This is a genomic window from Helicobacter pylori, assembly GCF_014497725.1.
GTDB classification, from domain to species: domain Bacteria; phylum Campylobacterota; class Campylobacteria; order Campylobacterales; family Helicobacteraceae; genus Helicobacter; species Helicobacter pylori_DE.
In genome coordinates, this window is sequence record NZ_JACTGF010000011.1 from 1 (window position 1) to 47,598 (window position 47,598).

The window sequence follows — 47,598 nt, forward strand, 5'->3', positions numbered from 1 at the left end:
GTCGGTGCAGGGATAGGGAAATGTTTTTTCAATCTTGCTTTTTATCTGATTTCATTATTGATTGCTTGTTTTTGTTTGTTTTAGGGGTTTATTCTTTTATTCTTTATTCTTTATTCTTTTATTCTTTTATTCTTTTATTCCGCCGGTGTTACTTTTTTATTTCTTTTGTTTTTAACTTTTTTGGGTTGGGTTGATTTGGGGGGTTTTATGGTTTTTGTGTTTTAGATTTTTAGAACCGATCTAAAAGAAAACTTTTTTCATCAAGTTTCTTTTTTAAAAAAACCTAAAAATTTCTTAAACATTTCTTTAGGATCGAACGTGTCGCACATTTTACACCCATACATGCCAATTAAAATCACAAGCCAGCTCACATACACCCAACTCATCAAAAACCACAAAATAGAAACGCTCCCATACAGCTCATGGTAGGTGCGGTTGTATAACACATAATAGGTGAAGGCCCATTTCAGCACATGCCAAGAAACGCTCGTAAAAAACACCCATAAAAACACCCAAAAATAATGTTTAAACACCTTATTCGTAGGAATGGTAAAAAGGATCAAAAAAAACGCGTAAGTGCCTATCCATCTTAAAATATGCAACAAACTTGAATCTTTATCTTCAAAAAACACTTGGATCTTAATGTCAAAAAACACCACCAAGGGCAAAGCGAATAAAAACACTAAAGTCGTGCCAAACCCCCAAAATAAAAAGATTTCTTTACCCTTAAAATGTGCATAATCTCTGGGCTTTGCGTCAAAAATTTTTGACGCGATGGAGCGGTAATTTTCACAAAAAAGCACCAACGCCACCACAATAGACACCTCTTCAAGCGTGCCTAAGGTCATGTCTGTTTTTTTAAAATTTTCTAAAAAATCCTTAATCGCGCCAATGAGTTTAGGAGCGTTAGGGAAAATCAAGGCTTCCATTTCACCGCTGTGCGCTTGCAAGTAATGAGACACAAAAAGACTGAACACAAACAACAAAATAGGCGATAAAGACAAAATCGTATAAAAACTCAAGCTGGAAGCGTAGTAAAACAACTCGCTCAACTCTAAAAAGGCGTTTTGAAAGCGCTCGGGGAAAATCATTCTAAGAAGGTTCAAAAACCCTCTAACGCTTTTAAAAAATTCCCTCATCAATGACAACTTGTCGCCATTGTCAAGCCGTAAGAGAGCAGTTTTTCTATATCTTTTTTAGGGGCTTTGCCTTTGGTGGTTAAATAGTCCCCTAACACCACCGCATTGATGCCGTATTCAAAAAGCTTGGCTTCCTGTTTATCGTTATCCTTAAACACCACTTCACGCCCCCCAGCCACCATAAGCCTAGCGTTAGGCAAAAACTCTTTAGCCAAAAGCACGCATTCTAGGGCTTCATCCGCGCTTAAAGTCTCCGCCTCAATGGGCAATACCGGGTTTTTAATGAAAAAATTAATCGGCGTGGTGTGCGGGGAGAGCGAAGCTAACGCCCTAAGCATTTCAATCCGATCTTCCCAGCTCTCATTAAGCCCAAAAATCCCCCCACTGCACAAGCCCAACCCCGCCCTTAAAGCGTTTTCGCATGTGATAAACCTTTCTTCCCATGTGTGCGTGGTGCAAATTTTAGGGAAAAAATTTTGCGAAGTCTCTAAATTGTGGTTATAGCTGTGGATGCCCGCATCTCTTAAAAACTCTAGCTGATTCAAATCCGCGCGCCCGCAGCATGCGATTAGATGCAAGCCTAATTCTTCTTTGTTGATGGCTTTTGCTAATTTGGCGATGTATTCGCATTTTTCATCGTCTAATTCGCGCCCTGAAGTAACCAGACAAAACCCTAAAGCCCCTAATTCCCTTAACGCTCTAGCCTCTTGTAAAACCACTTTTTCATCTTTAAATTTATAGCGCTTGATCGCTCCTTGGTGGTGCGAGCTTTGCGTGCAATAAGCGCAATCTTCCTTACAATCCCCACTGCGCACATTGGAAATGGAACATAAAAAAATCTCTTGCATGATCATTCCTTTGTTTTAAAAAAGTTGGTTTTTTTAGATTGATTATAGCAAAGAAAAAGAAGCGCTTTTGATTTTAAAGGCTTTATTCCATTAAATATTAAAACTAAAACTTTATCTGATTTTCATTCAATTGTTCGCTTACACCCTTAAAATTAATCTCAAAACTTTACGCTATAATTCCCTTAACTTTTCACTTAAGGGATTTCATGCAAGATTCATTCGCACCTGTTACCCCCCCCCCCCCAATCAGCGATAAAAGATCGCACGCCAAATAACGCGCCCAATAATAAAGAAATAGAGCTACCCACCCACATCACCAGTAATTTAAAAAAAGAGCTTAGAGGTTACCAAAAGCAAGCAATATATAGTTATTTGGAAAAACGCCAATTTAACCCCACTCAAAAGCATTTCATGTTTGAAATGGCGACCGGTAGCGGTAAAACCTTAGTGATGGCGGGTTTGATTTTAGAATGCTACAAGCAAGGCTATCAAAACTTCATCTTTTTTGTGAATAGCGCTAGCATTTTAGAAAAAACGAAATTGAATTTTACAGACAGCGCTTCGTCAAAATACCTTTTTAGCGAGAATATCAATATCAATGATGAAAATATAGAAATTAAAAGCATCAATAATTTAAACGAGAGCCACAGCAACGCTATCAATATTTATTTTAGCACCATTCAAGGCTTGTTTTCATTATTCACTAGAGCTAAAGAAAACGCTATCACCCTAGAGGATTTAAAAGATCAAAAATTAGTTTTTTTAGCGGATGAAGCGCACCACTTAAACACAGAGACTAAAAAGAAATTAAATGATAGTGAAGCTAGTGAAAAACGCAACTGGGAAAGCGTGGTGAAATTAGCCCTAGAACAAAATAAAGACAATTTATTGCTGGAATTTAGTGCCACTATCCCTAATGAAAAAAGCGTTAAAGACAAATATGAAAATTTAAAGGCGATCACCTACACCTTAAAAGAATTTAGCGAGGATAAATTTTGCAAAAACATCTACTCCCTTTCCTATGAAAATAAAGAATTAGAAACGCGCTTTTTAGGGGCATGCGTTTCCAGTTTGTATAAAGAATTATTAGCCCAACACCATAATATTGAAAACTTTAAACCATGCATTTTGTTTAAAAGCGAGAGGATTGAAGACAGCAAAGAAAATCAAGAGCGCTTCAACGCCTTTTTAGAAAATTTAAGCCCTTTAGATTTAGAAAATTTTTTCAATCACAGCCGCAACGCTTTTTTTAAAGCCGCTAAAAGCTTTTTTGATGAGCAAAAATACACCCCTAACCTTGTCGCGCTTCTACAAAATAAATTCAAAGAAAGCGTTCAAATCAACACCAATAATGAAAAAGAATTAGAAAAGAGCATGCTTTTATTAAACTCCCTAGAAGACAGAGACAACCCTAAAAGAGTGATTTTTAGCGTGGATAAGCTCAATGAAGGCTGGGATGTGTTAAATTTGTTTGACATTGTCAGGCTTAAAAACAAAGCGAGTCAAAAAGACACCATTAAAGACGCCCAGCTCATAGGGCGAGGGGCGAGATACTACCCCTTTAGCTATAACGATTTCAAGCCAGGCCGCATAGAGTTTTACCAACGCAAGTTTGATCTTTTTAATCCCTTAAGCGCGCTAGAGAGGTTAGACTACCATGCCGTTTATGACAGCGAGATTATCGCTAAATTAAACAACGAGTTACAAGATTTAGGATTAGGATTTGTAAATGAAAAACAGACTATCCCTTTAACGCCCACCAAGCGTTTCAAATGCTACTATGCGAGCAACACAAAAGACAAAAAGAAAAACTTATTTAGTATGGATTATTCAGGCCCTGTTGAAGCCACACTCCAAAGTTTGCATGTCCCCTTATTTGGCTTTATTGTGCGTGAAAAGAAAGTGGATTTTAAAGAAGAAAATAAAGGCGATAGAACTTATTATATACCCCACACCTTAGATAAAATCCCCATAAATTATTTTTTAAAAGCCCTTAATTTAAAAAACCTGGATTTCAAAACGCTTAAAAAAGCCTTTAAAAAACATGCCTTTAACAATAAAGTGGGATTTATAGAGCAATATATTTCGCCATTGAAAACAAACTTCCATAAAAGCCAAAAGTTTGACGACAACAAAATCCTTTTAAAACTCGCTGTTTATATCATTGAAAACTTAAAAGACACGCTTTTAAAAGAGCAAGATAAATACGAGGTGAGCGCGTTAGAACTAAAAGAATTTGAAACGCATAATAAAAGCCTTAGCGCTAGTGAATGGGAAAAAAACATTCCCCCCTATGAATGGCTGCTTTTTAAGGACATGCGAAAACTAGACAGCGATTTAGAAAGGGAGTTTTTAGGTTTTATCAACGACCATAAAGAGATTTTAGACAAGAAATTCAAAGAATGGTGCGTTTTAAGGAACGATCATTTCACTGAATTAAAAGTTTTTTGCAACATAGAAGACAGCCCCTTTTACGCGCAAGGTTTTGAGCCGGATTTTATCCTTTTTGCTCAAACGCATGAAGATGAATTTTTAGGCTTCACTTGTTATATGGAAGCTAAAGGCGAACATTTAGAGCCTTCTAACGCTTGGAAAAAAGAATTTTTAGAAATGCTAGAGAACGCCACGCTTAAAAGCCATGACAAAAAACTCCATTTAAAAGGCTTGCCGTTTTTCACGCTCCATAATAGCGTAGTGAATGGCGATTTTAAAACCGCTTTTAATCAAACTTTTAAGGACAAAGAATGTTAAAAACCCCACTCAAAACCCTACTAGATGCTTTAATCAATCATTTCACTAAAGAACGCTTAGTTACTTTAATCTTACAACATGATGAAAAGCTTTTAACCTTCATGCTTGAGCATGAAAACGCTAACGACTATAAAAAACACTTTTTTAAAATGATCGCTAATTCGCTCGTATTCAATGAAAAGGCGTTATTGGAATGTTTAGAAACAAAAGAATTAGACCGCTCTTTCACGCGATTTAAAAATAAAATAGGCTTATTTTTAAAATCTAGCGGATCCGTCGTTTTGCATTTCCCTTTTAAAGACAATGTTTTTCGGTAACGCTAAAGATAACAGCACCAAATCTGACGAGCTTTTTTACCATGAAATATTGCATAAAAACGAAATTGACACGCTTTTAAGCCCGAAAGCGTTGTGCCGTTTTGAAATGCATGGACAAGGCGATCTAAAAAATGCTTTAAAAGATGAAAACACGAACTACCTTATCAAAGGGAATAACTTGATCGCTCTTTATTCTTTAAAAAAGAAATTCGCTAAAAAAGTGAAATGCATCTACATTGACCCCCCTTATAATACGGGTAATGACAGCTTTAATTACAACGATAATTTTAACCACAGCTCATGGCTAGTGTTTATGAAAAACAGGCTTGAAGCAGCTAGGGAATTTTTAAGCGATGATGGCGTGATTTTTGTGCAATGCGACGACAACGAACAGGCTTATTTAAAAGTTTTAATGGATGAGATTTTTCTTAGAGAGAATTTTGTGGCGAGCATTATTTGGGCTAACAAGGAGGGGGGTGGAAAAAGCGATAGCAAGCATTTTAGACAAAAACACGAATATATCCATTGTTTCGCTAAAAATAAAGAGCAAACTATTATTTACGGACAAGCCGTTGAAGATATTGATCGTTATAAATGTAGCGATAAACATGAAAATACAAGAGGAAAATATCAGTTAATCAAACTAGACTCCGGAAGTTTAGGGTGGATTAAATCACTAGATTATCCCATAGAATTAGAGGGAAAAACATTTTATGCGGGCGGAGATTATGATCAATGGTTAGATAGACAGAATGGCAAGGCAAGGATTAAGGATTGGGGATGGAGATGGAGATGGAGTAAGGAAAAATTAGAGTGGGGTTTAAAAAATGATTTTATAGAAATAAAAGAAAACTCTAATGGCGAATGGAATATTTATACTAAGCAATATTTGAATTGTGATAGCGACGGAAATATTAAACCACGCACTTTACAACCTATGGCACTTATTGAAAAACACTCAAATACGCAATCCAACAGACATATAAAAGAAATGCAATTAAATTTTACTTATTCAAAACCTGAAGCGTTGATTATGGACATTTTAAATTTTTCCACCCAAGAAAACGATCTCGTGTTGGATTTTTTTGCTGGGAGCGGGACGACTTGCGCGGTGGCGCACAAGATGAAACGCCGCTACATAGGCATCGAACAAATGGACTATATAGAAACTATCACTAAAGAAAGGTTAAAAAAAGTCATAGAGGGCGAGCAAGGGGGCATTTCTAAAAAATGCGATTTTAAAGGGGGTGGGAGTTTTGTTTATGCTGAATTGAAAGAAGTGAATTTAGGAATTAAAAAACAAATCCTTAACGCTAAAAGCGTCGATGAATGCCTAAAAATCTTTAACGCGCTAAATGCGTGCGTTTTAAAACGCACTGATAATAAGATGGGTGAAATCCATAGCGAAGAGTTCCACAATTTAGATTTAAACGAGCAAAAAAGAAAATGTTGCGCTTCTTTAGACTCTAATGAAGACTATTTAAACTTGGGCGATATTGACGAAGACGCATGGGAGATAGATGAGATCACCAAAAAATACAATGAAATTTTTTATTCTTAAGTTTAATCATTCAACGCACGATTTAACGCATCAAAACGCTACGTGCTAGGCTATTTAGCGGGTAAAAATAAACTATTAAAAATATTGTTGTAGTATTCAAGCCAATCAAAAAGGGAGTGAAACATGAAAATTTTTAAAAACTGGCTCTGTTTCAGTTTGATCGCTATGAGTTGGCTCCAAGCGGACATGTTGGATAATTTCACTAAGGCTATTAACAGCTACACCGCTAAAAAGCTTAATGAAATCAAAGATCAAGTCAATAGCGCTAATCCTACTAAAAACCACAATCCCACTCATAACGCTAATGGCATGCTCACTAACATTGATTGCAAGGTCTTAAAAAATAACTTCTATTCGGTGTGTTATTCTAGCGAATTAAAAAACCCTATTTATGGCGTGAGCGTGTTGTTTGGGGATTTAGTGGATAAAAACAATATTGAAAAACGCTATGAGTTTAAGCCGGACACACGATTAGCCGAATACCAACAAGCCGTTACACAAGATTACACAAGAAGCGGTTTTGATAGGGGGCATTTTGTGGCGAATGACGCTTCTTTTGATTTTGCCTCTAATCCTTTAAGAGAGACTTACAGAATGACTAATATCACCCCTGAAGCCAAAAACACCAACAGGCATTCTGTTTTATTGGTGGAAAAAGAGGGCCGTAATTTAGCTAAAAAATACCATCAAGTTTTAGTAGAAGAACTCACCATCATCAAACAAGGTTATAGGACTTTTAGCTCTAAGAATATCGCTATCCCTAGCGGATTTTGGTATCATTATGATATAAGCCTAACGGATAGCTATGAAAACGCTAAAAGCGAATGCTTTTATATCCCTAATGACAACCAAAAATACCCCTTACAAGAAATGAGAAGAGATTGTAAAGAATATGAACGAGTTGAAAAGCAAGTGGTTTTTAAGAACAATAAAAACGCTGAGTTGAATGAATTGCCCAAATACATGAATAATTCTAAGAAATATTAAAAACTGCTCTTAAAATACCACTATAAAATACCCGTAAAAACACCGGTATTTTGGATAAAAAGGTTTAAGGAATCAAATCCCTAAACGGCTTAAAACTGGTTTTTTATTGGAAGCGATAAGGGTTTTATAGGCGTTGGAGGAATGAGATGAAATTATTATTACAATTATGGCAAACACAACAATGAATCCGGGTTTAAGATAACCTCTTATAGTGCTGATTTGTTAATCCACGCTATCCATATGAAACAGCCTATAATCCATAAAAACAATCCAAATACCCCATTTCGCTTCTCGCACCCCTAAAAACAACAATATGCAAATTTTAATTTTTTACATGAACTCCTGGAGTTTGTTCGCTTGCGCCATCCATTCTGCAAGGCTTTCATAATCGTTATTTTCTATCCAAGCCTTAGCTTGCACGATTTCTTTTTCGCATTTTTCAATCGCTTCTAAGACATTGTCTCGGTTCTGTTTGAAAATATCCTTCCACATTAAAGGCGAGCTTTTAGACAAACGGCTCATGTCCCTAAACCCCCCACCCGCTAAGGATAAAATCATCTCTGGGTCGTTTTGCTTTAAAACGCTATTAGCTAGAGCGTAGCTCAAAACATGGGGTAAATGGCTGATATAAGCCACATGGGTGTCATGCTCGTTGGATTTCATTTTAATCAAGCGCGCTTTAATGCCTAAAAAGATTTCTTTAGCGATCTCTACTTGTTCAGTCCCTGAATCTTCTAAATCGCACAATATCACCAAAGCGTTTTCATACAGCCCCTTAACGCTCGCTTTAGGGCCATAAAACTCTGTCCCACACATGGGGTGCGCGGCGATGAAATTTTGACGGATGCTTTTAGGGACATTGTGAAGGATTTGCGCTTTTGCCCCCCCTAAATCAATAATCGTCGCGCTTTTTTTGATAGAGGTCATTTTTTTCAAACATCCAATGATGCCCTCAACCGGAATGGCTAAAAAAATCACATCGCATTCTAAAATCTTTTCAAATCCCACGCATTCATCTACAAGCCCCAAAGTCAAAGCCAATTTGGCATGCAAAGCGTTATGATCATAGCCTATAACGCTTTTAAAACGCCCCCATTCTTGTAAGGCTAGCCCTAAACTGCCCCCCATAAGCCCTAAACCAATAATGCCTGCTTTCATGCCAACTTCTAAAGTAAGGTTCTTTCTAACACTTCAGCGATATTTTTCACCGCAACGATGTTTAAATTCTCTCGCACTTCAGCAGGGATCTCGTCTAAATCCCTTTCGTAATTTTTAACAGGAATGAGAGCGGTTTTAATGCCGGCTTTAAAAGCGGCGATCAACTTTTCTTTCAACCCTCCTATGGGTAAAACTTCCCCGCTCAAAGTCAATTCGCCCGTCATTGCCACTTCGCTTCTTGTAGCTCGGTCGCACAAAATGCTCGCCATCACGCTCGCCATAGCGATCCCAGCGCTCGGGCCGTCTTTGGGCGTAGCCCCCTCAGGGACATGCAAATGCAAATCATAAGCGTTATAAACTTTCAGCGCTTTTTTCTTTTTCTTACCCTCTGCATCGGTTTCGTTAGAGATTTTAGGCGCTTTTAAGGTTTCGTTATCCAATAAGGCTTTGACAACAGAAAAGGCAATAATGGCGGATTCTTTCATCACATCGCCTAAGCTCCCGGTGAGTTTCAATTCTCCCTTACCCCTGATCTTAACCGCTTCAATTTTAAGCACATCACCGCCCACTGGAGTCCATGCCAAACCATTGACGATACCGATTTTATTTTCTCCATCTATGGGGTCAATTTCAAACACCATGCGTTCTAAATACTCTTTAAGGTTATCAGGCGTGATAGAGACGCAGAAATCTTTGTTCTCGCCTCTTTTTTCGTTTTCTTTGTTTTTGCTTTTTTGATCCTCGCCTTTTTTGGCTCGCCCTTTTTTGTATGGGTTATCTTCTAGGTATTTTAAAGCCGCTTTACGCATAATCGTTGCGATTTGTCTTCGTAAATCCCTAACGCCCGCTTCTCTGGTGTATTTTTCAATAATGAGTTTCAAACACTCATGGCTAATATCCACTTCGCTAGGTTTTAGGGCGTGCTTTTCTAATTCTTGGGGGATGAGGTAGTTTTTAGCGATCTCTTCTTTTTCGCTAGGCGTGTAGCTGGACACGCTAATAAATTCCATTCTGTCTCTTAAAGGGGCCGGGATTCTGTCAATATTATTAGCGGTAGCGATAAAAATCACTTGCGACAAGTCAATGCTGAAATTCGCATAATGATCCCTAAAGGCAATATTTTGCTCAGGGTCTAAAATCTCTAATAAAGCGCTCGCTGGATCGCCCCTAACGCTCCTATCCACCTTATCAATTTCATCTAAAACCATGACCGGATTCATCTTTTTGGCTTCAATAAGCCCTTGGACAATGCGCCCGGGCATGGAGCCTATATAAGTGCGTCTGTGCCCTCTTAATTCATTCACGTCTTCTAATCCCCCTAAAGCGATCCGAACTAAAGGGCGCTCTATCGCTTTAGCGATGGAATTAGCCAAACTCGTTTTACCCACGCCAGGAGGCCCATAAAAGCATAAAATCGTGCCTTTTGTTTTGTCTTTTTTTTCTTGCTTTTTCTTGTGGCGCATTTCTAAAAGCTGCATGGTGGCAAAGTATTCTACAATACGCTCTTTAGGCCTTTTTAAGGAATAATGATCCTTGTCTAGTTGTTCTCTCACATGCTTAATGTCAAGCGCTTTTTTCCCGTATTGCCCAAAAGGCACATCTAACATGGTTTCAATATAATTTTGTAAAGTCGCGCTATCAGAGCTGTCTGCATGGGTTCGGCTCAGCCGGTCAATTTGCTTTTTGATTTCCTTAAACGCTTCTTCTTTCAAAAAAGGCTTGATGCTTTCTAGTTTTTGGCAGTATTGGTTTAAATCTTCATCTCGCTGTTTGTCTGTGCCAAGCTCTTTTTGGATTTGTTTGAGCTGCTCTTTTAAGAAATATTCCTTATTGGTTTGCTCCATTTTTTGATGGACTTTGGACTTGATTTCTTTTTGGAGCTTTTGGGTTTTAGTTTCTTCTATCACAATATCAATCAAATCCAACAAGCGCTGTTCGGTGTTGTTGTTGGCAAAAAGAGAATACGCTTGATCTTTTTTTAAATGCAAGGCCGCTGCGATTAAATCAGCGATGCGGTTAGGATCGTCATTGTCTTCTAAAGCCTTGATCAAATCCGGGGGGAAGAGCGAGCTGACATTGGCTAGAGTGATCACCTTTTCTTTTAACACTTCCACGATCGCTTGAATGTTTTCTTTATCGTATTCTAAATATTCAATAGGGCTTATTTGAGCTTCTAAAAAGCCTTGCTCGTTTTCTTTAGCAGGCTCTAAAATACGCCCCTTAGCGATGCCATTAAAGAGCAATTTCACGCGCCCATTAGGCATGTTGGCTTCACGCATGACAGAGCCTATCACCCCCACGTCATAATAAGGGGCTTCATTGTCATTCAATTTGTCTTTTTGGCATGCAATAAAGACTAATGATTTATTGTTTTTAGCGTAAGCCACCGCCTTAATGCTCGCGTTATTTTGCAAAAAAATAGGGGCTATCATAAAGGGGTATAAAAAAGTGTCTTCTTCTACCAATAAAGGCAGAATTTTAGGAAAATCTTCAGTCATTTTTCATCTCTCTGTTATAAATTTGTATGGTTTTGAAATATCCTACCAATCAAAAATTAACACATACCAAGGCATGTGCGATGGTTTGGGTTTAGTCTCTTTTTCTAAAGTCTCATCTATCCTTTCTAAATAGCGTTTCACGCCCTCAGGCTTGTGGCGTTTTTTATAGACATTCGCGATCGCACGATTGAGCTCATTTTGCCCTAAAATGAATTTGATTTGCATGTATTCTACATAGGGGCGGTAACGGCTGTTAGGGTATTTTTCTATAAATTCGCCTAAACTCACAATAGAATTAGAGATAAATTCCTGGTCTTTAGAATGGTTTTTGAAAGCGTAATAATGCGATTGCAACTTTAAAAAAGTCAAATAATCCACATTGTCCTTAGTCCCAAAGCGCTTGATGTATTCATCAAAGTAAAAAGACGCTAAAACATACTCTTTCTTTTTCATGTGTGCCTGCCCTAAAGCTAGCATGGCTTCTGGGACAAGGGGGGAATTGATGTGTTCGCTTTGTAAGGAAGAATAGTAATTGTCCGCTGTTTCTAAATTAGCAAAAAGGATTTCTCTTAAAATCCCTTGATACCAAAAGATCGCCGGTTTGTTGTATTCATCTTTTTTTTTCTTTTTGTTCGCGCAACCAGTACCTATCACAATCACCGCCATTGCGACAAAAAGGAATGTCTTAAAATGTTTTAAACGCATGCCACCTGTCTTATAAAAATTAAATTTTTGAACCACTCATGGTTATTTTTTCTTATTCTTAGCCCCACCCAATAGCGTAAGCGCCATTTCTCCAATCATGCACACCGCGCCAAAAAGGTGCCACCCATCGCTATAATGAGATTTACTAGGATTGTTTTTCTTGATTTGTGGTTTTATTTTGATCATTTCTTACTCCTTATTATATTTTATAATGATTCAGTTAAACTTCCATCATGTTTAAGTTATTGGGATTATACCCAAAACTAGTAAAAATTGATTTTACCAAAATTGTTTGATATAATACAGATTTTTAGTTTAGAAATCATTGAGCGCTGGTTTTAAGGCGGTCTTTTATTCTTTAAGGAGAAGATTTTGTGCTTTTTTAAAGGGAATGCAATCGCCTATGATTTTTGATGTAAAAGCGCCTATATTGGGGTTTGAAACCATTCATAAAATGCGTTTGCAAAAGATTGATGAAATCTTTTTGCGTTTGAATAGCGCAGAAGAGAATTCCGTGGTGTCTTTCACGCTGGTTAATCCCTTTGCTTTAAGAAAATACGAATTTGAAGTGCCTACCCCCTTAAAAATCCTTTTAGAATTAGAGGGAGCCAAGAGCGTTCTAGTCGCTAATATCATGGTGGTTCAAACCCCCATTGAGCTTTCCACCGTGAATTATTTAGCCCCTTTAATTTTCAATTTGGACAAGCAGCTCATGGGGCAAGTGGTTTTGGATTCTAACAAATACCCACACTATCATTTAAGAGAGAATATTCTAAGCCACACGCATGAATGATATATGAATAATGCATGAGCGGTGTTTGAATAAAGCGTTTCTTTAAACTTATGGCGCAATGCATCGGTGTTTTTGCAAATACAAGCGAGCGGTTTTCTTATGGTATAATAGCGGTTATTTTTTAGAATAACCAACGCTAAAAATAGCGCTTTAGTTGAACCAAAACAAGGAGTTTATTTTATGGAACAAAGCCATCAAAACTTACAATCTCAATTTTTTATAGAGCATATCTTACAGATTTTACCTCACCGCTATCCCATGCTCTTAGTGGATAGAATTACAGAGTTACAAGCCAATCAAAAAATTGTCGCTTATAAGAATATCACTTTTAATGAAGATGTGTTTAACGGGCATTTTCCCAATAAACCCATTTTCCCGGGCGTTTTAATCGTAGAGGGCATGGCGCAAAGCGGAGGGTTTTTAGCCTTCACTAGCTTGTGGGGGTTTGACCCTGAAATAGCCAAAACAAAAATCGTGTATTTCATGACGATTGATAAGGTTAAATTCCGCATTCCTGTAACCCCAGGCGACAGATTAGAATACCATTTAGAAGTCTTAAAGCATAAGGGCATGATTTGGCAAGTGGGCGGCACGGCTCAAGTGGATGGCAAAGTGGTCGCTGAAGCCGAATTAAAAGCCATGATCGCAGAGAGAGAATAAAAATGAGTAAGATTGCAAAAACAGCCATCATCTCTCCTAAAGCTGAGATAGGCAAGGGCGTAGAGATTGGGGAATTTTGCGTTATTGGGGATCATATTAAGCTCAATGATGGCGTGAAACTCCATAACAATGTAACCTTACAAGGGCATACTTTCATTGGGAAAAACACCGAAATTTTCCCTTTTGCCGTGTTAGGCACACAGCCTCAAGATTTAAAATACAAGGGCGAATACAGCGAACTGATTGTTGGAGAAGACAACCTTATTCGTGAATTTTGCATGATAAATCCCGGCACTGAAGGGGGGATTAAAAAAACCCTTATTGGGGATAAAAACCTGCTCATGGCTTATGTGCATGTCGCTCATGATTGCGTGATTGGCAGCCATTGCATTTTGGCTAATGGCGTAACTTTAGCAGGGCATATTGAAATAGGCGATTATGTCAATATTGGCGGTCTTACTGCAATCCATCAGTTTGTGCGTATCGCTAAAGGGTGCATGATAGCCGGTAAGAGCGCTTTAGGCAAAGATGTGCCTCCTTATTGCACCGTAGAGGGCAATCGCGCTTTTATTAGGGGGTTAAACCGCCACAGGATGCGCCAATTACTAGAGAGTAAGGATATTGATTTTATTTATGCGCTTTATAAAAGGTTGTTCCGCCCTATCCCCTCTTTAAGAGAGAGCGCTAAATTAGAGTTAGAAGAGCATGCCAATAACCCTTTTGTAAAAGAGATTTGCTCTTTTATTTTAGAGAGTTCTAGGGGCGTGGCGTATAAGTCAAGCGAATATTCTAGCGAAGAAAAACAAGAGGAATAACATGAACGAAACGCTTTATTGCAGTTTTTGCAAAAAACCAGAATCCAGAGATCCCAAAAAACGCCGCATTATTTTTGCGAGCAATCTCAATAAAGATGTGTGCGTGTGCGAATATTGTATAGATGTGATGCATGGGGAATTGCACAAATACGACAGAATGGATTCTTTATTAACGCTCAAAAGAGACCGATTGAGGAGAATGGAATCCAGCGCTTATGAAGAAGAGTTTTTGCTCTCTCGCATTCCAGCCCCTAAAGAGCTTAAGGCGGTTTTAGACAATTATGTGATAGGGCAAGAGCAGGCCAAAAAGGTTTTTTCCGTAGCCGTGTATAACCATTACAAACGCTTATCTTTTAAAGAAAAACTCAAAAAACAAGACAACCAAGACAGCAATGTGGAGTTGGAACATTTAGAAGAAGTGGAGTTGAGCAAGTCTAATATTTTACTGATCGGCCCTACAGGATCAGGCAAAACTTTAATGGCACAAACTCTCGCCAAGCATTTGGATATCCCTATCGCCATTAGCGATGCGACCAGCCTAACTGAAGCGGGTTATGTGGGCGAAGATGTGGAAAATATCCTTACAAGATTGTTGCAAGCGAGCGATTGGAATGTTCAAAAAGCCCAAAAAGGCATTGTGTTTATTGATGAAATTGATAAAATCAGCCGTCTGTCAGAAAACCGCTCCATCACTAGAGACGTTTCTGGCGAGGGCGTTCAGCAAGCGTTGTTGAAAATCGTTGAAGGCTCTTTGGTGAATATCCCCCCCAAAGGCGGCAGAAAGCACCCTGAGGGCAATTTCATTCAAATTGACACGAGCGATATTTTATTCATTTGTGCCGGAGCGTTTGACGGGTTGGCTGAAATCATTAAAAAACGCACCACGCAAAATGTGTTGGGTTTCACTCAAGAAAAGATGAGCAAAAAAGAGCAAGAAGCGATCTTGCATTTAGTCCAAACCCACGACTTAGTAACTTATGGGCTTATCCCTGAGCTTATTGGCCGCTTGCCGGTTTTAAGCACGCTAGATAGCATCAGTTTAGAAGCGATGGTGGATATTTTACAAAAACCTAAAAACGCCCTAATCAAGCAATACCAGCAGCTTTTCAAAATGGATGAAGTGGATTTGATCTTTGAAGAAGAAGCGATTAAAGAAATCGCTAAACTCGCATTAGAAAGAAAAACCGGGGCTAGGGGCTTAAGGGCGATCATTGAAGATTTTTGTTTGGATATTATGTTTGATTTACCCAAGCTTAAGGGATCGGAAGTGCGTATCACCAAAGATTGTGTTTTGAAACAGGCTGAACCTTTGATCATTGCTAAAACGCATTCTAAAATTCTTCCTTAAGGAATACGCTTATAAATTTAACGATAAAGGATTAGAAAGGGCATGATTTTTAGCAAATTGATCGGTTTGTTTTCGCATGATATTGCCATAGATTTAGGTACGGCTAACACGATCGTGTTGGTCAAAGGGCAGGGCATTATTATCAATGAGCCTTCTATTGTGGCGGTGCGCATGGGATTGTTTGATTCTAAAGCTTATGATATTTTGGCAGTGGGGAGCGAGGCTAAGGAAATGCTAGGCAAAACCCCTAACAGCATCAGAGCGATTCGCCCCATGAAAGATGGCGTGATTGCCGATTATGACATTACCGCTAAAATGATCCGCTACTTTATTGAAAAAGCGCACAAACGAAAGACATGGATTCGACCGCGCATCATGGTGTGCGTGCCTTATGGATTGACAAGCGTGGAAAGGAATGCGGTTAAAGAGAGCGCTTTAAGCGCTGGGGCTAGAGAAGTTTTTTTGATTGAAGAGCCTATGGCAGCCGCGATCGGGGCAGGCTTGCCCGTCAAAGAACCGCAAGGGAGTTTGATCGTGGATATTGGCGGCGGCACGACTGAAATTGGTGTGATCAGTCTTGGGGGGCTAGTCATTTCTAAAAGCATTAGAGTGGCTGGGGATAAATTGGATCAAAGCATCGTGGAATACATCCGCAAGAAATTCAATTTATTGATAGGGGAGCGCACCGGCGAAGAGATTAAGATTGAAATCGGTTGCGCGATCAAATTAGATCCGCCACTCACGATGGAAGTGTCAGGGAGGGATCAAGTGAGCGGGTTGTTGCACACGATTGAATTGAGCTCTGATGATGTGTTTGAAGCTATTAAAGATCAGGTGAGGGAGATCTCTAGCGCTTTAAGGAGCGTGCTTGAAGAGGTGAAGCCGGATTTGGCTAAAGACATTGTGCAAAATGGCGTGGTGCTTACCGGCGGTGGGGCTTTGATTAAGGGCTTAGACAAGTATTTAAGCGATATGGTAAAACTCCCTGTGTATGTGGGCGATGAGCCTTTATTGGCGGTAGCCAAAGGCACAGGGGAAGCCATACAAGATCTGGATTTACTCAGCCGTGTGGGTTTTAGTGAATAATGCATGCGTTTTTATTTTAAATTCCTTTGGCTTTTAGGGATTTTTCTTATTTTTTATTTTTTAGACATTAAAGGCAGTTCTTCTTATATCAGCGACCGGATTAAAAACGCCTTGATGAGCGCTAAAAACAGCTTATTAGACAACATTCAAGCGTATTTTTTTCAAGCCCAAAACATTAAGGAATTTCAAAAAGAACGCTTGATTTTAGAAGCTTTAAAACTAGAAAACGCCGATTTGAAAGAGCGTTTGAATAGTATTTATCCTTTAGAAAATCCAAAAATGACTTATACCCCTACTTTTATGACTTCATTCATCAGTTTAGAAGACACGCACAGCGTTTCTCTCCACCCTATTGTAAATTTAGAAGAAAATAAGATTTATGGTCTTGTCTCTCACAATCAAGCCATAGGCATTGCGGTGTTAGAAAAAGGGCGCTTGAATGGGTTTTTGAACGCCCACAAGCGGTGCGCTTATAGCGTGATGGTAGGCCAAAATCAAGTGCTAGGCTTCATAGGATCTAATTTTAGGCAAGAATTAGTCGTGGATTTCATTGTCCCAAGCGCTGAAATCAACATAGGCGATCAAGTGCTAACGAGCGGGCTAGATGGGATTTTTGGAGCGGGGGTGTTTGTGGGCGAAGTTTCAAGCATTGAAGATCATTACACTTATAAAAGCGCGGTATTAAAAAACGCTTTTTTAAGCGAAGCCAAACTTTTAAGGCATGTGTTTTTAAGCGGTGTGAAAAACTAGCGCTCTATTCAAGGTTATTCAAACGCGTTTTTAGCCCCTTTCAATGAAATTAGGCTAATTGTTTTAGAAAAAAATCTTTTAATTCCCCTTCTTTAATCCAATAATGCCTATAATCATCCGGCACTCTATCCTTATTTCCATAAAATTTTAAAACCACTTTGATTTTGAAATGGGGATTGTCTTTTGGAGTGAAAACCTTATCTTTAAAAAGTTTATATAAATCTGCCTTGCGTAGGCTACTAGTGTGTTCGGTCCCTTTAGGATCAATGAAACAAATGATTTGCGTGCCGCCCTTTTGCAGCCAAAAGATAAAATCAGGGAAAAATTTCCTTTCTGCAGCGTTGTCTATATAAGGGATAAACAAATTGTCTAAATGCTCATCAATCTTGCTGAACGCCCAAAAATCATAGTTTTCTTGCAGCGTTTCGGTAATCTTTAACAACTCTTCTAAAAAATCGCTCTCGCTCTTTACCTTAACCACATGCTTAAGCCAATCGCAGTTTTTGGCTTTAATGAGTGGGGTGTAGTAATGCTCCTTGAGTTTTAACAGCTCGGCACCACCAACTTCAAAGGTTCTGCCTTGTTTGTGCTTTTCTGTATCATAAGGATCGATCTCGCCTTGCGCGATTTTTTTTATTAGGGTTTCTTTATCCAAAGGCACATACTCTTCCACTTCTTGGATGGTTTGAATCAATTTTTCTTTTTTATCCGCCCTAACTTTAACCCTTTTAAAATGCACGATTTTCTCACTATCTAGGGCGTTAAACTCGTCTTTAGGCACTTTTTGATTGGGGTATAGCTTGCCTTTAATTTCAGAAATCATGTAATCTAAATCTTTATAATGCCAAGTTGATACCTTTTTAAAATGCGCTGTTTGTATCATTTCTTTTAACAGCGTGTAATCTTTAGGGTCATAAATTTCATGCTTTAAAATAAAATGCTTTTCACTCATTAAATGAAAATACTCTTTTAAATCCTTAAAATTTTTTTCGCTCATTTTAAACGAAGCGCTTGGAGAAATTTTAAGAGCGTTGGTTTGTTCTTTTCGGTAGCAAGGCACAAACAAGGCATGCTCTATGGGCGTTTTTTCTAATTTGATTTCACGCCAAGAACCTCTATTCTCACCCCTATTTTCGCTCTCTTTTTGGAACTTTAAAATCGCTTCAAGGCTTGCATGGTTAGTGGGTATCACAAAAAGCGTTTCCAGCATTGCAGCGTTTGGTTTCAATTTTTCTTTAATAGCTTCATCTATGTCTAAATACGCCAACCTTTGGCGTTGGTTTTTGACGCTTTCAATCCTTACGCCCCTGCCAAAAGATTGTTTCACCAACTTTTTAGCGTCATCATCAAGCCCTATATTTAAAAATAAAATCACACTAGGCCTTGTGCTATCCCACCCAGTGTCAAAAGCGCGAGACCCCACTAAGATATTGATACTGCTCTTATCAATCTGGCTGAAATAGCTCTCTTCTTTAAAGCTCAAATTCTTACTCACCACTTTCACGCTCTTTAATTTTTCACAAATCCATTCTGTAATATCGCCTATTCTAATCAGGCAAAAGACTTTATCGCTTGTGTTGAGCTTGAAAGCGATTTCTTGGTTGTTTTTAGGGTTAATGATGACTTCAATATGCCCGCTACTAGCATAAAAAACTGCTTCTTTTAAGCCTTTAAAATCCATGCTCTTTAAGCCCTCTTTAAAAACATTAACCTTATAGTCTTTATCTTTATCATCGCTAAAAAGAAATTCCGGATTCTTTAATTCCTCCAATAAATCGTCTTTAGCTTTTAAAAAATCGCTTCCATCGTCATTTTCAATCACGCGCGCTAAAGTTTTAAAAAAGATTTCCGCATCGCTGTTTTTAACATTCACAGAATGCGTGAAAACGAGCATTAAAGGGTCGTAAAAATAGCCTTCTGTTTGATAGCGTTTTTGCATGCCTAAAAGCAATAACGCCTTTAAAAGCGCGATTTCTTTTTCCCTATCGTTTAAATCTTTCAATTCCTTAAAAGCGCTTAAATTGTTTTTCTTCAATAAGACAGATTCTTTGCCATAGCCAAGCTTCACCCACTCGCCCACGCTCAAATTATACACCGCAGTGATAAGATCGCTTTCTTCGGTGAAAGTGGCGCTGAAATTGAATAAAAACCCTTTTTGAGATAACAGACTAAAAATAGCCTGTCTTTTGCTTTCAGTCTTGTTCCCCTTATGCGCTTCATCTAAAATCACATAGTTTTCCCCATTATCCCAATAATCCTTATAGTTTAAAAGGTTTTCCTTGCTTTCTTCATCATTCATTAAATCCGCGCGGTAATAAAAAAGAGAGATTTTTTCTATGAAAGAACCTTTTGGAGCGTGATGAAAATCTTTATTGGTAACGCTTTTAAGGCTTTTGAAATCAATTTGTTTGGAAAAGTCCTTACCTCGGTTGTATTTTTCAATTTCTTTTTCAAATTGCTTGATCAAATGCTCGTTCGCGCTAAAAAACATGATATTTTTCTTAGGGATTAAACCCATTCTTATAGCCACGCTTAAAAGCTCTACCAGTTTGATAATGACAATCGTTTTACCGCTCCCTGTGGCCATGTAAAAGGCTAAGCGGTTGATAAAATTTTCAAAACTCACGCAATGATTTTCCACCTTAAAATGGCTCTTTAACAAAGGATTGAGTTTCTTTTTAGCGAAATCGCAATTGGCGAATGAATAATGTTTTTGATAAAAAGCGTAAAATTCTTTTTTATTTTCTTTGAAATCTCTAAAATAAGCAACAAGCATTCTAAAAGCGTTAATCAAAGCTTGCTGTTGGTAATCTAAAAGCTCCTTATTACTATCAAAGCTTTTAAAGTCCAGCATTTCTAATGGCTCATTAATCTCGTTAGCGTTCAATTCCTCTTCAGCGAGTTTTTGAGCGACAAAAATTTCGTTATCGGTGGTTAAATCTTTTTTCTTTGCCATGATTTTTCCTTACCAAATGAGCGCTTCTTTTAAGGCTTTTAAAATGCCCACTTCTTTATCATTCCCTTTAAATTTCACCACCTTTTCATTAAAAAACTCCACTCCAACGCCGTGTAAATTTTCTAAAGTCTCTTTAATATCCACGCCCATTTTTTCTAGCGCTTCTATATTGAGCGTGTAAGATTCGTTTTTGCATCCCACTAAATCGCTGTATTGTTCATCATACGCTAGGGGTTTGTCGTTGTCTTCATACTTGATTTTTCTTAAAATCTCTTCATAGCTTTCTAATGCATAAACTTTGATGACTCCACCCCCATTAAATTCTTTAGCCGCACCGCTTTTAAAACCGCCTATAACCTTTTTAAGGCGAGGCAAAATCACGCTCTCAAAATGCTCCCCCATTTCAACACCGATATACTTCCTTTTCAACTTGTGCGCCACCGCGCAAGTCGTCCCGCTCCCAGCGAAAAAATCGCACACGAGATCGTTTTCTTGGGTAGAAATTTCTAAAATGCGTTGGAGTAGGGCTTCGGGTTTGGGGGTGTCAAAAAGTTTAGTTCCATTAAAAAGGGCTAAAATTTCTTTAGTTGCTTCTGTTGTAGTGCCATACTCTGTAAAAATTGTGCGCGTTTTAATGACTTTTTTCGCATTTTTGATTTCATCATAATAAATTACTTCATAAGGGATTAAACGCCCTTTAGAATTTTCTTGCCAAAAAATATGTTCGCTATCCAAATTTTCAGGTTTTTTCCGCCAACGCCCCTCTTCACCATTAGGGGCTATCGGATAAAAATCATTACCGCTTGGATCTTTAATGGAATAATACAGGCTAGGGGCATCAGATCTTAAGGCTCCAGCTCCCCATTTTTCAAGTTTTAGAATTTTAGCTTGTTTGCCATTGATAGTTTTATTGAAGTCTTGTATATCATGGTCTATCTCTGTATCAATGATAGTGAATTTTTCTTTTTGATAGCACAATATATACTCATGCTCTTTTGCAAAATTTTCACTATCTTGACTACCGCCTTTTTTCTTTTGCCATATCAAGTTGGCTACAAAGTTATCACCCCCCCCCCATTAAACACTTCGTCCATGAGCGTTTTTAAATACGCCTGTTCGTTGTCATCAATGCTCACAAACATCGCGCCTTTATCACTCAATAGAGCGTGTGCAAGCTCCAAGCGGTTTTCCATCATAGCGAGCCAACTGGAGCGCTTGAAATTATCCGCATAAACAAATTCATTGTTTTGCGTGTTGTAAGGCGGATCAATGTAAATGCAATCAATGGCTTCTTTATAGCGGTTTTTGAGAGAGTTTAGGGCTTGGTAGTTTTCGCTTTTAATGAGCGTGCCGTTGATTTCATCTTCATTGAATAAGTTTTTAATCTCTTCTTCTAAATCTTTAAAATAGAGGGTGTCTAGGGGCAAAAACTCATTTTCTAAAAGGTTGTCTGTGGTTTTTAAATTCAAGTCTTGCCATTCTTGGACTTGTTTGGGGTAGTTTTTGTGGTTTGTAATTTTATTTAGATCGTAGTTTTTAGCTTTGAGTTTGTCTAGGCTCACAATGAAATGCGAGTTTAACACAAAGCGAGGTTTGTTCCAAATCTTACAAAGTTCGTTTTCAAATTCGCTCACTAATGAAATTACTTCTAAAGCCACTTCTTTAATAATGTTGATCTCATTCAGGCGTTTAGCATCAAATGCAGTCATTTCTTTAAAAAGGTATTCAAACAGATACAAATCCAACTGCTCTTCTAAAAACACTAGCGCGTTTTTATGGATAAAATAATCCATGCTGCCTTGCTTTTTGAATTTCACAAACGCTTTTTTTAACACTTCTTCATCAAGTTTGATGCCTTGATTGGAGCATTCTTTGAGGATTTCATTCGTTTTTGTTTGAGTCCCCTTGCTACTGAGCGTAACGCTAAAATTTAAGGTGTTAGTTTTTGGGTCTATATCTTTTAAATCAAAGATTAAATCCACTTTTTCATTATACTTTTTGCTCTCTAGTAAAGAAGTGTCAAAATTAAAAAGAATGTTTTCTAATTCAAAGCAAAAATCCTTATAGTTCGTTTCGCTTTTCACATAGTAAAGATCTTTAGTTTTATAAAATAAAGCGGTGTCTTTTTTAAGGGAGCATTTTTCGTAATCGCTTTTAGTATAAAGGCTGTCATAAAGGGGCGTGTCGTTGAAATAAATCCCTCCATTAGCGCTGAAATAACGCTTGAAAAAGCTATAGAGTTTGTCAAACAATTCTTCTTTGAGATCGTTGTTGTCTTGGCATTTACAATCAATGAGTTTTTTTAATTCTTGTTTTTTTCTTTGATAATACTGGCTTTTAGCCTTTAATAGATTGACCATGCCACTTTTTAGCGCTTTAGGGGTAGGATCTAAAAGGCTTTCTTGTTGGTCTTCAATCTTAACGCCTATGAAAAGGTTTTCTAAAACTTCATAAAATTGCACCTCGTTCGTTTTCATTATCACGCTCCTTAAAAAACATGGAAAGTATTATAACAAAGCCCACCCATTAAGCGCTACAATACCCCCATGCAAAAAAAGATTTTTTTACTAGAAGACGATTACCTTTTAAGCGAGAGTATCAAGGAGTTTTTGGAGCATTTGGGCTATGAAGTGTTTTGTGCTTTTAATGGGAAAGAAGCTTATGAAAGGCTCTCGGTTGAGCGCTTCAACCTCTTGCTTTTGGATGTGCAAGTGCCTGAAATGAATAGCTTGGAATTGTTTAAGCGCATCAAAAACGATTTTTTGATCTCTACGCCTGTGATTTTTATCACCGCCTTACAGGATAACGCTACTTTAAAAAACGCTTTTAATTTAGGAGCGAGCGATTATTTGAAAAAGCCTTTTGATTTGGACGAATTGGAAGCGCGCATTAAAAGGTTTTTCAATGACGATCCGATAGAAATCATGCCTAACATTTTTTATCACCAAAATTGCTTGAGTGTCAGGGGCAAAAAAGAGATCTTACCGCCCAAAACCGCCCAACTTTTAGAATACTTTTTAGAGCATAAAGGGCAAATCATCAGCTCTCAAGCGTTAGAAAACAACTTATGGGAACAAGCGATTGATGATTCCACCTTACGCACTTACATTAAAGTGTTGCGCAAGCTTTTAGGTAAAAATTGCATAGAAACGCATAAGGGGGTGGGCTATCGCTTTAACCCACTATGAAAAAAAATCCCTCAAACTCTTTTTAGGGACTTATTTGGGCTCTTCGTTTGTGTTAATGCTAGTGATTAGCGTTTTAGCGTTTAACTATGAAAAAAACGAAAAAATCAAAATGATACGCATGGACATGGACAAAATGGCTTCTAAGATCGCTAGTGAAGTAATTGCCTTGCACATGCAAACGCATGGGGATTACCACAACGCTTTAAACGCTCTCATTTCACGCTATAAAGACGCTTCCATAGCCCTTTTTGATAGTAAAAGGCGTGTTTTATATTCCAATATCCCTGAAAGTGCGGATTTGATTAAAAACCATAAAGAAGCGGGCTTTTTTAGTTTTAGGGGAGAGTATTACCTGTTTAGCGATGAAACTTTCGCTCACTTAGGCGTGGCTAAAATGCTTTTTAAAAATTCTAAACCCCTGCATTTTTCTTCTTTGTATCGTAACATTGTTTTAGTGTTTGTCATAGCGTTTTTATGCGTGATAGGGGTTTCTGTGTTTTTAGGGCGTTTGTTTTTAAAGCCCATTAGGAATGAAATCACCCGTATTGATCATTTTTTAAAAAACACCACGCATGAATTAAACACCCCCATGAGCGCTTTAGTCTTGTCTTTAAAAACCTTAGAAGACAACCAACAACACCGCCGCATTAAAATCGCTATCCAGCGCATGAGTTTTTTATACCGCTCGCTCTCGTATTTAGTGATGCAAGATATTGAGCGCGAATCGCTTATGCTTTTAGATTTAAAAGCCCTGATTATTAAAGAAAACACGCTTTTTAGCGAGATGATAGACTACCACAAGCTGGAATTTAAAAGCGATTTAGTGGGAGTGGAATTTAAGGCTAAAGAGCAGGATTTCCTTTCGCTTTATAGCAATTTGCTCATGAACGCGATCAAATACAGCGTCATGCATGGGTATATCCACATAGAGCTAACGCCTGAATTTTTGAAAGTGAAAAATTTAGGGTATGAAATCCCTAAAGACAAGATCACAGAATTAAGCGTTCGTTATGCGCGTTTCAATTCTAGCGTGTTGGGTTATGGTATAGGGTTAGATTTAGTGAAAAAAGTGTGCGAAAAGTATAAAATGCGTTTAGAAATTCATAGCGAACCCTCTTTAAAAGGATCGTTTTACGAAAATTCGTTCTGTATTCAATTTCAAGGATAGAGATGCTTTCAGTGTATGAAAAAGTGAACGCTCTAGACAAAAGGGCGATTGAAGAATTGTTTTTAAGCGAAGACATTTTAATGGAAAACGCCGCTATGGCTTTAGAAAGGGCGGTTTTGCAAAACGCTTCTTTAGGCGCTAAAGTCATTATCCTTTGTGGGAGCGGGGATAATGGGGGCGATGGCTATGCTCTAGCTAGGCGTTTAATAGGGCGTTTTAAAACGCTAGTTTTTGAAATGAAACGAGCCAAAAGCCCCATGTGCCAATTGCAAAAAGAAAGGGCTAAAAAAGCAGGGGTAGTCATCAAAACATACGAAGAAAACGCCCTTAATCAAAATTTAGAATGCGATGTGTTAATAGATTGCGTGGTAGGGAGCGCTTTTAAGGGCGGATTAGAGCCGTTTTTAAACTTTGAAAGCCTTTCTCAAAAAGCGCGCTTTAAAATCGCTTGCGATATTCCTAGCGGGATCGATTCTAAAGGCAGGGTGGATAAGAGGGCGTTTAAAGCGGATTTGACTATCAGCATGGGCGCTATCAAATCATGCTTATTGAGCGATAAGGCTAAAGACTATGTGGGGGAATTGGAAGTGGGGCATTTGGGGGTTTTTAATCCAATTTATGAGATCCCAACGGACACTTTTTTACTAGAAAAAAGCGATTTGAAACTGCCCTTAAGGGATAGAAAAAACGCTCATAAAGGCGATTACGGGCATGTGCATGTTCTTTTAGGCAAGCATAGTGGGGCGGGGTTATTGAGTGCAATAAGTGCGTTAAGTTTTGGATCTGGGGTGGTGAGTATTCAAGCGTTAGAATGCGAGATAACTTCTAATAACAAGCCTTTAGAATTGGTTTTTTGTGAAAATTTCCCTAACTTCTTGAGCGCGTTCGCTCTTGGCATGGGTTTAGAGAATATTCCAAAGGATTTTAAGAAGTGGCTTGAATTGGCCCCATGCGTTTTAGATGCGGGCGTTTTTTATCATAAAGAAGTGTTACAAGCCTTAGAAAAAGAAGTGATCTTAACCCCTCACCCTAAAGAGTTTTTATCGTTATTGAAATCAGTGGGGATCAATATAAGCATGCTAGAATTATTAGACAATAAACTAGAAATCGCAAGGGATTTTTCTCAAAAATACCCCAAGGTGGTTTTGCTTTTAAAAGGGGCTAATACCCTAATCGCTCATCAAGGGCGAACTTTTATCAACAATTTAGGGAGCGTGGCTTTAGCCAAAGCAGGCAGTGGCGATGTGTTAGCGGGGCTTATTTTAAGCTTGCTTTCTCAAAATTATACGCCTTTAGACGCCGCCATTAACGCAAGTTTAGCGCACGCCCTAGCGGGTTTAGAATTTAAGAATAATTACGCTTTAACGCCCCTAGATTTGATAGAAAAGATCAAACGATTATAAAAGGATAAAAATGGATCATTTAAAGCATTTGCAGCAATTGCAAAACATTGAAAGGATCGTGCTTTCAGGAATTGTGTTGGCCAATCATAAGATTGAAGAGGTCCATAGCGTTTTAGAGCCTAGCGATTTTTACTACCCGCCTAACGGCTTGTTTTTTGAAATCGCTTTAAAACTGCATGAAGAAGATTGCCCCATTGATGAGAACTTTATCCGCCAAAAAATGCCTAAAGACAAGCAAATCAAAGAAGAAGATCTGGTCGCTATTTTTGCGGCAAGCCCTATAGACAATATTGAAGCCTATGTGGAAGAGATTAAAAACGCTTCCATTAAACGAAAACTTTTTGGCTTGGCTAACACCATTAGAGAGCAAGCCCTAGAAAGCGCGCAAAAATCCAGCGATATTTTAGGCGCTGTGGAGCGAGAAGTCTATGCGTTATTGAATGGCAGCACGATAGAAGGCTTTAGGAGCATTAAAGAAGTGCTTGAAAGCGCAATGAATCTCATTACAGAAAACCAAAGAAAGGGGAGTTTGGAAGTTACTGGCATACCGACTGGCTTTGTCCAGTTGGATAATTATACGAGCGGTTTTAATAAGGGGAGTTTAGTCATTATAGGGGCAAGGCCGTCTATGGGTAAAACCAGTTTGATGATGAACATGGTCTTAGCTGCGCTCAATGACGATAGGGGGGTAGCGGTTTTTAGTTTGGAAATGTCCGCAGAGCAACTCGCTTTAAGGGCGTTATCGGATCTCACTTCTATTAACATGCATGATTTAGAAAGCGGGAGGCTTGATGATGATCAATGGGAAAATTTAGCCAAATGCTACGATCACCTTTCGCAAAAAAAACTCTTTTTTTATGATAAAAGTTACGTGAGAATGGATCAAATCCGCTTGCAACTACGAAAGCTTAAATCCCAACACAAGGAATTGGGTATCGCTTTTATTGACTATTTGCAACTCATGTCAGGGAGCAAAGCCACTAAAGAACGCCATGAGCAGATCGCTGAAATTTCAAGGGAGCTTAAAACTTTAGCCAGAGAGTTAGAAATCCCTATCATAGCGTTAGTGCAACTCAATCGCAGCTTAGAAAATCGAGACGATAAACGGCCCATTCTTTCGGATATTAAAGACAGCGGAGGGATTGAACAGGACGCTGATATTGTTTTATTTTTATATAGAGGCTATATCTATCAAATGAGGGCTGAAGACAACAAAATAGACAAACTCAAAAAAGAAGGCAAAATTGAAGAGGCGCAAGAGTTGCACCTAAAAGTTAATGAAGAAAGGCGTATCCACAAGCAAAATGGCAGCATTGAAGAGGCTGAAATCATTGTGGCTAAAAACAGGAATGGGGCTACAGGAACGGTTTATACGCGTTTTAACGCTCCTTTCACGCGCTATGAAGACATGCCCATAGATTCCCATTTAGAAGAGGGGCAAGAAACTAAAGTGGATTATGATATAGTTACAACTTGAAAGACAAAACTTTTCAGGGGGCGTTTGAACTTCTTTCAACCCCCAAAGAATACTTATGGTGTGGGGTGTTTTTAAGCCTTTTGTTGGCAATCAATCTCTATTTAGAATACTTGAATTACCAAAAGCTTGATTTTTCAAAACCTACAAGCCTGAACGCTCAAATCTTGTTGCAATACCCCAAAACTAAAGATCAAAAAACCTATTTTGTTTTAAAGCTCCAATCAAAGGGCATGATCTTTTACACCACCATTAAAGAGCCTTTAAAAAACCTCCAATACCGCCATGCGCAATTTTTTGGTAAGATTAAGCCTTGCTCGTTCTTAGAGTCTCTAAAATCATGCTTTTTTCAAACCTATTCTTTTTCTTTAACGCGAAAACAGGATTTTAAATCGCGTTTGCGCCATTCCATTGACAGCGCCCATTCCAACGCTTTGGTGGGTAATTTGTATCGAGCGTTATTTATAGGGGATAGCTTGAATAAAGACTTAAGAGATAGGGCTAACGCGCTAGGGATCAACCACTTACTAGCCATTAGCGGGTTTCATTTAGGGATTTTAAGCGCGAGCGTGTATTTCCTTTTCTCTCTTTTTTATACCCCCTTACAAAAACGCTATTTCCCTTACAGGAACGCTTTTTATGATATAGGGGTTTTGGTGTGGGTTTTTTTGCTGGGGTATTTATTGCTATTAGATTTTTTACCCTCTTTTTTCAGGGCGTTTTTAATGGGCTTATTAGGGTTTTTGGCATGCTTTTTTGGGGTAAGGATCCTAAGTTTTAAACTTTTGATTTTAGCGTGCTGTATCGCCATAGCGTTACTCCCTAAATTGCTTTTTAGCGTGGGGTTTTTGCTTTCTGTTTGTGGGGTGTGGTATATCTTTTTATTTTTAAAACACACTCAAATTTTTTTTAAAGATTCTTCTTTTTTCAAGCGATCGTTTCAAGCGATTGCTTTAAGCGTGTTAGTGTTTTTGAACATGCTCATTATTGCACATGCCTTTTTCCCTATGTTTTCGCCCTACCAGCTTTTTAGCATTCCTTTAGGCTTGATTTTTATCGTGTTTTTCCCTTTGAGTTTGTTCTTGCATGCGGTGGGTTTAGGGTCTTTGTTGGATCATTTTTTAAGCATGCCTTTAACAATCCCCACGATTTCGGTTTCTTCACCCTTATGGCTTTTAGGGGCGCATTTATTTTTAACGATTCTAAGCACTCGTTTTTTTAAAGTTTATTTAAGCATGAATGTTTTGAGCATGGGCTTTTTCTTGTATTGTTGCTATCAATATATTATAATGCCTAGTTCAATTGTGGGTTAGAAAAGTCATTTTATTAGGGATCAAATAATTGCTTAAAAAAATCACGCACCAAATCAAAGCTTTAAGCGAATTGGTCGCATTAGAGCATACGATATTTTCTAGCATGTTTTTACTCATGGCTATGGTCATAAGCTCCTATCAAAAAAATCAAACGCTCTTTTTTGGGTTAGAAACCTTAATCCTTTGTTTTTTAGCCTTATTAGGGGCGAGAAACTTCGCTATGGGGTTTAACCGCTTGGTGGATAGAGATATTGATAAGGATAACCCAAGGACGAAAAACCGCCCGAGCGTGGATGGCAGGATCAGCGTTAAAGGCATGGTGGTTTTTAGTGCTTTAAACGCTCTTTTATTCGTGGGGGTGAGTTATTTCATTAACCCTTTAGCTTTCAAGCTTTCGTTACCTTTTTTAATCATTTTAGGGGGGTATTCGTATTTCAAGCGCTTTTCTTCTTTGGCGCATTTCATCGTGGGTTTGGCTTTGGGTTTGGCCCCCATTGCGGGAAGCGTGGCGGTTTTAGGGGATATTCCTTTATGGAATGTCTTTTTGGCTTTAGGGGTGATGCTGTGGGTGGCTGGGTTTGATTTGCTCTATTCTTTACAGGATATGGAGTTTGATAAAGAGAGAGGCTTGTTTTCCATTCCTAGTAAATTAGGGGAAAAATGGTGCTTGAACCTTTCAAGGCTCTCACACTTTGTGGCGCTAATGTGTTGGCTTTGTTTTGTGAGGTGCTATCATGGGGGGCTTTTTGCGTATTTGGGATTAGGGGTTTCAGCCTTGATTTTACTCTATGAGCAGATCTTAGTGGCCAGAGATTATAAAAACATTCCTAAAGCTTTTTTTGTGAGCAATGGCTATTTGGGGGTGGTGTTTTTTATTTTTATCGTCCTTGATGTGGGGTTTAAGCATGCATGAGTTGGTTTTAAGATCCCAAGCTTTAGGGTTTGAAACGCGCTTAGTCCAGTGCGATTTATCGTTCTCTTATGAAAGGTTTATCTCTAAAAGTAAACGCTCTTTAGCGGTATTAGAAGAATTTGATTGGTTAAATTCTGGCTTTGATTTTTCACGCTTGAATGTTGAAAATGACACTCTGGAATTGCTCAAAGCGCTGTATTTTAAATTAGAAAAATTAGAGAGCCTGCTTTTAAAAGAAAACCTGCTTGAATTGGAGCAAAATAACCGCATCATCGCTTTAGGGCATGGGCTAGTTTGCCTAAAAAAACAAAGCCTGATAGCGCCTCAAACTTATTATGGGCGTTGCGTGTTAGAAGGGAAAATCCTAGCTTTTTTTGGCGTGGCAAGGGATAAAGATTTTTTAGAAATCACTCGCATGCACGCCTTAGACATCAAGCGTTATGATTCTTTCATTGTTAATAGCGAAAGAAAAGGCTTGAAATTATGAATGGGAGCAATCATGTTATCTTCTAATGATTTGTTTATGGTCGTTTTAGGGGCGATTTTATTGGTGTTGGTGTGCTTGGTGGGGTATTTATATCTTAAAGAAAAAGAGTTTTACCATAAAATGAGGCGTTTAGAAAAAACCTTAGACGAATCCTATCAAGAAAATTATATCTATTCTAAGCGTTTGAAAGAATTAGAGGGGCGTTTGGAAGGCCTTTCTTTAGAAAAGAGCGCTAAAGAGGACAGCTCATTAAAAACGACTCTTTCGCACCTTTATAGCCAGTTGCAAGAAATCCAAAAATCCATGGACAAAGAGCGCGATTATTTAGAAGAAAAAATCATTACTTTAGAAAACAAATTCAAAGACATGGGGCATTATGCTGCTAGCGATGAGATCAATGAAAAACAGGTTTTGAAAATGTATCAAGAGGGTTATAGCGTGGATTCTATTTCTAAAGAATTTAAAGTGAGTAAGGGCGAGGTGGAATTTATATTGAACATGGCAGGGTTAAAATGGTAGCTTTAAGCAACGCTCTTTCAAGGGTTTTTGGCTCTGTGGCTGGCTATAAATTCCCTTCTTTTATCCAAAAAAGCATCAACGCTCTTTATGTTAAGATCTTTAAAATCGATTTGAGCGAGTTTGAGCCTTTAGAAAATTATAGGAGTTTGAACGCCCTTTTCACGCGCTCTTTAAAAAAAGAACGGCCCTTTGACAAAGCCCCTAATATTTGCATTGCACCTTGCGACGCTTTAATCACCGAATGCGCTTGTTTAGACAATGATACCGCTTTACAAATTAAAGGCATGCCCTATAAAGCGCATGAATTAGTGGGCGAAATCAACCCCTTAAGCCCTTCTTTTTTCTATGCGAATTTTTACCTTTCGCCCAAAGATTACCACCACTACCACGCCCCTTGCGATTTAGAAATTTTAGAAGCTCGTTATTTTGCGGGGAAATTACTGCCGGTCAATAAGCCCTCACTTTACAAAAACAACAATCTGTTTGTGGGCAATGAACGGGTCGCGCTTGTTGCAAAAGACATTCAAGGTAATAGGTTATATTTTGTAGCGGTGGGAGCGCTAAATGTGGGTAAAATGCGTTTTAATTTTGATAAGAATATCCAAACTAACGCTAAAGCCCGTTTCACGCAAACCTATTCTTACAACCCGCCGATTAAGGTTAAAAAGGGGGATAATTTAGGGAATTTTGAAATGGGCTCTACTATCGTTTTATTCATTCAAAACACCGCTTTTAAGGATTTGAAAGAAAAAAGCGTGAAGTTTGGGGAAAGTATAGGGGAATTTCATGCCAACTGATAACGATTTAAAAACTTCTATTGTGGAATTATTGCGCGATTTAGACGCGCTTTTAGTGGCTCATTTTTATCAAAAAGATGAGATTGTAGAGTTGGCTCATCATACAGGCGATAGTTTGGAATTAGCTAAAATCGCAAGCCAAAGCGATAAAAACCTCATCGTGTTTTGCGGGGTGCATTTCATGGGCGAAAGCGTGAAAGCCCTAGCCTTTGACAAACAAGTGATCATGCCCAAACTCTCATGCTGTTCTATGGCGAGGATGATTGATAGCCATTACTACGATAGAAGCGTCCATTTATTGAAAGAATACGGCGTTAAAGAATTTTACCCTATCACTTATATCAATTCTAACGCTGAAGTGAAAGCCAAAGTCGCTAAAGATAACGGCGTGGTCTGCACGAGCCGCAACGCTTCTAAGATCTTTAATCATGCCTTAAAACAAAATAAAAAAATCTTTTTTTTACCGGATAAATGCTTGGGGGAAAATCTAGCCCTAGAAAATGGCTTAAAAAGCGCGATTTTAGGCGTAAATAGCCAAGAAGAAATTAAAAACGCTGATGTGGTTTGTTATAACGGCTTTTGTTCGGTGCATCAGCTTTTCAAGTTAGAAGACATTGAATTTTACCGCCAAAAATACCCCGATATTTTAATCGCTGTCCATCCAGAGTGCGAGCCTAGTGTGGTTTCTAACGCTGATTTTAGCGGATCAACGAGTCAAATCATAGAATTTGTAGAAAAGCTAAGCCCCGATCAAAAAGTCGCCATAGGCACTGAAAGCCATTTAGTCAACCGCTTGAAAGCCAAGCGCAACCATCAAAACACTTTCATTCTTTCTAGCACGCTCGCCTTTTGCCCCACCATGAATGAAACGACTTTAAAAGATTTGTTTGAAGTCTTAAAAGCCTATAAAAACCACAGGGCTTATAATACGATTGAATTAAAAGATGAGGTGGCGCGTTTGGCCAAACTCGCTTTAACTAAAATGATGGAGTTGTCCTAATGGAGATTAGAACCTTTTTAGAACGCGCTTTAAAAGAAGATTTAGGGCATGGGGATTTGTTTGAAAGGGTGTTGGAAAAGGATTTTAAAGCCACGGCTTTTGTTAGGGCTAAACAAGAGGGCGTGTTTTCAGGCGAAAAATACGCTTTAGAGTTGCTTCAAATGACCGACATTGAATGCGTTCAAAATATTAAAGATAAAGAACGCTTCAAACCTAAAGACACCTTAATGGAAATTAGGGGGGATTTTAGCATGCTTTTGAAGATTGAGCGCACCCTTTTAAACCTTTTGCAACACAGCAGCGGGATCGCCACTTTAACGAGCCGTTTTGTAGAAGCTTTAAATTCTCATAAAGTGCGCTTGTTGGACACACGAAAAACGAGACCCCTTTTAAGGATCTTTGAAAAATATTCCGTGCTTAATGGGGGAGCGAGCAACCACCGATTAGGGCTAGATGACGCTTTAATGCTTAAAGACACGCATTTAAAGCATGTGAAAGATTTAAAAAGCTTTTTAACGCATGCCAGAAAAAACTTGCCTTTCACGGCTAAAATTGAAATTGAATGCGAGAGCTTTGAAGAGGCCAAAAACGCCATGAATGCGGGAGCGGATATTGTGATGTGCGATAACATGAGCGTTGGAGAAACGAAAGAAATTGCCGCTTACAGAGAGGCACATTACCCCTTTGTCTTATTGGAAGCGAGCGGGAACATCTCGCTAGAGACCATCAACGCTTACGCCAAAAGCGGCGTGGATGCCATTAGCGTAGGGGCTTTAATCCATCAAGCCACTTTTATTGACATGCACATGAAAATGGCTTAAAAACTTTAAAAAGGGGTTATTAGCATGCTAAAAGAATATTTAGAAGGCATTAAAAACATCACGCCTAAAGAGAACGAACACGCGCACCGCCATTCTTTATACACCTTGCTTGAAAATTTAAAAAACGATTTTAATAAAGAATTTAAGATTGAACATGAGCCTAACAGAGACAAACAATGGGGGCAGCCTGATTTTCGCATCTCTTATCAAGGGCTAAACATCGGCTATATAGAAAATAAAAGGGTAGGGACTAATCTTAACCAACTCTTAGAAAGCGATCAAGTTCTTAAATATTTAGAATTAAACCCCAACCTCATGCTCACGGATTACCTTAATTTCGTGTGGGTAGGGAAAGATGAAGAGAATAAGCCTTCAATTAAAAGAGAAATTTCTATCGCTAGCCTTGATGAACTTTCTAAACCCCTAAAACCCAAACCGCAAACCGAGTGCGATCTGATTGAATTGTTTAGAGGCTTTTTCAATCACGAAGCAGCCCCTATTACTAACGCTAAAGATTTCGCAAACGCATTAAGCGCGCCCACCAGGTATTTAAAAGACGCTCTAATCCAATACCAAAAAGACATGCAAGTTTCTAGCATTTTTAATAATTTTAAAGAATATCTTTATGAAGAATTGAGTTTTGAAGACTTTAGCGATGCGTTCGCTCAAACGCTCACTTACAGCCTTTTTTTAGCCAAACTCAACCACCCTTTTGAAAAAATTGATTTGAATAATGTGAGGAGCTCCATCCCTAAAAACTTCGCTGTGATCAGAGAAATGGCGGATTTTTTAAAGAAGCTTGATGCAATCAAAGAAATCCAATGGCTTTTAAATGAAATTCTAAGCTTGATCAATCATGTTGATATGGGCTCTATCATTAAAGATTTGAATGACGATAAAGACCCTTATTTACACTTTTATGAAACCTTTTTAAGCGCTTATGACCCTAAATTGCGAGAGAAGAAGGGCGTGTATTACACCCCAGATTCTGTGGTGAAATTCATCATTAACGCTTTGGATAGCCTGCTCAAAACGCGTTTCAAAGACGCTCCCTTAGGCTTAAAAAGCGCTTTGGATAACGAAAACATCAAGCTCTTAGATTTTGCTACCGGCACCGGCACTTTTTTATTGGAAGCGTTTAGAAAAGCGCTAGAAACGAGAAAGACAAGCGATGGAGGCACCTCCACTAAAGAGGACAAATACCAAAACCTCTTGAAGCAATTCTATGGGTTTGAATACTTGATCGCTCCTTATGCGATCGCTCATTTGAACCTCAGCCAAGCCTTTAAAGAGGAATTTAAAAAACCTCTCAAAGAAAACGATGCGCTTAAAATCATTTTAACCAACACCCTCATACAGCCTAGTGAGATCATCGCTTATCGTGGGCTAAACCCGATTTTTGAAAAAGAGCTTTCAAACGCCCAAGAAATCAAAAAAGATGAAAAGATTCTTATCATCACCGGTAACCCCCCTTATAGCGGGGCGAGCAGTAATGAGGGTTTGTTTGAATGGGAAGTGAAAGCCACTTACGGCATAGAGCCTGAATTTCAAACCATAGAAATTGAAAAAAACGTTAAACTCACCGATAAAATCCAAACGCTTTTAGACAATATTCAAAAACAAAAAGAAAGCGGCAGTAAAGACGCCCTAAAGGCTCTTAAGAACCTCCATTCCAAATACAAACTACAAAAGGAGAAAAACCCTAAATGGCTCTTAGACGATTACGTGAAATTCATGCGTTTCGCTCAAAACAAGATTAAATCATTAGGGCATGGCCTTTTTGGCTTTATCTCTAACAACGCCTTTTTAGACAACCCTACTTTTAGGGGGTTAAGGCGCTCTCTTTTAGAGTGCTACGATGAGCTTTATATCCTAAACTTGCATGGAAATGCGAGGAAAAAGGAGGAAACCCCACAAGGCGCAAAAGATGAAAACGTTTTCAATATCATGCAAGGCGTCTCCATCAACCTCTTTGTCAAAAAGGCGCAAGCAACCAAGCAAAAAATCCACTATTATGATGTTTATGGTCAAAGGGCTGAAAAATACGCCTTTTTAGCCCAACATGATTTGAATAGCATTGAGTGGCTTGAGCTTGCCCCAAGAGAGCCTTTTTACTTGCTGTTGCCTTTAAAAACGCCCTTGTTAGAGGAATACGAACAAGGCTTTAGCGTTCAGGAGATGTTTCAAATTGGAAGCACCGGTATTTGTTCGCAACGAGACCATGTCGTTTTCCACAAGGACAAAGAAAGCTTGCTAAAGCTTTTAAAAGATTTTTCAACCTTAGAACCCAGTGAATTACGCAGAGTTTATAATATTAAAAAAGATGGTAGGGATTGGCGTTTAGAATATGCTATTAAAGACATTAAGGCAAACGCTAACAATTTAGAAGAATACATTGTTTCGTGCCAATACCGCCCTTTTGATTTTTACTACACTTATTATACCGGTAAATCAAAGTCTTTTATCGCTTATCCACGAGGCGAAGTCTTCAAGCACATGTTACCCCCCCCCCCCAACAAACCCTAAAACACCCAATCAAACGCGCAAAAATGTCGTGCTCAACACCCCACGACAGCTAAAAAACAACGATAAAAGTTGGACGCAATGCTTTATAAGCTCTCATATTAACGATCAAGGGTTAAGCTCTGGGGGCAATGGGGCTGGGGTTAATTACCCCCTTTATCAATTCAAACACCCCAACTACACCGAAAATTTTACGCCAGAGTTTAGAAGCTTTATAGACAAGCATTATAGCCACCCTTTTGAGCCGTTAGAGGTTTTAGGCTATATCTATGCACTATTGTATTCCCCAAATTACCGCAAGCGTTATGAAGATTTTCTCAAAGCCGATTACCCTAAAATCCTTTTCACAAACAATAAAGATTTGTTTAGGGCTTTAAGCCTTTTAGGGATTGAATTAATCGGCTTGCATGTCTTAAACCAAGAAAGCCTGAATCACAGCTTTGAAAAATTAAAAGACGCCACCATAGGCGAATCCTACTATAAAGAAGCGCATGATCGTAACCCCATCATCAAAAAACCCTATCATAAAAAGCCAGAACAACGGCTTTATATCAACCATAGTGCTTATTTTAGGGGGGTGAGTGAGGAAATTTATGATTATAGAATAGGGGGGTATGGCGTTTTAGACAAATATTTAAAAAGCCATAAAGACGAGCCTTGCGACTTTGATCATGTAAGCAATATCATTAAAGTCATCGCGCGCACGATTGAAATCCAAAAGACGCTTGGATTTTTGACGAGCGATTTGCCTCATTTAAAAGGGAATGACAGCAAAGCCTTAATGCAAGAAATCTTGCAAAATCCACCCCCCCCCCCCCATTTAATACCAATATCGCCCTTATCTTATCGCGCCAAGCCAAAGCCATCGGAGATTTTGACTTTGATGCCGCATTCATCAGCAAAGAAGCAAGCGACAACAATATCTACCGCAGAGGCGGAGGTTCAGCCTTCCCTTTATTCTGCCTTATCTAATCTCGCTCTAGTTTGCGATAGAGGCTCTAAAGTAAGCCCCATTTCTAATGTTTTTGTAACGGGCATGCTTTGCGATTTGCATTTGAATGGATCGGGGAGTTACGCGTTTTTATTATACCGATTAAAATAGGTGGGGATAGGTAGCTTCTATCACTTGATGTATTTGCATTTGATGCATTTGATGAGAACAAAGCTAAAGATTAAACATTAAGATAGCCTTAAAACGCTTGTGTTAAAATGGCCAGAGTAGCAGATATAAAAGGTTAGTTAATCATGGATTTTTTAAAAGAAAACTTAAACACTATCATAGAGGGGGATTGTTTAGAAAAATTAAAAGATTTTCCTAACAGAAGCGTTGATTTTATCTTTGCTGACCCCCCATATTTTATGCAAACAGAGGGGGAATTGAAGCGTTTTGAAGGCACAAAATTTCAAGGCGTTGAGGATCATTGGGATAAATTTGGCTCTTTTAAGGAATACGATACCTTTTGTTTGGGTTGGCTAAAAGAGTGCCAAAGGATTTTAAAAGATAATGGCAGTATTTGTGTGATAGGGAGTTTTCAAAATATTTTTAGAATTGGTTTTCATTTACAAAATTTAGGGTTTTGGATACTCAATGATATTATTTGGCACAAGAGCAATCCGGTGCCTAATTTTGCTGGCAAGAGACTATGCAACGCCCATGAAACGCTTATCTGGTGCGCTAAACACAAAAACAGCAAAGTTACCTTTAATTATAAAACAATGAAGTACCTCAATAACGACAAACAAGAAAAATCGGTTTGGCAAATCCCTATTTGCATGGGTAACGAAAGACTAAAAGACGCGCAAGGTAAAAAAGTGCATTCCACGCAAAAACCAGAAGCGCTTTTAAAGAAAATCATTTTAAGCGCGACCAAACCTAAAGATATTATTTTAGATCCCTTTTTTGGCACAGGCACAACAGGGGCTGTGGCTAAATCCATGAACAGGTATTTTATTGGCATTGAAAAAGATTCTTTTTATATCAAAGAAGCGACAAAACGCCTTAATAGCGCTAGGGATAAAAGCGATTTTATCACTAATTTAGATTTAGAAACTAAACCCCCAAAAATCCCTATGAGTCTTTTAATTTCTAAACAATTACTCAAAATTGGGGATTTTTTATACTCATCTAACAAAGAAAAAATTTGTCAAGTTTTAGAAAACGGACAAGTGAGGGATAATGAAAACTATGAAACTTCTATTCATAAGATGAGCGCTAAATATTTGAATAAAACTAACCATAATGGCTGGAAATTTTTTTATGCGTATTACCAAAATCAATTTTTATTGCTAGATGAATTGCGTTATATCTGCCAAAGGGACTCTTAATGGACTATCAAACCTTTAACGAGATTTTTAATCGTTTTGTTTTTGGAACATCTAAGGCAAAATTACTTGAAAATATTGCTGAAAATCCTGAACGCTATTTGGGGATTTTTAGACCCACTAAGCCTAAAACAAAACTATTACAAAATTTATTGACTTCCCATGAGATTAAGTTTGGCGATGCGTTTGAATGCTTAATAGAACAATATTTAAAAGAGCATAACTTTTCGCCTTTATCTAAAAAAATTCCTTATTACAATAAGGATAAAGAAAAAATGGAATCTTTAGAATTAGATCAGTTTGCTAAAAAAGATAACACCTATTATTTTATAGAACAAAAAATGCGAGACGACCATGACAGCGCCAAAAAGAGAGGGCAAATAGATAACTTTGAAAGGAAATTAGAGGCTTTAATCCATCATTATGGCGAAAACATTCAAGGTTATTTTTATTTTATAGATGAGGGTTTGAATAAAAATCAAAATTATTATAAAGAGGAATTGCAAAAATTATCTGTTGATTATGGCGTGCCTTTGAAATTGTGCTATGGTAAGGAGTTGTTTGAATCTCTTAATATTCCGCAAGTTTGGGATGAGGTTTTAAACCATTTAGCGCGATGGCGTGAAATTTTACCCGATTTACCCAGTTTGAATTTTGATGAAAATCCTTTAGAAAGCTTTAGAGAAATCAAAGATTTAGCGCCAAGCGTTTATAGAAAGCTTTTGGACAATGATGAAATTTTCAATCTTGTGTTAATTTTATTCCCAGAACAAAAAGTTTTAAAAATGTTAGCAGAGCATTTTAGACAACAGAATAAAACGATTTATCAGCAATTAGAATCAAAGTTAGAGGAAAGGTTATTGTCTTTGCGATAGAGGCTCTAAAGTAAGCCCCATTTCTAATGTTTTTGTAACGGGCATGCTTTGTGATTTGCATGTGAATGGATCGGGGAGTTATGCGTTTTTGTTGTATCGTTTAGGCTCAAAATGAGTGAATGAATGGGCATGTTATCTAAATTTTAGATAGAATAAACGCAAAAAATTGAATAAAACCTTAAAGGTGATTCTTTCTAATCTCAAAAATGGGTGGTGCTATTAACAATGACAAAACGACTTTTTAAAGGGTTGTTAGCGATTTCTCTTGCTGTGAGTTTGCATGGTGGTGAAGTTAAGGAAAAAAAGCCGGTCAAGCCGGTTAAAGAAGATCCGCAAGAATTAGCGGCTAAAAGGGTGGAAGCGTTCAATCGTTTCACTAACGTGGTTTCAGAAATTGAAAAAAAGTATGTGGATAAAATCAGTATTTCTGAGATCATGACTAAAGCGATTGAGGGCTTGCTCTCTAATTTGGACGCGCATTCAGCGTATTTGAATGAAAAGAAGTTTAAGGAATTTCAAGCCCAAACCGAGGGCGAATTTGGGGGGCTTGGGATCACGGTGGGCATGCGCGATGGCGTTTTGACCGTTATTGCTCCCTTAGAAGGCACTCCCGCTTACAAGGCTGGGGTTAAATCAGGCGATAACATTTTAAAAATCAATAACGAAAGCACGCTGAGCATGAGCATTGATGATGCGATCAACCTCATGCGCGGCAAGCCAAAAACCCCTATTCAGATCACCGTTGTGAGAAAAAACGAGCCAAAACCTTTAGTGTTTAACATCATTAGAGACATCATTAAACTCCCCTCTGTCTATGTGAAAAAGATTAAAGAAACCCCCTATTTGTATGTGAGAGTGAGTGGTTTTGACAAGAATGTTACCAAATCGGTTTTAGACGGCTTGAAAGCTAACCCTAAGGCTAAGGGGATCGTGTTGGATTTAAGGGGGAATCCTGGAGGGCTGTTAAACCAGGCGGTAGGCTTGTCTAACCTCTTCATTAAAGAGGGGGTTTTAGTCTCTCAAAAAGGCAAAAATAAGGAGGAAAATTTAGAATACAAGGCTAATGGCAGAGCCCCTTATACCAATTTACCTGTTGTGGTGTTAGTCAATGGCGGTTCAGCGAGCGCGAGCGAGATTGTCGCAGGGGCACTGCAAGATCACAAACGGGCCGTGATTATCGGTGAAAAAACCTTTGGTAAGGGAAGCGTGCAGATGCTGCTCCCTGTCAATAAGGACGAAGCCATTAAAATCACGACCGCGCGCTACTATTTGCCGAGCGGGCGCACCATTCAAGCTAAGGGGATCACGCCTGATATTGTGATTTATCCGGGTAAAGCGCCAGAAAATGAAAATAAATTCAGCTTGAAAGAAGCGGATCTAAAACACCATTTAGAGCAAGAGCTTAAAAAGATTGATGATAAAACCCCTAATTCCAAAGAGGCGGATAAAGACAAGAAAAACGAAGAGGAAAAAGAGGTTACTCCTAAAATGATCAACGATGATATTCAGCTAAAAACCGCTATTGACAGCTTGAAAACCTGGTCTATCGTTGATGAGAAAATAGATGAAAAAGCGCCTAAGAAGAAATAAAAACTCATGGGGTTTTTATTTGAAAAATCGTTAATGAGTTTTTGCGCCCACTCAATCAAAATCCTTAGAATCATCAGTTTGATTTTAAGCTTTTTGGCAGGCTTTTTGGTTGCTGAGGACGCTCATGAGCCAGAAGAGATCAAGGCTAAAGTGGCTTATGTGAAAATCCCCCAATTAGAAGATTTGGAAAACAATCCGGTTTATATCGGTCAAATTATAGGCGTAACTTATGATTTATTGTTGTTTGACGCTGAGTTTTTGGAAGCCAAAATCAAAGATGGGTTGGATAAAACCCAAATTGAGCCTTTAAGCAAAATGCCTAAATGGAAAAAGGTGGAACAAGAGCTTTTTAGAGCGACTTATTATTACAAGATTAAGGGCGTAAAAGCGATTATTCCGTCCTTAGAAGTGAGCGCGTTTTCCAATAAAGACAAATACGTCGATCATTCCATAGCCCCCAAAGTTACTTTGCAAGTAACGGACTTATCCAAAAACCCTCGTTATGCGAATGTCATGGCTAAAGATTTACAAGTTGTGCAATACAAAACCAAAGACTATGACGATAAAAACAATATTTTGGTGATGGAAATAGCGTTCAAAGAAGCCACTTGGGAAGATTTCCACATCAAAGAAGCGATCAAACAGGGGTTTGATAACGCCTCTTTAAACCAAATCAAGGCTAAAGAAGGGAGCGTTTTTTATTATTGCGTGTTGCCTAAAACCCTTCAAAACCTTTCTTTTGATTATTTTTCGCTTTCAAATAAGCAATTTAAAACCTTATCTTTTTCAACCATTCCCACTCAAGACACTACCGGTATTCAAAGCGATCTCATCCCTAAAAACAATTTTTTAGTCTTTTCTAATGTGGCGCTGCTCGCTTTGTGCATGTTTTTCTTGGTGCTGTTTTTCATTTTTGGGCGCAAACTCATTTTTTTAGGGCTTGGGATTTTGTGCTTAGGGTTTGTTTTGTATCACCTTTTATTCACGCAAAAATCAGCCCTATTGCTCGCTCATAAAAAAATCCGCATTCTGCCCACGCAAAATTCCACCATTTTAGGGCTTTCTAAAAATGAAATGCCGATTAAAATCTTAGGTTCGCATGATGATTATTATAAAATCCTAACGCCGCATGAACAAATAGGATGGGTCAAAAAAGATGAAGTCAAATAAAAAGTCCAATCGTTTAAGAGCGATTTATAGAGCTTTAGTGATCGCTATAGGCTTAGCTGTTATCATTGTTTTCAATTATTTTAACCGCAAAAACAATAACGCCCGCTCTAGCCGTAGGGCTTGTTCGTGCTTTTTTTCTCTCGCCGGGGTTCATTTAGAAAAAATAGGCGCTTTTGATACGGACGCTAAACTCATTGTCTTAAACCACCAAAGCTTACTAGACATCATTTATTTAGAAGCCTACCACCCCAGTAATATTTGCTGGATCGCTAAAAAAGAGCTGGGCGAAATCCCCTTTTATGGGCATGCTTTAACGGATACCGGAATGATTTTAATTGACAGAGAGGATAAAAAGGGGATTGTGAGCCTTTTGAAAGCGTGCAAGGAAAAGCTAGATCAAAACCGCCCCTTAGTGATTTTCCCTGAAGGCACTAGAGGCAAAGGGGGAGAAAAATTCCTCCCCTTTAAGCAAGGGGCTAAAATCATCGCCGAAAAATTCCAGCTCAAAATCCAGCCCATGGTGTTAATCAATTCCATTAAAATCTTTAATTCCAAACCCCTAGAAGCCTATAAAGCCCGCACCCGTTTAGTCATGCTAGAAAGCTATACGCCTGATTTTAACTCGCCCACCTGGTATGAAGAATTACAAGAACGCATGCAAAAAGAGTATTTAAAACACTACCATGAATTAAACGCATGAAGCTTTTTGACTACGCTCCTTTAAGCTTGGCTTGGCGGGAGTTTTTGCAAAGCGAATTTAAAAAGCCTTATTTTTTAGAAATAGAAAAACGCTACCTAGAAGCCCTAAAAAGCCCTAAAACCATTTTCCCTAAAAGCTCTAATCTGTTTTATGCGCTCAATCTAACGCCCCCTAGTGCGGTTAAAATCATTCTTTTAGGGCAAGACCCCTACCATTCCACCTACCTAGACAATGAACAAGAATTGCCGGTGGCGATGGGCTTAAGCTTTAGTGTGGAAAAAAACGCCCCCATTCCTCCAAGTTTAAAAAATATTTTTAAAGAATTGCATGCGAATTTAGGCGTGCCTGTGCCTTGTTGTGGGGATTTGAGCGCATGGGCTAAAAGGGGCATGCTGTTATTGAACGCCATTTTAAGCGTGGAAAAAAACCAAGCCGCTTCGCACCAATATATCGGCTGGGAAGCTTTTAGCGATAGGATACTGATGCGTCTTTTTGAAACGATCTCCCCTTTAATCGTGGTGTTATTAGGGAAAGTCGCCCAAAAAAAGATCGCGCTAATCCCTAAAAACAAACACATCATCATCACAGCCCCTCACCCTAGCCCGTTATCTAGGGGGTTTTTAGGGAGTGGGGTTTTTACAAGCGTTCAAAAAGCTTATAGAGAGGTTTATCATAAGGATTTTGATTTTAGTTTGTGATTGATGCTTAATGAGGCAGAACCCCTTAGGAATGCCTTGATTTAAGAGCATTTGTGATAAAATGCTAATTTTTAAATAAAGGGAAAACATGCCAATTAAAATCGCTATCAATGGGACTGGGCGCATCGGTTTGTGCGCTATAAGAGTCGCTAGTCAAAGAAAAGATGTAGAAATCGTAGCCATCAATTCCACCGCTGAATTAGAAACTCTTTTGCATTTGATCCGTCATGATAGCGTGCATGGGCATTTTGAAGCCCAATTAAACGCCAATAGAACCCTAAATATCGGGCATAGTAAAAATATTTTAGTGTTGAGCGAACGAGACATTAACAAGCTTGATTTTTCTGTCGCTAACACAGAAATCATCATAGAATGCACCGGGAAATTCAATTCCTTAGAAGCTTCAAGCGCTCATCTTAAAAACAGCGTGAAAAAAGTCATCATCTCCGCTCCCGCGCAAAACGCCCCCACCTTTGTCTATGGGGTGAATCATAAGAATTACCATAACGAAAGCGTGATTTCTAACGCCTCTTGCACGACTAACGCTACCGCTCCTCTACTCAAAATCTTAGATGAAGCCTTTAAAGTGGAAAACGCGCTTTTAACCACCATCCACAGCTACACTAACGATCAAAACCTTTTAGACACCAAGCACAAAGACATCCGCCGCGCCAGAGCGGCTGGTTTAAATCTTATCCCCACAAGCACCGGCGTGAGCAAAGCCATCTCGCTAGTCTTACCGCATTTAGGCCCTAAAGTTACAGGCCTTGCGATTAGAGTGCCTACCCCTAATGTGAGCTTGGTGGATCTGTCTTTAAATTTTAAAAAAGTTGTGAGTAAAGCAAGCCTTCAGCATGCGCTTAAAGACGCCAGTAAGCATGCCTTTAAAGGGGTTGTAAGCATTGATGAAGAAAGGCTTGTTTCAAGCGATTTTATTTCTTCGCCTTTTAGCGCGATCGTGATTGATGATCAAATCATGACAATAGGCGAAAAGAATGCTAAAGTATTGGCATGGTATGATAATGAGATGGGTTATAGCGAGCGCTTGATAGACATGGCGCAATATATAGCACAAAATTAAAAGAAAGGATTTTTCATGTTAGCTAAAATGTCGTTTATGCAAAACGTTAAAAACATTCAAGAAGTGGAAGTGAGCCATAAAAGGGTGCTTATTAGAGTGGATTTTAACGTGCCTTTAGATGAAAATTTGAATATCACTGATGACACGCGCATTAGAGAGAGCTTGCCTACCATCCAATTTTGTATCGACAACAAGGCTAAAGATATTATTTTAGTGAGCCACTTGGGCCGCCCTAAAGGGGTTGAAGAAAAATTGAGCTTGAAACCCTTTTTAAAACGCCTTGAAAGACTTTTAAATCATGAAGTGGTTTTTTCTCAAAATATCGTGCAACTCAAGCAAGCCCTAAACGAAAACGCGCCCACAAGGATTTTTCTTTTAGAAAATATCCGCTTTTTAAAAGGCGAAGAAGAAAATGATGAAAATCTGGCTAAAGATTTAGCGAGCTTGTGCGATGTGTTTGTGAATGACGCTTTTGGCACGAGCCACAGAAAGCATGCCAGCACTTACGGCACGGCGCGATTCGCCCCTGTTAAAGTGAGCGGGTTTTTACTCAAAAAAGAAATTGATTCGTTTTATCAGGCGTTTAACCACCCTTTACGCCCTTTATTGTTGATTGTGGGGGGGGCTAAGGTCAGCTCCAAACTCACTTTATTAAAAAACATTTTAGATCTCATTGACAAGCTCATCATTGCCGGGGCGATGAGCAACACCTTCTTAAAAGCCTTAGGCTATGATGTGCAGGATTCTTCTGTAGAAGACGCTCTAATCAATGACGCCCTAGAGTTATTACAAAGCGCCAAAGAAAAAAAAGTCAAAGTCTATTTACCTATAGACGCCGTAACCACTGATGATATTCTCAACCCCAAACACATTAAAATTTCACCCGTCCAAGACATTGAGCCTAAACACAAGATCGCTGATATAGGGCCTGCGAGCCTGAAATTATTTTCTGAAGTCATAGAGAGCGCGCCCACCATTTTATGGAATGGCCCCTTAGGCGTGCATGAAAAACAAGAATTCGCCAGAGGTACAACCTTTTTAGCCCACAAAATCGCTGACACTTACGCTTTCTCGCTCATTGGTGGGGGCGATACCATTGATGCGATCAACCGCGCGGGCGAAAAGGATAACATGAGTTTCATTTCTACCGGTGGGGGAGCGAGTTTGGAATTATTAGAGGGCAAAATTTTACCTTGTTTTGAGGTTTTGGACAAACGCCATTAACTCTAAGGATCGCTTATGGTGAACGTGTTTTTCAAACAGCAAAAATTTGTCATTAAAAAACGCTTTAATGATTTTAATGGTTTTGATATAGAAGAAAATGAAGTGTTGTGGTTTGAATTAATCAACCCTACGCCCAATGAATTAGCCACTCTAAGCCAAGAATACGCTATCCACTACAACACGGATCATTCCCAACGAGTTTCATCAGTTACCAAATACTGGGAAGACAGCTCCAGCGTTACGATCAACGCTTTTTTCACTAACCAAGATGAAAATGAGACTTTCCACACGGAAATGGCGACCTTTATTTTGTCTAATAACATTCTTTTCACGATTTATTATGGGACTTTAGAAATCTTTGATTCTATCCAAAAAAAGGTTTTGGCTAGCCCTAAAAAATTTGAAGACGGGTTTGATATTCTAACCAAAATCTTTGAAGTGTATTTTGAAAAAGGGGTGGAATGCCTAGAGTGGATCAACAAACAAACGAGCCTGTTGCGCAAAAACATCATTTTCAAAGAAACTTCTACGCATGATGACATTTTAGTGCACTTGTCCAATTTGCAAGAATTTAATGTGGCTTTAAGGGATTCCTTTTTTGACAAACGGCGCATTATCACCGCATTATTAAGGAGCAATAAAGTGGATAGCGATACTAAAAATAATTTAAATATCATTTTAACCGATTTCAGCTCTTTGGTGGAGTCTACAACGGTCAATCTCAACTCGCTTGATAACATTCAAAACCTGTTCGCTTCTCAAGTGAATGTGGAGCAAAATAAAATCATCAAGCTCTTCACTGTGGCGACTATGGCGATGATGCCCCCCACTTTGATCGGCACGATTTATGGCATGAACTTTAAATTCATGCCGGAGTTGGAATGGCAATACGGGTATCTTTTCGCGCTGATTATCATGGCGATTTCTACGATCCTCCCGGTGATTTATTTCAAAAAGAAAGGCTGGTTGTAGCCTTTCATGGAATTTTTATCCTCGCTCTTAGACGCTCTTTCTACACCGCATGGCGTAATCTCCTTGGCTACGCTCACGCTTTTAGAGATCGTTCTAGGGATTGATAACATCATTTTTATCACGGTGATGGTTTATAAACTCCCCAAACACCAGCAAAATAAGGCCATGATTTTAGGCTTGGGATTAGCCATGATCACTCGTATAGGGCTTTTAGGGAGCTTGTTTTTCATCAGCCATTTGCAAAAGCCTTTATTCGCTATAGCGGGCATGAGCTTTTCATGGCGTGATGTGGTGCTACTTTTAGGGGGGGCGTTTTTGGCTTTTAAAGCGTTAGTGGAACTAAAAGAGCAGATCTACCCTAAAGAAAAACGCCAAGAAAAAGCGTTTGGCTTTTTCATCACTTTAATAGAAATCATGTTTTTAGACATTGTCTTTTCTTTGGACTCCGTGATCACGGCTATTGGGATCGCTAAACACCTAGAAGTCATGGCGCTTGCTATCATTTTATCTGTAATCGTGATGATGTTTTTTTCCAAAATCGTTGGCGATTTTATTGAAAGGCATTATCGCATCAAAACTTTAGCCTTTGTGTTTTTGCTCGTTGTGGGCGTGTTTTTGTTTTTAGAAGGCTTGCATTTACACATCAATAAAAACTATTTGTATGCGGGCATCGGTTTTGCCTTGCTCATAGAATGCTTGAACATTTTCATAGAAAAGAAAATGAAAAAAAGCTAGGCCTTTAAGATTGAATGAATGGTTTATAAAAGGTTTTGCGCTTTTTTTGAGTGTGAACAACTAAATTTTAATCAAAATTCATAAGTGCATAGGGGCATTTTGCAACACTCCCCTAAAAAAGAGGGGTTTAAAGAGGGTTTTTAGTAAGCAAACACATAATTGAGATACACGCTATAGAGCCTTCTGTATTCTAGTTTAGCGCCCATGAAAGAATAGTAGCTGGTGTTGATCGTGGGGATTTTAAAACCTAGTT

43 protein-coding genes and 2 pseudogenes are annotated in these 47,598 nt (G+C 38.6%); 34 read left to right on the forward strand and 11 right to left on the reverse strand.

The window, feature by feature from the left end; all coding sequences use genetic code 11:
* Nucleotides 1–260: 260 nt before the first annotated feature.
* The gene (locus H7N69_RS06925; RefSeq protein ID WP_187885214.1) at nt 261–1,139 is read right to left on the reverse strand and encodes a YihY/virulence factor BrkB family protein; all 879 of its coding nucleotides are present in this window, start codon (nt 1,137–1,139) and stop codon (nt 261–263) included.
* Entirely contained in the window at nt 1,139–1,987 is an 849-nt protein-coding gene (locus H7N69_RS06930) for a biotin synthase (RefSeq protein ID WP_187885215.1), read from the reverse strand. The genes H7N69_RS06925 and H7N69_RS06930 overlap by 1 nt, the downstream gene beginning before the upstream one ends.
* 372 nt (nt 1,988–2,359) lie before the next feature.
* Between H7N69_RS06930 and H7N69_RS06935 the strand changes: the two genes are divergently transcribed.
* From H7N69_RS06935 to H7N69_RS06945, 4 genes are all read left to right on the forward strand, one after another.
* A complete protein-coding gene (locus H7N69_RS06935) occupies nt 2,360–4,738 on the forward strand; it encodes a DEAD/DEAH box helicase family protein (RefSeq protein WP_232260222.1) in 2,379 nt (792 codons plus the stop codon).
* Nucleotides 4,732–5,055: a site-specific DNA-methyltransferase gene (locus tag H7N69_RS08180; RefSeq protein ID WP_232260223.1), complete on the forward strand. Its 324-nt coding sequence runs from the start codon at nt 4,732–4,734 to the stop codon at nt 5,053–5,055. Before H7N69_RS06935 ends, H7N69_RS08180 begins: the two co-directional genes overlap by 7 nt.
* 106 nt (nt 5,056–5,161) lie before the next feature.
* Entirely contained in the window at nt 5,162–6,616 is a 1,455-nt protein-coding gene (locus H7N69_RS06940) for a site-specific DNA-methyltransferase (RefSeq protein ID WP_415751419.1), read from the forward strand.
* Nucleotides 6,617–6,739: 123 nt separating this feature from the next.
* On the forward strand, nt 6,740–7,603 hold the full coding sequence (locus H7N69_RS06945; protein WP_000688824.1) for a DNA/RNA non-specific endonuclease: 864 nt from the start codon (nt 6,740–6,742) through the stop codon (nt 7,601–7,603).
* Nucleotides 7,604–7,933: 330 nt separating this feature from the next.
* Here the strand turns inward: H7N69_RS06945 and H7N69_RS06950 are convergent, their stop codons facing one another.
* Genes H7N69_RS06950 through H7N69_RS06965 form a run of 4 tightly spaced genes read right to left on the reverse strand, consistent with a single transcriptional unit; the run spans nt 7,934 to nt 12,150 of the window.
* Nucleotides 7,934–8,761, reverse strand: a complete 828-nt coding sequence (locus tag H7N69_RS06950; RefSeq protein ID WP_187885216.1) for a prephenate dehydrogenase — start codon at nt 8,759–8,761, stop codon at nt 7,934–7,936.
* Between the two features lie 8 nt (nt 8,762–8,769).
* Nucleotides 8,770–11,259, reverse strand: a complete 2,490-nt coding sequence (lon, locus tag H7N69_RS06955; RefSeq protein WP_187885217.1) for an endopeptidase La — start codon at nt 11,257–11,259, stop codon at nt 8,770–8,772.
* Nucleotides 11,260–11,301: 42 nt separating this feature from the next.
* Nucleotides 11,302–11,964, reverse strand: coding sequence for an outer membrane protein assembly factor BamD (locus H7N69_RS06960; RefSeq protein ID WP_021177388.1), 663 nt, complete (start codon nt 11,962–11,964; stop codon nt 11,302–11,304).
* A 42-nt stretch (nt 11,965–12,006) separates the two neighbouring features.
* A complete protein-coding gene (locus tag H7N69_RS06965; protein ID WP_187885218.1) occupies nt 12,007–12,150 on the reverse strand; it encodes a hypothetical protein in 144 nt (47 codons plus the stop codon).
* A 217-nt stretch (nt 12,151–12,367) separates the two neighbouring features.
* Here H7N69_RS06965 and fliW point away from each other — a divergent pair, with 217 nt between their 5' ends.
* Nucleotides 12,368–12,757: a flagellar assembly protein FliW gene (fliW, locus tag H7N69_RS06970; RefSeq protein WP_001874006.1), complete on the forward strand. Its 390-nt coding sequence runs from the start codon at nt 12,368–12,370 to the stop codon at nt 12,755–12,757.
* On the opposite strand, the gene H7N69_RS08105 is transcribed toward fliW, so the two are convergent.
* Nucleotides 12,718–12,891: a flavoprotein oxidoreductase gene (locus tag H7N69_RS08105; protein WP_120939176.1), complete on the reverse strand. Its 174-nt coding sequence runs from the start codon at nt 12,889–12,891 to the stop codon at nt 12,718–12,720. The genes fliW and H7N69_RS08105 overlap by 40 nt on opposite strands.
* A 46-nt stretch (nt 12,892–12,937) precedes the next feature.
* On the opposite strand from H7N69_RS08105, the gene fabZ reads away from it, so the two are divergent.
* From fabZ to mreC, 5 genes are read left to right on the forward strand one after another with little or no spacing between them, the layout of a single operon-like run.
* Nucleotides 12,938–13,417: a 3-hydroxyacyl-ACP dehydratase FabZ gene (fabZ, locus tag H7N69_RS06975; RefSeq protein ID WP_000438088.1), complete on the forward strand. Its 480-nt coding sequence runs from the start codon at nt 12,938–12,940 to the stop codon at nt 13,415–13,417.
* Between the two features lie 2 nt (nt 13,418–13,419).
* Entirely contained in the window at nt 13,420–14,232 is an 813-nt protein-coding gene (gene lpxA / locus H7N69_RS06980) for an acyl-ACP--UDP-N-acetylglucosamine O-acyltransferase (protein WP_050852887.1), read from the forward strand.
* A 1-nt stretch (nt 14,233) separates the two neighbouring features.
* A complete protein-coding gene (clpX, locus tag H7N69_RS06985; RefSeq protein WP_053577584.1) occupies nt 14,234–15,580 on the forward strand; it encodes an ATP-dependent protease ATP-binding subunit ClpX in 1,347 nt (448 codons plus the stop codon).
* Between the two features lie 42 nt (nt 15,581–15,622).
* A complete protein-coding gene (locus tag H7N69_RS06990) occupies nt 15,623–16,666 on the forward strand; it encodes a rod shape-determining protein (protein ID WP_000577744.1) in 1,044 nt (347 codons plus the stop codon).
* Nucleotides 16,667–16,669: 3 nt separating this feature from the next.
* Entirely contained in the window at nt 16,670–17,416 is a 747-nt protein-coding gene (mreC, locus tag H7N69_RS06995; protein ID WP_187885219.1) for a rod shape-determining protein MreC, read from the forward strand.
* Between the two features lie 49 nt (nt 17,417–17,465).
* On the opposite strand, the gene H7N69_RS07000 is transcribed toward mreC, so the two are convergent.
* From H7N69_RS07000 to H7N69_RS08025, 3 genes are read right to left on the reverse strand one after another with little or no spacing between them, the layout of a single operon-like run.
* Nucleotides 17,466–20,372 carry a DEAD/DEAH box helicase family protein gene (locus H7N69_RS07000; RefSeq protein WP_187885220.1) on the reverse strand — a complete coding sequence of 969 codons (2,907 nt, stop codon included), beginning with the start codon at nt 20,370–20,372 and terminating at the stop codon, nt 17,466–17,468.
* Nucleotides 20,373–20,381: 9 nt separating this feature from the next.
* On the reverse strand, nt 20,382–21,419 hold the full coding sequence (locus H7N69_RS08020; RefSeq protein WP_187885221.1) for a DNA methyltransferase: 1,038 nt from the start codon (nt 21,417–21,419) through the stop codon (nt 20,382–20,384).
* A 5-nt stretch (nt 21,420–21,424) separates the two neighbouring features.
* Nucleotides 21,425–22,849 carry a DNA methyltransferase gene (locus H7N69_RS08025; protein ID WP_187885222.1) on the reverse strand — a complete coding sequence of 475 codons (1,425 nt, stop codon included), beginning with the start codon at nt 22,847–22,849 and terminating at the stop codon, nt 21,425–21,427.
* A gap of 69 nt (nt 22,850–22,918) precedes the next feature.
* Here H7N69_RS08025 and crdR point away from each other — a divergent pair, with 69 nt between their 5' ends.
* From crdR to H7N69_RS07120, 24 genes and pseudogenes are all read left to right on the forward strand, one after another.
* On the forward strand, nt 22,919–23,560 hold the full coding sequence (crdR, locus tag H7N69_RS07015) for a copper response regulator transcription factor CrdR (protein WP_001169751.1): 642 nt from the start codon (nt 22,919–22,921) through the stop codon (nt 23,558–23,560).
* Nucleotides 23,526–24,728, forward strand: a complete 1,203-nt coding sequence (gene crdS, locus H7N69_RS07020; protein ID WP_187885236.1) for a copper-sensing histidine kinase CrdS — start codon at nt 23,526–23,528, stop codon at nt 24,726–24,728. Before crdR ends, crdS begins: the two co-directional genes overlap by 35 nt.
* A gap of 2 nt (nt 24,729–24,730) precedes the next feature.
* Entirely contained in the window at nt 24,731–26,131 is a 1,401-nt protein-coding gene (locus H7N69_RS07025) for an NAD(P)H-hydrate dehydratase (protein WP_187885223.1), read from the forward strand.
* A 10-nt stretch (nt 26,132–26,141) separates the two neighbouring features.
* Nucleotides 26,142–27,608: a replicative DNA helicase gene (locus tag H7N69_RS07030; protein WP_187885224.1), complete on the forward strand. Its 1,467-nt coding sequence runs from the start codon at nt 26,142–26,144 to the stop codon at nt 27,606–27,608.
* Nucleotides 27,605–28,918, forward strand: a complete 1,314-nt coding sequence (locus H7N69_RS07035; RefSeq protein WP_187885225.1) for a ComEC/Rec2 family competence protein — start codon at nt 27,605–27,607, stop codon at nt 28,916–28,918. The genes H7N69_RS07030 and H7N69_RS07035 overlap by 4 nt, the downstream gene beginning before the upstream one ends.
* Nucleotides 28,919–28,988: 70 nt before the next feature.
* Nucleotides 28,989–29,831, forward strand: a complete 843-nt coding sequence (gene mqnP / locus H7N69_RS07040; protein ID WP_232260226.1) for a menaquinone biosynthesis prenyltransferase MqnP — start codon at nt 28,989–28,991, stop codon at nt 29,829–29,831.
* Nucleotides 29,824–30,318 (forward strand): hypothetical protein, encoded by a 495-nt coding sequence (locus H7N69_RS07045; protein ID WP_025445760.1) that lies wholly within the window; start codon nt 29,824–29,826, stop codon nt 30,316–30,318. The genes mqnP and H7N69_RS07045 overlap by 8 nt, the downstream gene beginning before the upstream one ends.
* A gap of 12 nt (nt 30,319–30,330) precedes the next feature.
* Nucleotides 30,331–30,837 carry a DUF6115 domain-containing protein gene (locus H7N69_RS07050; protein ID WP_000953098.1) on the forward strand — a complete coding sequence of 169 codons (507 nt, stop codon included), beginning with the start codon at nt 30,331–30,333 and terminating at the stop codon, nt 30,835–30,837.
* Nucleotides 30,831–31,634 carry a phosphatidylserine decarboxylase gene (locus tag H7N69_RS07055; RefSeq protein ID WP_000226237.1) on the forward strand — a complete coding sequence of 268 codons (804 nt, stop codon included), beginning with the start codon at nt 30,831–30,833 and terminating at the stop codon, nt 31,632–31,634. Before H7N69_RS07050 ends, H7N69_RS07055 begins: the two co-directional genes overlap by 7 nt.
* Entirely contained in the window at nt 31,624–32,634 is a 1,011-nt protein-coding gene (nadA, locus tag H7N69_RS07060; RefSeq protein ID WP_187885226.1) for a quinolinate synthase NadA, read from the forward strand. Before H7N69_RS07055 ends, nadA begins: the two co-directional genes overlap by 11 nt.
* Entirely contained in the window at nt 32,634–33,455 is an 822-nt protein-coding gene (nadC, locus tag H7N69_RS07065) for a carboxylating nicotinate-nucleotide diphosphorylase (RefSeq protein WP_187885227.1), read from the forward strand. The genes nadA and nadC overlap by 1 nt, the downstream gene beginning before the upstream one ends.
* A gap of 24 nt (nt 33,456–33,479) precedes the next feature.
* Nucleotides 33,480–36,034 (forward strand): annotated as a pseudogene (locus tag H7N69_RS07070) (type ISP restriction/modification enzyme).
* Complete coding sequence (locus H7N69_RS08110; RefSeq protein WP_332246456.1) at nt 36,010–37,080, forward strand: type ISP restriction/modification enzyme; 1,071 nt, start codon at nt 36,010–36,012, stop codon at nt 37,078–37,080. The pseudogene H7N69_RS07070 and the gene H7N69_RS08110 overlap by 25 nt, the downstream one beginning before the upstream one ends.
* Nucleotides 37,081–37,223: 143 nt before the next feature.
* Nucleotides 37,224–38,303, forward strand: coding sequence for a DNA-methyltransferase (locus H7N69_RS07075; protein WP_187885228.1), 1,080 nt, complete (start codon nt 37,224–37,226; stop codon nt 38,301–38,303).
* Nucleotides 38,303–39,175, forward strand: a complete 873-nt coding sequence (locus H7N69_RS07080) for an HpyAIV family type II restriction enzyme (protein WP_187885229.1) — start codon at nt 38,303–38,305, stop codon at nt 39,173–39,175. The genes H7N69_RS07075 and H7N69_RS07080 overlap by 1 nt, the downstream gene beginning before the upstream one ends.
* Nucleotides 39,165–39,290: pseudogene (locus tag H7N69_RS07955) on the forward strand (DNA methyltransferase); the annotation flags it as partial. The gene H7N69_RS07080 and the pseudogene H7N69_RS07955, both read left to right, overlap by 11 nt.
* A 110-nt stretch (nt 39,291–39,400) precedes the next feature.
* Entirely contained in the window at nt 39,401–40,765 is a 1,365-nt protein-coding gene (locus H7N69_RS07085) for a S41 family peptidase (protein WP_187885230.1), read from the forward strand.
* Nucleotides 40,766–40,771: 6 nt separating this feature from the next.
* The gene (locus H7N69_RS07090; protein ID WP_187885231.1) at nt 40,772–41,935 is read left to right on the forward strand and encodes an SH3 domain-containing protein; all 1,164 of its coding nucleotides are present in this window, start codon (nt 40,772–40,774) and stop codon (nt 41,933–41,935) included.
* Nucleotides 41,922–42,635: a 1-acyl-sn-glycerol-3-phosphate acyltransferase gene (locus H7N69_RS07095; RefSeq protein ID WP_187885232.1), complete on the forward strand. Its 714-nt coding sequence runs from the start codon at nt 41,922–41,924 to the stop codon at nt 42,633–42,635. Before H7N69_RS07090 ends, H7N69_RS07095 begins: the two co-directional genes overlap by 14 nt.
* Nucleotides 42,632–43,333, forward strand: a complete 702-nt coding sequence (gene ung, locus H7N69_RS07100; protein WP_187885233.1) for a uracil-DNA glycosylase — start codon at nt 42,632–42,634, stop codon at nt 43,331–43,333. The genes H7N69_RS07095 and ung overlap by 4 nt, the downstream gene beginning before the upstream one ends.
* Nucleotides 43,334–43,421: 88 nt before the next feature.
* Nucleotides 43,422–44,414, forward strand: a complete 993-nt coding sequence (gap, locus tag H7N69_RS07105; protein WP_187885234.1) for a type I glyceraldehyde-3-phosphate dehydrogenase — start codon at nt 43,422–43,424, stop codon at nt 44,412–44,414.
* A 15-nt stretch (nt 44,415–44,429) separates the two neighbouring features.
* A complete protein-coding gene (locus tag H7N69_RS07110) occupies nt 44,430–45,638 on the forward strand; it encodes a phosphoglycerate kinase (protein ID WP_078263470.1) in 1,209 nt (402 codons plus the stop codon).
* A gap of 15 nt (nt 45,639–45,653) precedes the next feature.
* Nucleotides 45,654–46,610 (forward strand): magnesium/cobalt transporter CorA, encoded by a 957-nt coding sequence (gene corA / locus H7N69_RS07115; protein WP_000248499.1) that lies wholly within the window; start codon nt 45,654–45,656, stop codon nt 46,608–46,610.
* Nucleotides 46,611–46,616: 6 nt separating this feature from the next.
* Nucleotides 46,617–47,345, forward strand: a complete 729-nt coding sequence (locus H7N69_RS07120) for a TerC family protein (RefSeq protein ID WP_000395239.1) — start codon at nt 46,617–46,619, stop codon at nt 47,343–47,345.
* 140 nt (nt 47,346–47,485) lie between these two features.
* Here the strand turns inward: H7N69_RS07120 and H7N69_RS07125 are convergent.
* On the reverse strand, nt 47,486–47,598 hold a 113-nt coding region (locus H7N69_RS07125; protein WP_187884631.1), incomplete at its 5' end, for an outer membrane beta-barrel protein.

Bases quoted from the DNA above. Each gene is read 5' to 3' on its own strand.
- H7N69_RS06925 (WP_187885214.1), bottom strand. From the start codon at position 1,139: ATGAGGGAATTTTTTAAAAGCGTTAGAGGGTTTTTGAACCTTCTTAGA.
- H7N69_RS06930 (WP_187885215.1), bottom strand. From the start codon at position 1,987: ATGCAAGAGATTTTTTTATGTTCCATTTCCAATGTGCGCAGTGGGGAT.
- H7N69_RS08180 (WP_232260223.1), top strand. From the start codon at position 4,732: ATGTTAAAAACCCCACTCAAAACCCTACTAGATGCTTTAATCAATCAT.
- H7N69_RS06940 (WP_415751419.1), top strand. From the start codon at position 5,162: ATGCATGGACAAGGCGATCTAAAAAATGCTTTAAAAGATGAAAACACG.
- H7N69_RS06945 (WP_000688824.1), top strand. From the start codon at position 6,740: ATGAAAATTTTTAAAAACTGGCTCTGTTTCAGTTTGATCGCTATGAGT.
- H7N69_RS06950 (WP_187885216.1), bottom strand. From the start codon at position 8,761: ATGAAAGCAGGCATTATTGGTTTAGGGCTTATGGGGGGCAGTTTAGGG.
- lon (WP_187885217.1), bottom strand. From the start codon at position 11,259: ATGACTGAAGATTTTCCTAAAATTCTGCCTTTATTGGTAGAAGAAGAC.
- H7N69_RS06960 (WP_021177388.1), bottom strand. From the start codon at position 11,964: ATGCGTTTAAAACATTTTAAGACATTCCTTTTTGTCGCAATGGCGGTG.
- H7N69_RS06965 (WP_187885218.1), bottom strand. From the start codon at position 12,150: ATGATCAAAATAAAACCACAAATCAAGAAAAACAATCCTAGTAAATCT.
- fliW (WP_001874006.1), top strand. From the start codon at position 12,368: ATGATTTTTGATGTAAAAGCGCCTATATTGGGGTTTGAAACCATTCAT.
- fabZ (WP_000438088.1), top strand. From the start codon at position 12,938: ATGGAACAAAGCCATCAAAACTTACAATCTCAATTTTTTATAGAGCAT.
- lpxA (WP_050852887.1), top strand. From the start codon at position 13,420: ATGAGTAAGATTGCAAAAACAGCCATCATCTCTCCTAAAGCTGAGATA.
- clpX (WP_053577584.1), top strand. From the start codon at position 14,234: ATGAACGAAACGCTTTATTGCAGTTTTTGCAAAAAACCAGAATCCAGA.
- H7N69_RS06990 (WP_000577744.1), top strand. From the start codon at position 15,623: ATGATTTTTAGCAAATTGATCGGTTTGTTTTCGCATGATATTGCCATA.
- mreC (WP_187885219.1), top strand. From the start codon at position 16,670: ATGCGTTTTTATTTTAAATTCCTTTGGCTTTTAGGGATTTTTCTTATT.
- H7N69_RS07000 (WP_187885220.1), bottom strand. From the start codon at position 20,372: ATGGCAAAGAAAAAAGATTTAACCACCGATAACGAAATTTTTGTCGCT.
- H7N69_RS08025 (WP_187885222.1), bottom strand. From the start codon at position 22,849: ATGAAAACGAACGAGGTGCAATTTTATGAAGTTTTAGAAAACCTTTTC.
- crdR (WP_001169751.1), top strand. From the start codon at position 22,919: ATGCAAAAAAAGATTTTTTTACTAGAAGACGATTACCTTTTAAGCGAG.
- H7N69_RS07025 (WP_187885223.1), top strand. From the start codon at position 24,731: ATGCTTTCAGTGTATGAAAAAGTGAACGCTCTAGACAAAAGGGCGATT.
- H7N69_RS07030 (WP_187885224.1), top strand. From the start codon at position 26,142: ATGGATCATTTAAAGCATTTGCAGCAATTGCAAAACATTGAAAGGATC.
- H7N69_RS07045 (WP_025445760.1), top strand. From the start codon at position 29,824: ATGCATGAGTTGGTTTTAAGATCCCAAGCTTTAGGGTTTGAAACGCGC.
- H7N69_RS07050 (WP_000953098.1), top strand. From the start codon at position 30,331: ATGTTATCTTCTAATGATTTGTTTATGGTCGTTTTAGGGGCGATTTTA.
- H7N69_RS07055 (WP_000226237.1), top strand. From the start codon at position 30,831: ATGGTAGCTTTAAGCAACGCTCTTTCAAGGGTTTTTGGCTCTGTGGCT.
- nadA (WP_187885226.1), top strand. From the start codon at position 31,624: ATGCCAACTGATAACGATTTAAAAACTTCTATTGTGGAATTATTGCGC.
- nadC (WP_187885227.1), top strand. From the start codon at position 32,634: ATGGAGATTAGAACCTTTTTAGAACGCGCTTTAAAAGAAGATTTAGGG.
- H7N69_RS07075 (WP_187885228.1), top strand. From the start codon at position 37,224: ATGGATTTTTTAAAAGAAAACTTAAACACTATCATAGAGGGGGATTGT.
- H7N69_RS07080 (WP_187885229.1), top strand. From the start codon at position 38,303: ATGGACTATCAAACCTTTAACGAGATTTTTAATCGTTTTGTTTTTGGA.
- H7N69_RS07085 (WP_187885230.1), top strand. From the start codon at position 39,401: ATGACAAAACGACTTTTTAAAGGGTTGTTAGCGATTTCTCTTGCTGTG.
- H7N69_RS07090 (WP_187885231.1), top strand. From the start codon at position 40,772: ATGGGGTTTTTATTTGAAAAATCGTTAATGAGTTTTTGCGCCCACTCA.
- H7N69_RS07095 (WP_187885232.1), top strand. From the start codon at position 41,922: ATGAAGTCAAATAAAAAGTCCAATCGTTTAAGAGCGATTTATAGAGCT.
- ung (WP_187885233.1), top strand. From the start codon at position 42,632: ATGAAGCTTTTTGACTACGCTCCTTTAAGCTTGGCTTGGCGGGAGTTT.
- gap (WP_187885234.1), top strand. From the start codon at position 43,422: ATGCCAATTAAAATCGCTATCAATGGGACTGGGCGCATCGGTTTGTGC.
- H7N69_RS07110 (WP_078263470.1), top strand. From the start codon at position 44,430: ATGTTAGCTAAAATGTCGTTTATGCAAAACGTTAAAAACATTCAAGAA.
- corA (WP_000248499.1), top strand. From the start codon at position 45,654: ATGGTGAACGTGTTTTTCAAACAGCAAAAATTTGTCATTAAAAAACGC.
- H7N69_RS07120 (WP_000395239.1), top strand. From the start codon at position 46,617: ATGGAATTTTTATCCTCGCTCTTAGACGCTCTTTCTACACCGCATGGC.